Consider the following 57,671-nt stretch of genomic DNA (forward strand, 5'->3'; position numbering starts at 1 on the left):
TGCCGCCGCCGGAGAGCGTGTTGTTGTTGCCAACGATGGTGACATTGCTGGCAATGGTCGGCAGATCGCCGCTGGCGAGCGTGATGGTGCCGACGCCGCTGTTGACGGTGATGGTATTGCTGCCGCCCGCGGCATTGGAATCGATGATGGCCTGCCGCAGTGATCCCGCGCCGCTGTCGGCGTTGTTACTGACGATAAAGTCGGCTGCCCATACCGGGCGGGACGACAAACTGGTGCCTACCAGAAGGGCTGCCATCAGTGCCGCGGTGGCGCAAATGCCGCCGCCAATCCGCTTTCCACCTCCGCGCGCGTGTTCCGAAGCAACCGCCACCCGACCAAGACGCGCGTTCCAGATACATTTGAAAACTTTGTTCATGTTCACTCCGAAAAGAGAGGTGTCGCAAGGAATTCGGATGAAACGAAGCCGACGGACACGCGCACCGGAATTCAAGGCAAAGTGGCATACACAGCGCTCAAGCGCAGACGCGATGCTGGCGTCGCATTTTGATAGGTATCCGAACCAGATTACGGACTGGAAGAAGCAATTGCGGAAGCGGGGCGCCCAAGTGTTCGCGCTGGGCAAGGCATCGGCCGAGCCTGCGGGCGACGTGAAGGTGTTGCACGCGAAGATCGGGCAGTTGGCATTGCAGAACGATTTTTTGGAAAGGGCGCTCGGCAAAGCGGGCGATACGCGCGGTTAAGGCGTAGGACGAAGCGCTCGCCAAATACGGACAGCATGAGATCGTCAACACAGACCAAGGCTGAGCATGGCCTCGGTGAGCGCTGCCTCTTTACGACTAGAAACACTCCCATTCGCCTGATCAGACGCCGGATGAGGCAGGTTTCGCCACGCTGGCAGCGAACAGATCGGCAGTTTGATGATCCCGGCGCCTTCACTTGAAAACTCGACCTGGCTGGCCGAACCAACGACGCCACTTCTCTCGCCGACGGATCGCTTGCAACGATGAATGCGGTCTCTAGCACGAGCAACGTCTTGATGGCCCAGTGGCACTCAATCGAATGATCGGCTGTAATTGCTCGCACAGTCACCGTTTCGTGCAGGTGGCACACGTCCGGCGGGTAGGCCTCACATCGGCGCACGCACCTCAGCATCACATCGTGCGAGTAGTACAGGGATTCGAGCATGCACGCCACAGTTGTTTTCATGGTTTGCGTCATAGATCGAACTAGTCTTTAGAACTACTGTTTTTCTTCGCGAGGCAGAACAATAGTTTTTCTTTATCGCGACGGCACCGTTTCATCGGCCATCGTTGCACCTTTAATCAACAACTCACACTTTCCCTTCCGAAATCATTCTGCGAAGACCTAAAGAGAGAATAAATGTTACCGGGACAGAACAAAGCCCCCCTGCCGGGGAGGGATCAAGTTCGTTCGGCGGGGGGGCGAACAACGTCACTGAGCAGGGTTATGAGAGTGATGACGAGCAGAACTGCGGCAGGCCAGACATTTTTCCGGGGCGCGCTCACCATCATTGCAAGGGCCATTGCCCAAAAGCGTGGCGAATTCAACTAGTCGGGCTGTCTGCAACGCTATCGCCGCAAAGATGTACACGCCACCGGATCAGTTATGCAAATCGCTGACTTTGGATCAGGGAGCGAAAAACGGCTCCAACACGCGCAGCTAACGAAACACGCAGTTGCGAAATTAAGGTTAATAGTGCTGAATTCGATGTCCGGCTTCAGAAGCGCCGCGACAAAGCTGCAGCGATGCTGAGACACCGCACAAGATCGTGACCGATTAGTCGCACAGCTATCCGGCGGCGGAAGCCGAGATTCCCCCTAAGCGCGAGCGACGCGCTCTGTTGCGAACGGCTCGCCGCACGCTTCAGCGCTTGGCATTGCTTCACCCCAGATCACCCAAGATCCGTTCGCTTTCCAGGAAAATGCGTGCGCTCTCAGTTATTGCATCACAAACGCTTTAACGTGAGCGTGCCGTTTTGACCGGCGAACTCACGCGCAAAAATCTCGCTTGCAATGTGGGAATTGCGCTCACAGGGGCTTTAGCCTGGTAAAGCGTCGAGGGACCTCAATACCTGACGGACGATTTTCTCTCGCTTGGGCAGATCTTCCATTCGGTTTGGCGTATCAATGTTGAGAGCGAAGTAGACTGGCCCTTGTGGCCATTCAACCCAGCCGACCCACCAGCCGATTTTTCCGGTCCAGCCAGACTTGGCGCGAAGAATCCAGTCCCGACCTGCCTCATTGATCAGTACGTCCTTGACTATCAATTGGTGTTCTACGCGGAAAGGCAGTGTGTTTTCGTAGAGATGGCGCAGGAAAACGACCTGTTCCTGAGCGGATATTGCAAGATCACCCTCTACCCAGAAAGGTTCCGCACCACTTGAGAGTGCATTTCCATAGGGAATATTGCGCATATATGCCGCTTCTTTCTCCCGGCCAATTTCCCTTGCAAAGCGCTCGAAAACCCAGACCGCCGAATTGCGCACAGCAGAACGCAAGTCCTGATCGTGATTCCACTCATCGACCGGACGCTTTACTCCATCCCATGGAATAACCTGGAACTCGTCACGCAACACCCCTGCGTCTAGTGCGATCAGGCTGTGGGGAATTTTGAAGGTTGAAGCGGGCGACAAGCGGTAGGTAGCTCTGTCCCTGTCGTGTACGAGGATAATTTCTTTGCCAGCTCGCGAATCGACTACAACAAGCGTGCCTTGGGCATTTACTTCGGTAAAGTATTCGATCCATTTTTTGTCGTCAGGCGGCAGAGCGGCCGCGAACACGCCAGATGGGACCACGGCTGTGGCGACACTTGCAAGCAAAAAATGACGTCGATTTATCACGTAGCTATCCTAAAAATCTATTGGGTACTAACTTACTCGGTTTGGCAATGAGGAGCGTTTAGCTTTGCTACTCTATCACTCGCCACCTAAACTATAGGCGTTCTATTTGTCGACGATCTGCTTTGCAAGTTCCGTTGGTTTGAGTGTTTTCATTTGTTCCAACGCCCCTCGGGCGCCCGCCGTGGCTTTGCTTTGTGGAGTTTGCTTCTCAAATACAATCAGGTGGGCAAGGTCACCGCTTTTCAATTTCATGGTGCCCGTGTTCGGCACGGCGTTATCGGCGATATGTCTGAACGAGAACGTCATGGAGTTGGTTGAAAAATCTCGTGGCGCTCGTTCTCGTCTGCAGCGCGGAATATGGCTGGGCTCGCGTGTGCCGCAAAATGCGCTCTCCGTCATTCAAAACCAGCGGCCACTTTGGCTGATGCTCGACAGTGCGGCCGAAGCGACAGTTGATAGCACTATCTTCAGGCCGCAAGCCGTTGCGGCCTGTCATCGTCCTTCAGAACGGTCACTCAAAGCCGGATAGAAAGGCACTCGATAGCGCCCAAGTAATGAATACCGCGCATTGATCGAAGGCACCTTGCTTAAGTCCTGGCTCTTCTCGAATCTTCAGGGCTTTTCGGCTCCAGCAATGCTGGCGTCTTTGATGGAACTCCCGCCAGCGTCAACGCGCTCCACCCGGATTCACGCCGCAACCAGCGGCCGCAGATAAGCAGCCGTGCGGCTCGCCTTCGCGCGCGCGACTTCAGCCGGGATGCCGCTCGCCACGATCGTCCCGCCGGCGTCGCCGGCTCCCGGGCCGACGTCGATCACCCAGTCGCTTTGCGCGGCCACCCGCATATCGTGCTCGACGACCACCACGGTATTGCCCGCGTCGACGAAGCCTTGCAACTGCACCATGAGCCGGTCGACGTCAGCGGGATGCAGCCCGGTAGTCGGCTCGTCGAGGATGTACAACGTGTCACCGCGTTGCGCCCGCTGCAGTTCGGTCGCGAGCTTGATGCGCTGCGCCTCGCCACCCGATAGCTCCGTGGCGGGCTGACCGAGGCGCAGATAGCCTAAGCCGATGTCGCGCAGTACTTTTAGCGCGCGCATCACGCTCGCTTCCTCGGCAAAGAAGCTGCACGCGGCATCGACCGTCAGATCCAGCACCTCGGCAATGTTTTTATCGCGCCATGTGATTTCCAACGTCGAGGTGTTGTAGCGGGTGCCATGGCAGGTCGAGCAAGGCGCATACACGCTCGGCAGAAACAGCAACTCGACGCTGACGAAGCCTTCGCCTTCGCATGTCGGGCAACGGCCCTGCGCGACGTTGAACGAGAAGCGCCCTGCACTGTAGCGGCGCTTGCGGGCGGTGGGGGTGTCCGCGAACAGCCTGCGCACGTGATCGAACAAGCCCGTGTAGGTGGCGAGGTTGGAGCGCGGCGTACGCCCGATAGGCTTCTGGTCGACGCGCACGAGTCGACGCAGCGCGTCCATGCCGTCGGCGATGTGTCCGCTCGCGGGCAGCGTCGCGCTGGCGAGCAGCGGGTCCTGTTCGTCTTCGTCCGGGCTTTCGATGATTCGACCCAACCGGCTCGCGACCAGTTCGGGCAGCGCCTGGCTCACGAGGCTCGATTTGCCCGAGCCCGACACCCCGGTGACGGTCGTCAGGCAGCCGAGCGGGAACGCGACATTCAGCCCGCGCAGATTATTGCGCGTGATATTGACGAGTTGCAGCCACCCGGCAGCGTCGCGTGGTACGCGCTCAACAGGGGCGGGCGGCGCAAACAGATGGCGGCGCGTCTGCGATGTTTCGACCTTCGCGAGTCCCTCGGGCGGACCACTATAGACCACATGACCGCCCGCTTCGCCCGCCGCCGGGCCCACGTCGACCAGCCAGTCGGCGCGCCGCATCATCTGCAAATCGTGCTCGACGACGAACAGCGAATTGCCCGCAGCTTTGAGTCCTTGCAACGCGCTGAAAAGCGCTTCGCCGTCGGCGGGATGCAGGCCGGCCGACGGCTCGTCGAGCACATACACGACTCCGAAGAGCTGCGACGACAGTTGCGTGGCCAGTCGCAAGCGCTGCAACTCACCCGACGACAGCGTGGGTGTGCTGCGCTCCAGCGCAAGGTAGCCAAGACCGAGGTCGACCAGCGCGTTCAGACGTTCCAGCAATTCGGCGGCAATGCGCTGCGCGGCCACGCGTTTCTCTTCCGAAAGATTCGGCGTGCGCCGCACGTCGGGTGAAGCTTTGTGCGCGGAACCGCCCGCCGCCACCCGTTTGTCGACGGCCTCGCGCATCGCGCTTTTGCTCAGCACACCGCCTTTAGCCGTGGGCACCATGGCGGGCTCCGGCCATTCGCCGCGCGCGATCGGTTCGAGAAGCGCGGTCAGCCCCGCGAGCGGCAACTGCGAAAATTCGCCGATATCGAGCCCGGCGAATTTCACCGAGAGCGCTTCTTTCTTGAGCCGTTTGCCGTGGCAACTCGGACAGCCGCTGCCGACCATGTACTGCGACACGCGCTTTTTCATCAGCGCGCTTTGGGTGTTCGCAAAGGTGTGCAGCACGTACCGGCGCGCGCCGGTGAACGTGCCTTGATAGCTCGGCTCGTCCTTGCGTCTGAGTGCGGCACGGGTTTCCTTCGGCGTCAAGCCGGCGTAGACGGGCACGGTCGGCTGTTCGTCGGTGAAGAGAATCCAGTCGCGATCTTTTTTCGGCAAGTCGCGCCATGGTGTATCGACGTCGTAGCCGAGCGTCACCAGGATGTCGCGCAGATTCTGGCCGTGCCACGCAGGCGGCCACGCGGCAATCGCACGCTCGCGGATGGTCAGCGAGTCGTCGGGCACCATTGATTTTTCGGTGACCTCGTACACGCGCCCAAGTCCATGGCATGTCGGACAGGCGCCTTGCACCGTGTTCGGCGAGAAATCCTCGGCGAACAGCATCGGCTGCTTCGGTGGATAGTCGCCCGTACGCGAATAGAGCATGCGTACGAGGCTCGACAGCGTGGTGACACTGCCCACCGATGAGCGCGCGCTCGGCGTGCCGCGCTGCTGTTGCAAGGCGACCGCGGGCGGCAGCCCTTCAATCGCATCGACTTCGGGCACGCCCACCTGTTCGATCAGGCGCCTCGCGTACGGCGCAACCGATTCAAAGTAGCGCCGCTGCGCCTCCGCGTACAACGTCCCGAATGCGAGTGATGATTTCCCCGAGCCCGACACGCCGGTGAACACGACGAGCGCGTCGCGCGGAATCTCCACGTCGACGTTTTTGAGATTGTGCTCGCGAGCGCCCCGCACACGGACGAAGCCGGTGGGAGCGCCGGGGGGCGTGAGGGGCGAACCGGATTTGCTGCGGATAGCGTCCATGTCGATCAATAGCGGATGAGTGCGGTGCCTGCCGGCTGTGCGAACGCAAGTGAGAGTGCACGCAGCATGCCAGATCCGTCGCGAGAGGGTCGGTTGGGACAGCAGTGGTAGCCGAAGTGAATCGCCGACACGCCATGGCTCACGCGCTTGAGCGCCGGCTTTCGGCGTCCCTGCTTCGGTATACATGAATTGCCGTCCATCTTGCTCGCCAGCAATACTTAGCGCCAATGCCAGCGGAACCAGCCAAAGTCACCTTGAGCGGGCAAGGCGGTGTAGCGCAGTTTGCAACGCCGTTCAACCATGGCTATCGATCCATGCCCGGCACCACTCGAGCCCAGCGAGGCGCGCGACCTCGTCGGTTTCAAATGTGCCGAGCACGCCTGAACCTTCGACCAGCTTGCCTGCGCGCATGATGGTGCCACCCGCCGCATATCCGCCATCCTGAAGAATGGCATGGCCCCAGACGGAATAGCCCTTGTAGATTTCAGGTTCCACTTTCGGTCTCTGCCTTGACGAGCGGTCGCTTCATTCACCAGGTTACCGCAACGCGGCGACGTGGAGTGGGCTTTTCAACCATGTGCAGCAAATTGCAGCAGCCAGGTCGCGCGTGATCCGTAATCAGCGATGACAGCCTCCCTGGCTTCAGACACGCAGCACGTTGCCTTCCGGCGTAATGAGTCTGGGTATAGCGAGGGAAGGCGGGACGGCCGGCTTCTTCACTGTGACAACCGGCGTGCGTTTGGAAGGCGCGGATCGTGGCATCGGATCAGCCACGCGCCGCGGCAGAACCTTTGTCGCGTTGTGGCGGGAGCTGGCGGCACTGTGAGATTTCGGCGAGCACTTGCCGGCGACAGCGCCCGCACCACCCATACGCGCCTCGGGCGGATTCCAGATTTCCACATAACGCTCGCCCGCTGATACGGTCGACGCGATAGTCAGCAACAATACACCGGCACCAAGCAATCGAAACATGTCTTCTCCGTCAATTTGCGTGCGATTAAGGATGGCACGACTTCGCGGCGCCAATGCACGAGCCATCACACCCATCGCAGTAATGCCGGTCGCGCACCGCCCGGTCCACCGGCCAGTTATTCGTTGCGGCCGCTGTGGACGTTCCCACCGAGTGCCCGTTTTCGCTGGCATAAAACGTCGGCTCGCCGGCTTTCCCGCGACGAATCGCTTCGTCGATCTCCCGCTCGCCAAACGCGGATTTCATTTCGGCAACGAACGCGGCTATCTCCGGCATCGGATGGCCAACCGGCATCCGCACACGCATGTCCATTTGTTCTCCCCGAAAAAAGCAGACTGGCTGTCTCGACGCTCTACGGAATATACTGTACATCCATACAGGTATTTACGCAAAGGGAACTGCGCGACAGTCGGTGACCGCTACCGGGCTGCTCGCACGGAACCGTCGGTTCATGGCGCAAATGATGCCAAATTTGGCATTTACGACGCTAGTGCACACGCCCCTTCCCGTCTACAGTGACGTCAATTCGAACGTCACGCGCTGTCATTACAGCAGCAAACCATGAAAGGGATGGCGATTGCTACACGCGTTCCGATGAACGCCGCCTGAATGCACAGCAGCCTGGTCGCACCAGCACAAGGATAGCCATGAATCGCTCGACCGAACTTATCCTCGACAACCCCGTCTGGTCTGCCCTGACGACCAAACAGGCGCAGCTGCGCGAGGGCAACCGGCTTGCTTTCCGCTACCACCCGGATATCGCGCCGTTTGCGGGCGTGGAAAGCGAAATCGAAGCGGCTTTTCGGGAACTCGGCGGACTGCTGCCGCCGCCGGAACAGGTGGCCCTGTTGAGCCTCGCCCCTTTGCCGCACCTGGAGGCCGTGCGATCCGAGCGTATCGGCGTCGTGCGTCAGATGGTGGCGACTGGCAATCCGGCCGGCGGCACGAACGATCAGGTGATCCGCCTCACCGACCTCGACGCCGCGGACATGCTCGCACTGACTCAAAAAACCAAGCCCGGTCCATTCGGAAAACGAACCCATCAGATGGGCCATTACATCGGGATTCGCCACGACGGGCGTCTGATCGCGATGGCGGGCGAACGCATGCGGCTCGACGGCTATGTCGAAATAAGCGCGGTGTGCGTGGACGACGAGTATCGCGGCAGGGGGCTCGCCGCTCGCCTCATGAACATCCTGCGCCGGGAAATCAGGCAACGCGGGGACATTCCGTTTCTGCATGTGTTCGATGACAACCACTCGGCGATCGCCTTGTATGAGCGCCTTGGATTCGAGACGCGTCAGACGTTCCACCTCAACCGGATCAAAGGCAACGATCCGGCTGCGGCGTGAAGATAAGGCGGAACAGTGTTCGCTCACACCTGCCCTGCTCGTCGCATCGCAGGGCGGGTGTGGAATCAGCGTAAGACACCGCGCCGGACATCAAGCGACCTTCAGCACCACCCTGAAGCGCGCCGCGCCGCTCATCATCCGGTCATACGCTTCGGCCGCACGTTCGAGCGGAAACTCCTCGATCATCGGCTTGACGCCGGAGAGCGCGCTGAAAGCGAGCGTATCCTGCGAGTCGGCGGACGTGCCCGAGGGCCACCCCTGAACCGAATTGCGGCCCATGATGAACTGGCCGACAGGAACCTCGACGGGCTCCTCCGAAATGCCGACCATGATCATCTTGCCGTTCAGCCCGAGCCCGCCAATCGCCGCGCTCATTGCTTTTCCGCTCGTGACCGTCGCAAGAATGACCTTCGCGCCGCCGAGTTCGTTGAGCTTTTCCGAAATGCTCTGCGTCGTGCTGTCGATGTAGTGGTGCGCGCCGAGTTCTTTCGCCAACGCGGCCTTGTCCTTTCCGCGAGCGATGGCCACCGTGTTGAAGCCCATCTTCCGGGCGAACTGTACGCCGAGATGCCCCAGCCCGCCGATACCGAGAATGGCGACGACATCGCCGGCGCGCGCGCCGCTATTGCGCAATGCATTGAAAGTGGTAATGCCCGCGCAGAGCAATGGCGCGGCATCCGCATCGGACAGGTCGTCCGGAATGCTGGCGAGTGCTTCCACCGGCGCTACGACGAATTCGGCATAACCGCCGTCATAGCTGATGCCCGGCACCTGCGCTTTTTCGCACAGGACGAAGTCGCCCTGGCGGCAACGCGTGCATCGGCCGCAATGGCCGCCATGCCAACCCACGCCGACGCGCTGCCCGACGCGCCATCCGTCCACGCCGCTTCCGACGGCATCGATCACGCCGGCTATTTCATGGCCTGGCACCCGTGGAAATTGCAGACCCGGCCACTGCCCCTCCTTGGTCAACGAATCACTGTGGCAAATTCCGCAAGCCTGAACCTTGATGCGGACCTGGCCCTCGCCCGGTTCGCGAACCTCCAGCTCGACAAGCTTCAATGGGCCCCCTGCTGTTTCCACTTGTACAGCCTTCATTCTGGACATGAGCTTCACCTCGGTAGTCATCGATGTGTTGGCATGCCGAGGGGCAGTCTGCTTTAACAGCCCTCGGCGTCAAATGAACGCTCTGTGTTCTCTCGGCGTGAGGCGTGAGGCGCGGGATCACTGTCCGAGGCGCGAGAGCATGAGCTCATTGACCATAGTTGAAAATCCGGCGGAATCCAACTTGTCGGGCTATGTGGCCGCCCGCGCGGCGTCGCTCCCGGACACTGACTCGACCGGGCCCAGTGAATCAGACGCTGAGTCATAACTCAGCACCCTATGCGGTCGCCGTCACACCCGCCAGGCCGCTCCTGCAGGAAAATCATGCTGATCGAGCGACGCCGCATGCATCTCGATGCTGTAGCCGGGCCGTTCCGGCGGCATGTAACGGCCGTTGCGGATCACGACGGGATCGACGAAATGCTCGTGCAGGTGATCCACGTATTCGAGCACCCGGTTTTCCAGCGACGCCGATACGCAGATATAGTCGAACAGCGAAATATGCTGGACGTACTCGCACAAACCGACGCCGCCCGCGTGCGGACACACCGGCACCCCGAATTTCGCCGCCATCAGTAGCACGACGATCACTTCGTTCAGACCGCCAAGGCGGCAGCTGTCCACCTGACAGAAGTCGATGGCCTGCGCCTGCAGCAGTTGCTTGAACATCACGCGGTTGTGGCAGTGCTCGCCGGTCGCCACGCCGATCATCGGTTTTAAACGCTGGCGGATCGCCGCGTGCCCGAGAATGTCGTCGGGGCTCGTGGGCTCCTCGATCCACCACGGATCGAATTCCGCGAGCCGCCGCATGTTCGAGATCGCTTCATCGACGTCCCATACCTGGTTGGCGTCCATCATCAGCTTCAGGTTCTCGCCGATTTCTTCGCGCAGAATGCGGGCCCGGCGCATGTCTTCTTCGAGGTTGCCGCCCACCTTCTGCTTGAAATGCGTCCAGCCCTGCGCGACGCCTTCGCGCGCGAGCCGGCGAATCTTGTCGTCGTCGTAGCCGAGCCAGCCGGCCGACGTCGTGTAGGCGGGATAGCCGTGCGCGCGCATGTCCTTTTCACGTTCCCCGCGCGTTTTCGCATGACGATGCAACATCGCGATGGCTTCGTGCGGCGTGATCGCATCGGTCACATAGCGGAAATCGAGGCAGCGTACGAGATCTTCCGGACTCATGTCGACGAGCAGCTTCCACACCGGCTTGCCTTCCGCTTTTGCCCAGAGGTCCCAGGTCGCGTTCACGACGGCTGCGGTCGCAAGGTGAATCGCGCCCTTGTCCGGGCCGATCCAGCGCAACTGGCTGTCGGAGGTCAGCTCACGCCAGAACGCGCCCATATTCGCGGCGATATCCTCCAGCGTTTTGCCGACGATCAGCGGCGCCAGCGCCTGTACCGCACTCACGCAGATTTCGTTGCCGCGTCCGATCGTAAACGTGAGGCCATGGCCGGTGAGCGAGGCCGGCGAATCCGTTTCGAGCGTCACGTAGGTCGCGGAGTAGTCCGGCGCGGCGTTCATCGCATCGGAGCCGTCGAGTGAACGCGAGGTCGGGAAGCGGATGTCCCGCACGGACAGCCTGGTGATCGTCGTCATCTGAACACGCTCCTGGGTCACTGCGGTCCGCTTGCGCCCGTACACCTTCTATGAGCACAAGCGGCACGGATGGGTGCGCTGCAAGTTCAACGTACGGTCTGTCGCGCGCGATGCGCGGGCCACGAAGGCCATCAGGGAGGAAGGGCGGCACGCCCTCCCGCTCGTCGCGCATCGGCGTGAAGCAACGGACCTCGGTCAATCGTAGAGCACGGCGGCGATCTTCGGATCGCTCATATTGGTCTTGTCGTACCAGAAGAAGCCCGTATCGATCTTCGGCGGCAGCTTCTCGCCCTTGAGCGCCTTCACCGCGGAGTCGACCGTGCACTTGCCGATGCCGACCGGATTCTGTGTAATCGCGCCGAGCATCAGGCCCGAGGTGATGTTCGCTTTCTGCTCCTTGCCGGAGTCGAAGCCGATCAGCACGAGCTTCTTGCCCGCTTCCTTGACGCCAATCGCCGCGCCTTCCGCCGAGCCTTCATTCGCGCCGAAAATGCCCTTCAGATTCGGGTTGGCCTGGATCATCGCCTTGGCGATTTCCGCCGACTTCAAATGGTCGCCGCCGCCATACTGCACGGACACGATCTTGACGTTCGAATGCTTTTTCATCTGATTCAGGAAACCGTCGCGCCGATCGACGCCCGTGCGGCTGGTCTGGTCGTGCACGATCACGCCGACTTCACCGGCATTGCCGATCGCCTCGGCCATCTTGTCGGCGGCGAGCGCGGCGGCGGCCACGTTGTCCGTCGCACAGGTGGTCAGCGGAATGTCGCTGTCTACGCCGGAGTCGAACGCGATCACGGGTATTTTCGCGGACTGCGCGCGCTTGAGCAGCGGAATGGCCGCCTTGCTGTCGAGCGCGGCGATGCCCAGCGCCTGCGGCTTCTTCGCGAGCGCCGCCGAGAGCATGTCGATCTGCTTGTCCACCATCGCTTCGGTTTCCGGGCCCTCGAACGTGATCCTGACTTTGTGCTCCTTCGCCGATTGCTCGGCGCCGGATTTGACGGCCTGCCAGAACTGATGCTGGAAGCCCTTCGAAATAAGCGGGATATAGACGTCATCTGCATACGCGAGGTTCGCCCCGCCCAGCAAAGTACCCAAGCCGACCACGACACCGAATATTGTTCGATTCAACATGGAATATCTCCTCCTAAGGTGGACCATCAACCTTCAGCCGCTGAGGAAGCCTTTTTGCGCTTCCCTTCTTTGAAATCGTCCGGCTCAGCGTCAGCTCCTCCGGCGACGCAGGATGTCGGCATAAACCGCGAGAATGATGATGAGGCCTGTCACGACGATCTGCCATTCCTGAGCGACCGACATGATGCGCAGGCCGTTGGTTAGCACACTCATGATGAACGCCCCGATAATCGTGCCGAGAATCGTGCCCGAGCCGCCGCTCAGCGACGTGCCGCCAATCACCACCGCGGCGATCGCTTCGAGTTCATAGCCCTGGCCGAGCGCCGGCTGCGCCGAATTCAGGCGCGACGCGATGAGCAGCCCCGCGATGCCGCAGATCGCTCCGCTCAGCCCGTAAATGGCGATCTTCCAGCGATCGACGTTCACGCCTGAAAGACGCACCGCTTCTTCATTGCTGCCGAGCGCAAAGGTGTAGCGGCCAAGCGCCGTGCGATTGAGCGTGACCGAACTGGCAATCGCAAGAAAGAACAGGATCAGCACCGCGTTCGGAATGGGCAGGCTCGGCAGCAGATAGCCGATGAACGAATCCTGCGAGATGCGGTAGAAGTTTTCGGTGTCGGTGAAATAGATCGGCTTGTCGGCCGAGACGACGAGCGAGAGGCCCTTTAGCAGCATCATCATGCCCAACGTCGCGATGAACGGCGGGATTTTCATTTTCGCCGTGAGGGTCCCCGAAATGGTCCCGCAGATCGCGCCGGTGAAAATCGCGGCGAGGACGCCGACCCACATCGGCAGATGCCAGTAAGTGAGAAATACGCCGCAGATGACCGCCGTGAACGTCATCAACGTGCCGACGGACAAATCGATGCCGCCCGTAATGATCACGAAAGTGCAGGCAATCGCCAGCACGCCGTTGACTGCCGTCGCCTGCAGAATGCCGAGCATGTTGTCCATCTGCATGAACGCCGGCGAAGCGAAGCTGAAGAAAACCAGCATCAGGATCAGACTCGCGAACGCGAGCAGCTTCTGCAGCGCGGTCGGCGAAAAGACGCGGGCGCGCAGGCCGGAATAACGTCCTTCTCTCGCGAGCGCCGATGTGTCCGATGGCAATGTCATAGGGGCCTCTGGCGGTTCATGCCGCCGTTTTCAGGGTTTCGCGCTGTGTCGCCAGATGCATGATGCGCTCCTGCGTAGCCTCCGCGGCGCGGAGTTCGCCGGTAATGCGGCCCTCGCACATCACGATGACGCGGTCGCTCATGCGCAAGATTTCCGGCAGCTCCGACGAGATCATCACGACCGCCTTGCCTTCGCTGGCGAGCGCACGCAGCAGCTTGTAGATTTCATTCTTCGCGCCGACGTCGATACCCCGTGTCGGCTCGTCGAAAAAGAGCACGTCGCAGTCGCGCTCCAGCCATTTCGCAATCACGATCTTCTGCTGATTGCCGCCCGAGAGCAGCCGCACTTCCTGCGTCGCGGAGGGCGTGCGAATCGCAAGCAGATTGATGAAATGGCTGGCTGTCCTGCGTATCTGCGCGCGTCGCAGAAAAAAGTTGAACGTCAGAAATTTGCTCAAATTCGACATGACGATGTTCGATTCGACGTCCATGCCGGTCGCGAGGCCGAAGCGCTTGCGGTCTTCCGACAGATAGCCGATGCCGCGCTTCACCGCGTCGCGTGGACTACGGATGATTGCCCTGGCGCCCTTCACGACGATCTCGCCGGATTCGATCGGATCGGCGCCGAACACGGCGCGGGCGACTTCGGTGCGGCCCGCTCCCATCAATCCGGCGAAGCCCAAAATCTCGCCCTTGCGCAGCGTGAAGCTCACGTCCCTGACCAACGGACCGGCGTTGAGGTTTTTGACTTCGAGTGCGAGCTCGCCCCTCTCCCCGCTGCTGTGCGACGGTTCGATGTCGGTCAAGGTGCGCCCGACCATCATGCCGATAATCGCTTCGACGCTGGTGTCCTGAGCGGCGACGGTGGCCACGTATTCGCCGTCGCGCATCACGGTGACGCGATCGGCGATCTGCTTCAACTCATCCATCTTGTGCGAGATATAGATGATGCCGACGCCCCGGCTCTTTAGCTCGCGGATGATGCGAAACAGTTCGGCAATCTCGGCGTCGTTGAGCGCCGAGGTGGGCTCGTCCATGATCAGCACACGCGAATCGAACGACAGGGCCTTGGCGATTTCAACCATCTGCTGACGGGCGACCGTGAGGGCGCCGACCACGGCGCGCGGGTCGAGATTGACGTGCATGCGGGCAAGGATGTCGCGCGCCTGCGCATTGAGCTTGTCTTCGTCGAGAAACAGGCCGAGACGCCCGCGCGGCTCGCGGCCGACGAACATGTTCTGGGCGACGCTCAGGTGATTCATCAGTTGCAGTTCCTGATGAATGATGCCGACGCCCACGGCCTGCGCGTCGCGCGGGCTCTGGAATTCGACCGGCCGGCCGTCATAGAGAATTTCACCCGAATCGCGGGTGTAGACGCCGGCGAGGATTTTCATCAGCGTCGACTTGCCGGCGCCGTTCTCGCCCATCAGCGCATGGACTTCCCCCGCCATGAGCTCGAACTGGACTTCGTGAAGCGCCCTCACGCCGGGGAAGCTCTTGTTGAGCCTTTTGACGGAAATCAGCGGGGTCACGGCGCGGATCGGACGACAATTCCACTACGGCCGCGTGCCTCAATGCGACGGGCTGACGGCCGGAGCGCCGGACGCCCCCCGCTTACATGAACGAAATCGCAAAGAGAAACCAGACACATTGCCGGGCCCCCGGAACCGATGTGCCACGATTTTACGACGCTGCCGATCGGCGGCTCAAGCCCAGGCATTCCCCAGTGTCGGGGCTTTGTCCCTGCCCGACGGTCTTGAAGAAGTCGGCAATAGACTCGGCAAATAGCGCGACGTGGCTGTCCAATGAGACTCAGAAAAATGAAAGTGTCCCGTCAGGTATCCCGCCTATTCGCCCACCGGTTTCTCCCTTTGCCTGTTCTATTGCCCTCGGCCAACCTCGCATTACCGTGCGGAAATTCCTTAAACATTCGATCATTTATCACAGCTATGGCGCAATTTCGTGCGGCCATCATTCGATGAAGTAACCACTCCTCCGGTCACATCGCTCAGGCTGCGCGCCGCGAACACGCCTGCCCGTATCGGCAAGGCTTGCGCCTCAGTGGTGAACGGCCGTGCCGGCGACCCCATTGGCCGAATCACCGCGGCCTCGCGCGCCTGGATCCTTGCCGCAGACGAAGTCGTTTTATGCGGACTGGTTGCGCGGTCGTACCCGTTCATTTGTTCATCGATGACAAAGTCCGCGACTCGCATCGCGTCCATCGGGTTGCCGTCCACGTCGGACCACTCACGAGTCGCGCGATTGACTTTGGTGAGCGCCGCGACCGCAAGTAGTACGGCATCCGTCTCGGTGATCTTGCCTTCGAGATCGTCTGCGTCGTAGTCCGCAACCCGTAGCGCCGCGTCGATCAGATTGCTGTCGTCAATCAGGTCCGTCAAGACCGCATGAACCACTGCGAGGCAGGCATCTTTGCGTGCAAGTGCAATATCTGTCATGGGTTCTCCAGAGTCGAGGTGACTGGTTAGCGAACTGTGACGGCCGCGTCGTCGAACAAACCGAACGCAACGCCGGCCATCACTGCGACGACCACCGCAACGGCGATACCTGATGCAAACACAATTTACTCCGAGTTCTCTCCACTGCATATCGAACGCGCCACGCGCGTTCGATATGCCAGGCTTCAGCGTGCGTCGGCACCCGTCTCTATTTGACCTTCACCTCGTTCTGCAATGGCTGGTTCTTTTCGAACGCCGAGACGCTTTCCAGTGTGGTCTCGCAGATGGTTGTCAATGCCTCATGGGTCAAATAGGCCTGATGTCCGGTCACGATGACGTTTGGAAACGACACGAGGCGTTGAAAGACGTCATCGGTAATGATCTCGCTGGAGAGATCGCGAAAAAAGAGATCGCCCTCCTGTTCGTACACATCGATTCCAAGCCCGCCGAGCTGCCCGGTCTTCAACGCGTCGATGGCGGCCTCCGTGTGAAGGAGCCCGCCTCGGCTCGTGTTGATCAGTATCGCGCCCGGCTTTGCGCGTTTAAGCGTTTCCGAATTGATGATGTGGTGAGTAGTCGGCGTGAGCGGGCAATGCAGTGAAATGATGTCGGCGTTCTCCCCAATCTCGCCCAACTTGGCATAGCTCAGACCGAGCGCCTCGAATTCCGCCGAGGGATACGGATCGAAACCAATCACCCTGCAGCCGAAGCCGAGCATGATCTTCGCGAACACGCAACCAATCTTGCCCGTTCCGACCACCGCAACCGTCTTGCCGCACAGGTCGAAGCCGGTCAGACCGTCGAGCGAGAAGTTCGAATCCCGGGTGCGATTGTAGGCGCGGTGCACCTTGCGGTTGATCGCGAGCAGAAGTGCTACCGCGTGCTCCGCCACGGAGTTCGGCGAATACGTCACGACACGCACCACCTTGATGCCGGCCTTCGCGGCAGCGTCCAGATCGACGTTGTTGAAGCCCGTGCAACGCAATGCGAGCAGACGCGTGCCGCCCTTGTGCAACGCGCCCAGTACTTGCGCGTCCGCCTTGTCGTTGACGAAGATGCAGACGGCGTCGTAGCCAGCGGCGAGACCGACCGTGTCCAGCTCCAGCGACACGTCGAAGTAATGCAACTTATGCTCGCCGCGCTTGTTGGCCTCGTCGAGATACCGGCGTTCGTAGCGCGTCGAGCTGAATATCGCCACTTCCATGATGGACTCCTTTGGTATCCGTCATTCCCATTTCATTCGCCTGCTGCGCGGACGCGTCTAGCCTGCTGCAATCGCGATGGCGATCTGCACGAAAAGCACCTTGACGATCGTCATCGACGGAAAAATCATCGCGTACATGATGTCGGGCTGATCCGTCGGCGCGACCCGGTTGGCAAAGGCGAGAATCGCCGGGTTGCCGGTAGCGCCGCAAATCACGCCGACCGCTGTGTCGAACGACAGCTTGAAGATCCACAGGCAGCAGATCGCGGTCACCCCGACCAGCACCAGCAGCGTGATCGCGCCATAAAGCAGGAGCAGCGGCCCGGCGGTGCCCACGGTCGCGACGAACTTGGGTCCGCAGGCAATGCCCACCTGCGCGAGGAAAATCGTCAGTCCGAGATTTCGCAGGACGAGATTTGCCGAAAGCGGCATCACCCAGACGAACGGTCCGCTGCGACGCACCTTGCCGAGACACAGCGCGACCAGCAGCAACGCCGCGAGACCCAGGCTGAACACGCCGAGACCAGGAAAGCGCAACGGGATCGCACCGACCAGCAGGCCTGCGGCCGCGCCTATGCCGAGGCAGATGAAACTGAGGTCGGCCGTGCCCCGGATCGAATCGCCGAAAAACGCGCGCACGCTCGCCTGATGTGCGCGACCGACGAGCAGGCCGACCCGGTCGCCCGCTTCGAGAATGAGGTCTGGACTGGACAGCAGATCGGTATCGCCGCGCCGCACATGTACGACCGCACAGCTCAGCCCTTCCGGGTAGCGCAGACTGCCAAGCGTCATTCCGACGACCGCTGGATTCGATGCGAACACGCGCATATAGTCCAGATCTTCCCGATGACTCGTCATGCGCCCAGGCTGCAACTCGCCGCACAGCGCCGTTGCTTCGCCGAGCAGGCGGGGGTCGGTGGCGGTGACAAGGAGAACGTCGTCGGCGCGCAGAAGAAAGTCGTCGGTGATCAACTGGTTGTGATGCGCGCGCCGCACGGCCGCAATAGCCACACCGGCAGGTAGCCGTGTCAAAAGCTCTGACACGCTGAGACCGAAGAGACTGGCATTGCGCAGCGCGATTTCGGCACTCTCGAGCAACTTTGCAGGCGGCTTACTTATCTCGACTTTCAGGGCCAGCGTCAGCGCATAGATGAATAGAATCGGGCCGGCCACACCGAACGGATAGGCGACACTATAGGCCACGGCGGCATCGCTGCTCTTCATCGATGCGATGGCAACCTGCAGGCTCGCCGTGCTGGTGCCGCTGCCCGCGAACATGCCGAGGGCATCGGCGAGCGTAGCGCCGAAATGAATGAAGGCGCACGCGACGAGACCCGACGCGATCACGCCGAGACCCGCGGCGGCATTGGCCTTCATGCCCTCGCGGCTCGTGAGCCCGCGAAAGAACTGCGCGCCATACTGAATTCCGATGCCATAAAGAAACATCAACAAACCGAGCGTGCCCAGCAACGCGGGCGGCGTAGACTTCGGCGCGAACGCGCCAACCGCCAGCCCAACGAAAAGCACGGCCCCGGAGCCCAGCGCCACGCCCTTCACATTGATTTCGCCGATCAGGTAGCCAATCGCAATGGTCAAAAAAAGCGCGAACAGCGGCTGACTTTCGACGAAGGTTCTGACTGCATCCATGCCGCCCCCCTGATGATCGACAACGCGACCCGGCAGTACCTCAGCATTAAAGTCGCTTTACCGCGCACCGTCCAGCCCGATTGTTGAACTTCATCGCGATTCCAGCACCACGACACTACGCCCTTCTACACGGCAGGTACCGCGTTCGACCCGGGCCGTTTCAACAGTCGAAAGAATGTCCGCCGGCGGTCCCGTGGCCGTATCGACCATCCTCCGCCAGTTCGCGTCGTCGAGGGCGGGAAGCTCTGCATCGCGCGCATCCGCGTTCATGTTGAGGACGACGTGCAACAGGGCTCGCCCGGCGCATGTCCCGCGAGCGTGAGCGCCACCAGCCGGGCGCCCGGATCGCCCCATGCGGGCGCGCCGAGCCGCTCGCCATGCCAGGCGACATCGGGATGCGTTTGCCCATGTTCGGCGACGCCCGTGAGAAACCGGCGACGGCGCAGGCTCGGGTGACGCCTGCGCAGCGTGATCATCTCGCGCACGAAGCGCAGCATGTCGAGAGCGTCATCGGAGAAATTCCAGTCCATCCACGACAACGCGTTGTCCTGGCAATACGCGTTGTTGTTGCCGCGCTGGCTACGCAGGATTTCGTCGCGGCGAGCAGCATCGGCACGCCCTGGCTTAGCAGCAGGATCGCGATGAAGTTGCGCGCCTGCCGCAACCGCAGGCCGACGGTAGACGGATTGTCCGTGTCGCCCTCGGCACCGCAGTTCCACGACAGGTTGTCGTTGCTGCCATCGCGGTTGTCGTCGCCGTTCGCCTCGTTGCGCTTCGCGTCGTAGCTGACGAGATCATGCAACGTGAAGCCGTCGTGGCAGGTCACGAAGTTGACGCTGTTCACGGGCAGTCTGCCGTCGGCCTCATAGAGAGCCGCGCTTCCCGCGAGACACGTGCACATCAGGCCGATCAATCCCGGATCACCGCGCACGAAGCGCCGGATCACGTCGTCGAGTTGCGGCACGCCATGACGGTCGTGGGCACGCCACGTGTAGCAGCACGGTACGAAAAGCGCTTCCACCAGAACATGCCAGAAATAGAAAGTGCGGTTCCTGTCGGGCGTGAGTCCGATGATCTGAAATGGCTCGACGCTACCCGTGCAAGCGTAAAGCAGCAGTTCGTCATATCTTTGTCCGCCATACTTGGCTCTAGGCCGCCTTTGCGCAACACGAAGCAGTGCGCGCGGAGCGCCGCCTACTGGGCGGTCTGCTGACGTTGATACTCGTCGTGCTTCATTTGCATGTAGTCAGCGCGGCTCACTTCGTGCAATTGCCGCGGATACTGCTCGGTCGCATCGAACCAGTCGGCGAGGCGCTTGTCGAGGCGGGCGTTGGGCGGGCTGGAAAGCGCCCCCAGATAGGCATCGATGGCGAGGTAATAGCGCATGGTATTGCGCTCCACCAGACCGCGCACGCCGCCGATGTAGCGCGTCTCGCCCGCCGACGAATCGGGCGCGGCGGAAAAGCCGACCTTGTCGCTGCCAATCGTCGCCAGATAGGTTTTCATCGCAAGCCGTCCCGCCGTGCCGTAACCGTAGGCGTAGGTCAGGTGGATGAAGCTCCGGCTATCGCCCACGGGTATCGCCTCCAGCACGATACGATAGTCTTTCGTGCTCAACGGACCTGTAGCGGCACTGAGCTCAACGCGAAGATAATCGGGACTGCTCGCTGCCGCGCGATAGTTGAATTGCACGCGGTAGGACGAGGAAAGCGACTCCGCCGTTTTCTTGCCGATGTTCACCGCGAGGACCGTGCCGTTGGCGCCCGTCGATGCATGACAGTACTTCGTGTTCAGGTGCAGGATCAGCACGTCGCACCAGTTGGCCGGCCCCTGAGCCGGGTCGTTGAGCGTTGCGTTGAGCGTCGCGAACGGATGGTCGAGCACACCGTAAATCTCGCCTTTGAGTGCCGAAGGCAACTCCTGGGATTCGAGGTATAGCGGTCGCTGAAACTGATTGTGTGCGAGCTGCTGCGTGAGACTCTCGTATTTCTCGCGCAGGCTCGCCGCGCGGTCGGCCGCTTGCGCGAAGGCGCTCTGGCACAGGCAGCAGAACACCGCCAGCATCGCGGCCGTCAGCCACTGCCGCACGCTCCGTGTGCCTACTGGGAATCTGGCAAGCCTGCCCATGGACGTTCTCCTCCTTTTCGCCCGGATCGCGGGAGCGCCAGGCGCGAATCATGGCGCGCTGTTGTCTTCCCCCTATTCTTGCAGGCGGCGGCTTGGTTTGTACACCCGCAATCACCGCTGACCCGCAACTCCGTACAACATAGGAAAGTCACTCGGGTGGAAGAACAGCAAAATAAAGTCTAGGATCAGTGAGGATCGCACAACCTCATGGGGGAGCCGTCATGAAGCACTTTACTGCGGCCGTGTTGAACATTCTGTTCGGCGCAGCAAGCATCGCGCCCGCGATGGCACAGACTTCTCCTTCTATGGCGTCCACTCCGCCCGCGCCTCTCACCCGCGCCGACGTCAAAGCCGACCTCGTCGCCTGGCGGGCTGCCGGATTCAAACCGCCAATCAATTTTGAGCACTACCCAGCCAATGCTCAACAGGCGAGTCGAATCGTCGCCGGGCAGCGCACACAGGCGCTGGGCCAGCACTAACGGGATTCGAAGGGTCGTCAGCGCCGCCGTCCCCGACGGCGGCACGGTGTCGAACAGTCGTGTTCGCTCACTGACCGGGAACAAGCGCGAGTACCCGAAGCGGACTGCCGGAGCCTGATTGAATTTTTAGCGGCGCGGAAAGAATCACGGCTCCAGTAGCGGGCAATTCGTCGAGGTTTTTCAGGCACTGCAATCCGTACCGGTTGGCGCCATGCATCAGCGTATGGCACGGATACGGAATTGGCCACGCATAGGATTGGCCCGCGTCAGTGTTAATCGTTTCGACGCCGAAGCCATGAACGCGCCGCTCGTGGATCAGCCACTCCACGGCTTCCTGGGTCGGCCCCGGCGTGTGCGCACCGTCCTCCCGCAGGTTGACGAACTCCGCCGGGTCTGTACGCTTCGACCAGTCGGTGCGCAACAACACCCACGCAGACGCAGGTATCTTGCCGTGCTGCGACTCCCAACGCTCGAGGAATTCCGTCGTCAGCAACCAGTCGGAATTAGCCGCGACCTCTTCGCTGCCGTCGATCACGACCGCCGGCGCAATGAAGTTAGTCACTTCAATCGTGTCGACCGCATTGCGCGCGTGATCCTTGCCGCTCACCCAATGAACCGGCGCGTCAAAGTGCGTCCCGGTATGCTCGCCGCACGAGAAATTGTTCCAGTACCAGCCCGGGCCCCGTTCGTCATACCGGCTAATCTGCTCCATCTTGAACGCCCATACCTGGCCGAATTCAGCCGGCAATTCCAAGGCGGGGAAATCTGGGGAAAGTGTCTGCGTCAGATCGACGACCCGAACGCTGCCGACCGAGATTTCCCGGACGAGTTGATCGAGAACTGTTGTCATAAGGAATGTGTCAGATATATCTGTGATAGGTCAACCATCGTCGTGGACGGCGCGAAGCACCCAGGCACTCATCGTTTTCGTAGCGTCCCGACCTCCCGATAAAAAATATCGTGCTACCTGGCCTTCGCGCCGGGCCCTCCGCGGCGCCTGACGCTCAGACCAAGGCGTGCCGCCCGAGCGCTTCCTGCAGCTTCCTGCCGTGCTCGTCGGCAAGCGCCGCTTCGCGCAGCTCACGAAGCGTGGCGGGCGCCAGCAGCGCACCCGCGCGGGCCACGGCGGTCATCACCTTCTCGTAGTTGGCCAATCCGCGCGCGTGCGTGTCGCTGTAGCCCTTGACGAGCCGCTGGCATTGGACGACCTCGACGGCAAGCGCCGTATTGCGTTGCGCCGCATCGCGCACCTGGCTCAGCCAATGTTCGATGCGCGCATTTTCGATGTGGTAGCGCAGTGTGGCGCGGCGCCAGCCGCGCATGCGCGACACCGCGTAGAGCATCAGGTAGCCGCGCAGCGAGCTGGTGGTAACGACGCGGCCCTCCTGCGTAAAGCGGCGCACGAGGCGATGCGCCCAGTGCGGACGCATCAGCCATTTGCCGAGCGACGCAGGCAACGTCTCGCAGATTTCCTCGATCCGCGGATGCATGAACTCGTTGATCGCGAGGAGTTGGTCCACTTGTGCGCGCACTTCGCCGCGTACCCGCTCGAAGCGTGAACCACGAGTCTTGAGATCGGCCACGCGAATGGTGTCCTCGTACGACATCCACAGCGCCAGGTGTCGCGCGGTCTCGCGCACGAGCACGGTGTCCTGCTGCCTGAGCCCACGCCCTACTTCGGCCAGGCGATCGAGATAGAGTCCTGCGTAGTCGGGGTCCTGATAGTCGACCAGCCGACGCGCACCTTCGGTCACCATTTGCTGAACGTCGACGGGAAATTGAGTGCGAATGCGTTCGACGAGAGCCGCCACCTTCGAGTCGCGTGGCTTCGCGTCCATTGCGCCAGTCGCGACTTCTTCCGTATCGTCGGCAGGCTGCCGGGCTTCGTTCGCCTTCAGGTAAGCCACGCCGAACGCATGCAGGCTCGGCTTCACGCCCACGCCGCCACGCTCGATCGTCGCCTCGAACTGCTCGCGGCTGAACGCCAACACGCCCGTGCCGGCCAGCGCGCCGAACAATACGGCGCTGATCACGCTGCCGGAGGCTTCCGCCGCGCGGGCCATATCGAAGCGCACGAAGCGCTTCGCCGCCTTGCCGGCATGCGCGATCAACGCGTCGCTATCGACTCGCCCGTCGCCCATCGCGGTCTTCTCGGCAATCGAATAGACGCGGTGCGTCGAGGCCACGAGCGTGGTCCGATCAGGCGTCACGAGACCGCGCTGCACCGCACGCCCGGCTTCCATCAGTTCGGATGCGAGCACCACGTCGACGTCGCCGGGCAGCGGCATCAGCGCGAGCACTGGCGCACGGCCGGCACGGTCCGCGAGTTCGCGTGGAAACAGTTCGACGTAATAGATGGTTGCGCCGGTGCGTTGCGCCACACCCGGCACCGAGGTGGTCTGCGCGTAGTAGCCGTTGTGTTCACCGAGATCGACGATCCAGTCGGCGAGTACGCCACCGCCCTCTCCGCCCATGGCGAGAATGGCGATTTTGATCGGTTGGGCTTTCATAGTGGAACTCTCGTTGATCAGAACACGTAGCGCGCGCGGCGCGCAGCCTCTCGTCGCTGCAACCAGCCGATCAGCCCGTCGCGCACGCGTTGCCGCAGACGATCGACGCGGGTCGGGTTGCTGACGATCTGCGCCCGGTAAAACGACGGGCACAGCACGGCGGCATGGGACACTTCCCCGCACAGTCCACAGCCCACACAGCTATCGAGCACGGTGGCAACCGGATCGGTGCGCAACGGGTCCGGGTTCTGCTTGACCGACAGCGACGGGCAACCGGACAGGCGGATGCACGAGTGATCGCCGGTACAGGTATCCGAATCGACGCCGAAGCGCTCGCGCACCACACGCTCGCCGGCCGCGATCGCCTTGCGCACCTTCGGCTTCTCGCGACGTTGTTTGTTCAACATGCACTCGCTTTGCGCGATCAGCACCTTCGGGCCTTTGGCCTGGGTGGTGAGCGCTTCCCTCAGCGTGGCCATCATCGCCTTCAGGTCGTAGGTGCGGCGAACGGTGCGCACCCAGTCGACCCCGACGCCGCGCACGGCCCGCTCGATCTCGTGCCCGGTACTGCGGGTCGGATTGAGCGCGGCGGACGAGAGGATGTCCTGACCGCCGGTCGCCGACGTATAGCTGTTGTCGACGATGACGGTGAGGTTGTCGCTTTTGTTGAAGACCGCGTTTGCGATGCCGCTGGTCAGGCCGTTGTGCCAGAACCCGCCGTCGCCCATGACCGAAATCGCCCGCTTGCCTGCCGGTGCGTTCAATGCCGCGGCACTCGCGCTGCCGAGGCCGTAGCCCATCGTCGTGCTGCCGAGATTGAACGGCGGCAGAATCGAAAACAGATGGCAGCCGATATCCGCGCTCACGTGGTGCGCGCCCAGTTCGCGCTCGACCAGTTTCATCGCGGTGAAGATCGGCCGCTCGGGGCAACCCGTACAGAAGCCGGGTGGCCGCGCATGGACGTTTTCATCGAGCAGCGCTTGCGCTTGCGCCGCAGACGCTGAAGCGGCGGCGGGCGCCGCCACGAGCGGAATCACCATACGCGCTGCCGGCACGACGGCCGCCGGCGCGAGCATGCCGTATCGTTCGAAGAACGCGCGCAGCCCCTTGATGACCGCCGCCGTGCTGTACTCGCCGGCGAGCGACAGCATGTCCTTACCGTGCAGCATGGTCGCGCAATCGGCCTGGCGCAGGATCGCGCTGGCGTTCTGCTCGACGAAGTTCGGCTGGCCTTCCTCGATGACGAGTACCGCGCGCTTGCCCTCGCAGAACCGTTGCCACTCGGAATCGACGAGCGGATACGCAACGTTCATCACGTACAGCGGCACCTTCGACTCGCCGTACACGTCAGCGAGACCGAGGCGTTCGAGCGCGCGCAGCACGGTGTTGTAACTGCCGCCCTGCACGGCGATGCCGATATCGACGGCATCCGCCGGGAAAAATTCGTTGAGCTGACGTTCCTCGATGAATTTCACCGCCGCGGGCCACCGCTCGTTAATCTTCTCCTGTTCGTGCAAAAAGCTCGCGGGCGGCAGCACGATGCGGCTCACGTCGCGATTCGGGTTCTCGAGCGCATCCCTGATCGAGAACGCCGAGCGACGGTTATCCGAGGCGACGAACTGCCCGTGCACGTGACACGCGCGAATGCGCAATTGCAGCATCACCGGCGTGTGGCTCGCCTCCGAGAGATCGAAGCCGTCCTTCACCGCTTGAACGATGCACGGCAGGCTCGGCCGCGGATCGAGCAGCCAGATCTGCGATTTCATCGCGAAGGCATGGCTGCGCTCCTGCATGATCGAGGAGCCTTCACCGTAGTCCTCGCCGACGATGATCAACGCGCCGCCCGTCACCCCGCCCGAGGCGAGGTTCGCCAGCGCGTCGGAAGCGACGTTGGTGCCGACCGTCGCCTTGAAGGTCACCGCGCCGCGCAGCGGATAGTTCACCGAGGCGGCGAGCGAAGCCGCCGCCGTGGCTTCGCTCGCGCTGTTTTCGAAACGGATGCCGTGGTCGCTCAGGATGTCCTGAGCGTCGGCGAGCACGTCCATCAAGTGCGAAATGGGCGCGCCCTGATAGCCGGCCACATACGCCACGCCTGACTCCAGCAGCGCCTTGGTCACCGCGAGAATCCCCTCGCCGCTGAAAACCTCGCCGGCGCCCAGGCGCAGCTTCTTCACTTCTTCGACAAATGACCGCTCGGCCATGACGTTCCTTGTGGGTGATCCGATTCAGGCGTTGGCGGCGTTAGCGACCACCGATTGCGCGAGCCGCTTGCGATAGAAGAAGTACACCATGGAAATGGCGATCAGCCACGGCACGCCGACGATCCAGGAGATGTTCCAGAATTCGGTGTCGAGGCCCATGGTCACCAGAATTGCGCTCAGCAACGCAATGCCGGTCAATTGCGCGATGGGGAACAGCGGCATGCGCACCGGCAGCGTGCGGCCTCGCCATGCCCGGCGGAAGCGCAGGTGAGTCGCAAGAATCACGATCCATACGAAGATGCCGCCGAACAAGGCGATACCGAACAGATAGTTGTATGCGAGCGGGCTGAAGAACGATACCGCCGCTGCCGCCAGCACGCCGGCACCGGAAATCAGCGTGGCGACGAGCGGGGTGCCATTCGCGGTCAACGCGCCGATCCAGCGCGGCGCATAGCCGCCGCGCGCGAGCGAGAACAGCGTGCGCGAGGACAGGTAGATGTTGGTGTTCATGCTCGAGAGCGCCGCCGTGATCACGACGAAGTTCATCAGCCCCGCCGCATGCGCGATACCTGCGTGCGCGAACAGCTTCACGAACGGACTTTGCTGCACCACCTTCGCACCGGCTTCGGTCCAGGGAAGGTAAGCGACCATCAGGCCGAGCGCGAGAATATAGAAAAGCGTGAGGCGCCCCACCATCGATCGCAGCGCATGCGGAATGGCGCGTGACGGATCTTTTGCCTCGCCCGACGTCACGGCCACGATTTCCACGCCGTAGAACGAGAAAATCGCCATCAACACGCCCATCCACACGCCGCCGAAGCCATGTGGCATGAAGCCGCCCGGCAAACCGGTGAGATTGTGCAAACCGATTGCGGGCGTCCCCGTTCCGAGACCGAATACTTTCGCGAGTCCGACGACGATAAAGCCGAGGATCGCCACCACCTTGATCAACGCGAACCAGTACTCGAACGAGCCGAAGTTGGTCACCGACCGGCAGTTGACGTAGACGAGCGCGATGCCGAACGCGATGGACCACAGCCACACGGGAACGCCTGGGAACCAGAAGCCCATGTAGACGCCGACAGCGATCGCTTCGCCGCCGACCGCCACCACCTCGATAATCCAGTACGTGTAGCGCACGACGAAGCCTACCCCGCGGCTCAGGTACATCTCCGCGTACGTGCCGAACGAGCCCGCGGTCGGGTGCGCCACGGCCATCTCAGCGAGGCTGAACACCATGATCACGGCGATCAGCGCAGCGATCGCGTAGCTGATCAGCACCGCCGGGCCAGCGTATCCGATCGCAATGCCGCTGCCCATGAAGAGGCCCGTGCCAATTGCACCTCCGATGCCGATCATCGTGATCTGACGCTGCGTCAGGGCTTTGTGCAAGCCCTTCTCGCGTGCAGTAATACTCGTTTCTTCCATGTCGCGTTCCCGTGTCCGTAGAGTGGTTGTGCTGCGTCAGTGGGTCAGCCTGCGGGGAGCAGCGTCGACAGCGTGTCGAGCGCCGCATGCGAAGTCAGCATGCCGGGTGACATGCGCACGGTGCAGCCGCGCGTATCCACCAGAAGTCCATGCTTCGCCAGAGAAACTTCGAGTGCGTGCGGATCGACGTGCTCCGGCAAATCCGCCATCACGCTGCCCCCGCGCTGCGCATCGTCGCGCGGTGAGCGCAAGCGGTATCCCTTGGCATCGGCCAGCGCGATCAACCGGTGCGACAGCGCAAGGTTGTGCTCGCGCATGCCGGCCGCCGCGCTCGAGAGCCGCCACGCGAGACCCGGGCTCGATGCGACGAACGGCAAAAACGATGGCGTGCCGTTGTCGAAGCGCCGCGCATCGGCGGCCAATGAGAAGCGCGCGAGGTCCCAGTTGAATGGATCGGGTTGGCTGAACCAGCCTTGCACGAGCGGCGCCATGTCGCTGTCGAGCAACTCCGGATTGAGGTACGCGAGCCCGGTGCCCGGCGCGCCGCATAACCACTTGAGCGTGGTGCTCGCGACAAAATCGACGGCCGGCTGCATGACGTCGAAATCGAGGATGCCCGCGCCCTGGGTGATATCGACTGCGATCAGGCTGCCTTGGGCCCGACCGTGCGCGGCAAGCCGCTTGACGTCCGCCCGCTTCGAAGCGGTCGACGTGACCCAGGTGACGACGGCGAGCGCCACGTCGTCCTGCCACCGGGCGATGAATGCCTCGTCGGTCACGAACGCTTCGCCGGGTGCGAGCGGCACCGTGTCGAGCGTAAATCCCAGCACGGGCTCGAGCCCGCGCAGCATGTAATGCAGGCTCGGGAAGCAATCCCCGGCGATCAGCACGCGCCTGCCGGCCAGACGCCGTCGGCCGAGCGCGCCGACGAAGCGCGCGAACGCTTCAGTGACGTTCTCCGACGCGAACACGGCATGCGACGGAGCGTTGACGAGCGTGGCCCACTGATCGAGCACCTGCCGTCGAGCGGCGAGACCGTAGTCCCAGCGCTGGAGATCGGGCCGGCACCAGTTCGACGCGAAGGTGTCGAGCGCGGCGCGCATGGCGTCCTCCTGTCCGGGAAACATGCCGACCGAGTGGTACAGCAGCCACCCCTGGCGACCGGGTTCGGCGGAATAGGTCATGAGTCGTTCCTTTCAATGTTTCGACGAGCGGCCTTAGAACAGGTGGCGAATGCCGACGGCGGCGCCCGTCTGGTTATCCTTGCCGGGCAGCTCGGTGAACGCGCCGCCGCTGACGTGGTTGTAGTCGACCGTCGCATAGACCTGCGTGCGCTTTGACAGCGCGTACTCGGCCAGCAGCACGCCGGTGTAGCGCTGGCCAGTGTTGCCGCCAAGGCCGTTGATGTTGTGCATGTCGTCGTAATACGCAGCGCCCGTCAGGCTCAATGCAGGCAACGCCTGGTAGGTGATGCCGGTGTAGAACGTCAGGTCGCGGCGTTTGTTGTCGGCAAACGAACCGGGGGTGACGGTGCGGCTCGGATCGTTGAGCGCGCCGTCGACAAAGCCCGTGCCATCCTGGCCGCCCATATAGCCGACGAACAGCGTGGCGAGGCCGGCGGAGTACTTCGCGGCCGCGCCCCACATGCGCTGGATGTTGTTGTTGAGGTCGCGCGTTTCCTGATACGTCCCGCCGAAGCTCACCGGACCCAGGTCGTAAGACGCGCGCACGCTCCAGGAGGAATTCCTGCTCAGGCTGCCGGCCTGCTGACCGAAGCCGTAGGTCGCGCCGAGATGCAAGCCGCCAAACTGCCCCGCATAGGTCGCGGCATTGTCGATGCGGCCCACCGTCATGAAGAACGGCCAGGAGTTCGCCGTATAGTTGCCGACGGTCAACGGATCGAAGTCACCGAAGAAATTGAACGCCTCCGCGCCCTGGCGGCCGAGCGTGAAGGTGCCGAGTCTGCCGGACAGCCCGACGTATGCGTAGCGGCCGAAGATCCGCCCCCCCTGGTTGAGACCGCCATTCTGCGGATCGAAGCCGCTTTCGAGACGGAACAGCGCCTTCAGGCCACCCCCGAGGTCTTCGTCTCCCTTCAGGCCCCAGCGGCTGTTGGTGATGGCGCCATTGGTCAACTGCACCTGGTTGTCGTTGGCTGCATTCGAATTGTTCGTGAAGCGCACGCTCTGGTCGACAATACCGTAGAGCGTGACGTCGCCTTGCGCGAAGGCGGTCCCCGTTAAACCGATCCCCAGGAGTGTTAATGCGGCGTGGAGTTTGCGTGGCATGATTGACGAGTCTCTCTTGTTGGATGGATAACCGGCCCGGCGGTGAGGGCCGATCACGTGTGCTGCAAAATCCTGGCTGGGCGGACTGGTCTAGGGCCGCCGGCGCAATAGTGGTTCGAGTCGATCCATGGCTTCGATCAGGCTCGCGTCGCTGCGCGCGTAACACAGGCGGATCTGGTGCGCCGACTCCTCGCCGAACGCGATGCCCGGCGCAAGTCCCACCCCGACCTCGCGCACGGCGCGCTTGCAGAACTCGAGCGTGTCGGTGATGCCGTCGAGACTGAACATCAGATAGAACGACGCACTCGCCGGCATGACGTGCAGCCCCTCCAGCGTACGCAGACGATCGAGCACGATTCGCCGGCCCCCACGGCAGCGCGAGACGAACGATTCAACGACCGGCTCACCCTCGTCGAGCGCCGCTGCCGCTCCTGCCTGCAGGAACGCTTGCCCGCCACTGGTGTTGAACTGGATCAGCTTTTCGAAGGTGTCGAGCATGGCGCGCGGATACACGAGCCAGCCCATACGCCAGCCCGTCATCAGCCACGCTTTGGAGAAGCTGTTGATCACGAACACCGGATCGTCCGGCGTGGCGAGTTCCAGCAGCGAAGGCGCATAGGGCCGGTCATAGACGATGCGCTGATAGACCTCGTCGGCCAGGATCGAGATGCCGCGTGAACGCGCGAATTCGAGCAACTGCTTCTGCTGGTCGGCTTCCATCATCCAGCCGGTCGGATTGCCGGGCGAGGCGTAGTAGATGGCTTTCGTGCGTGCATCACAGGCGTCGATCAGCCGCTGAAGGTCGAGATGCCATCCCTCATCGCCACAACTGAGCGGTACGCTGCGAACCTCGGCGCCGGTGATCGTGACGGCGCGCAGGATGTTGGGCCACGACGGCGTCACGCACACGACGTTGTCGCCCGGTTCGATGATGGCTTGCGCGACGAGCATCACCGCATTCATGCCGCCGCAAGTGGCCGCAATGCGCTCGTCTGCCACACCGATGCCGCACAACCTGTCGTAGTAGGCGCGGATCGCCTCCCGCAATTGAGGGATGCCGCGATTGGCCGAATAAAAGGTGTGTCCGGCTGCCAGCGCACGATTGGCCGCGTCGCAAAACGCCTGCGGCGTCGGCAGATCACTTTCTCCCGCCCACAGACCGATGACGTCACTCCGGCCAGCGCCCAGGCGCCAGACGTCGATGATGGGCGAATCCGGCATCGTCGCGATCGCTTGTCTCGTGATACTCATGACTTCCTCAGCGTGGTCTGATCGATATGAGAGGCAGGCGTCTCGCCTGAACGGCGCACCTCTTCTCCTGCCTTCAGGAATCCTTGCTTCACCAATTCGATGTCATTGGCGCACACGACCATCCGGTATCCGTTCTCCAACGCGCGACGCGCGGCGCGTGCGTCGCTGGTGAAGATGCCGCACGGCAAGCCGCGCGCCGTGGCGGCACGCAGCACCCGCTCGCAATCGCGGCCGATTACCTCGCTATCGCTCGTGCCGCGTGACAGACAAAGATCGCCGGTGCCGATAAACAGATAGTCGACGCCGGGCACCGCCGCGATGGCTTCGACGTTCTCGACTCCCTCGACGGTTTCGATCATCAGGCCGATGGCCACTTCGCGATCGGCTGCCAGCATCGCGTCGAGCCCGCCCAGCAAGGGGCGCACACCGCCGGCAGAACGCACCCCCGCTGGCGGATAGCGCCCTGCCGACACGGCCCTTCGTGCGTCGGCCGCGGTTTCAATGAGCGGCACCAGCACTGAAGCGGCGCCTGCGTCGAGCGCCTGTGAGATAGCGCTGTGCAAATTTTCGGCGCAGCGGGCGATCACCGGCACCTGCATACCGACGGCGCCCAGCGCCGATTCGAGCGCGCCGCGCTCCCACAGGCCGTGCTGAAGATCGAGCACGAGTGCGTCCGGCTTCGCATGAGCGGCAAACTCCACCATCGGTGCGCTTCCAAGCGCGAGCCATATCAGCGCGAGGTGTCGTTCACTGGCGAGGCCCGGCTTCAGCGAGCGAAAGAACATCGGTCGAATCCTTGGTTACCGGTTTGGTCCACCGGGCAGTTTCCCCGGCCTGATTTTGCAAACTGAATTCAGTTTCAAGGCTGTCGAGACGTTAAGGTGGAAAAATTTAGATGTCAACTAATTGCGCGCATCAGATTTGAGCCGAGGAACGGCGTAGCCCTTATCTATCAAGGATCGATAGTTTCCGGGAGCGGGTTTTCACGGATGCTCAAGGAACGGACGGCGCACTGGACGAGCGCCTTGACAAGCGCCGTATAAGACGGCGAAGATGGGCGAATTAGACAATTCCGAATTCAGATTTTGGAACGGCCATCATGACAACGCAGGTCGCAAAAGTTGCGAAGACGCCCAGTCGAACTGAGCTCAAACAGACCACGCTGACCGAGACGATTTACCAGGAGGTTCGAGCTCGGCTACAACGCGGAGGCATTGCCGCGAACGAACGCATTCTCGACTATGAGATAGCCAACGAATTCGACTGCACGCGCATGCCTGTTCGTCAGGCACTCCTGCGACTGGTGAACGAGGGATATTTGGTCGGGACCACGCGCGGCTTCGTCATGCCCATGCTGACGAACGCCGACATCCATGAGATTTTCGAAGTCCGCCGGTTACTTGAACCGAGCGCGGCAGCCGGCGCGACCGCTGCGCTGACCGATAAGCATGATGCCGCGTTAAAGCGTGGCTACCAGAACGCGCGTCGAGCGTATGAAAAGCAGGACGGCGTCGCGTTGATTGCGGCCAATGTGGAGTTTCGCGATGTCTGGCTCGGCGCCGTACAGAACAGGCGGCTGCAGGAGACCATCAGACGCTTTACCGATCACGCCCAGCAGGTCAGATCGCTGACGTTGACTGATTCGTCCACCCAGAAAATCGCGCTTGATGGCATGCATGACTTGCTGAACGGTTTCCTCGAGCGGGATGCGAAACGCGTCAGGACGACGATGCTCGAATTCATCCTCAATGCCGAGCAGCGATATTTCGTGTTGGTGGAAGGCCAGGATTGTGCATAGGGCGATGCACGTGGGCAGTCGCTGGCACAGCGGTGACTAATAGAAAAAGGGCGAAAGAATGAGCGACGCTTTCGCGAGTGTCCTCCATCTTGCATCGCTCACACCGTTTCCAGATCCAGACGTCACGCGTGCTCATCCGTCAGTCGATCTGGTGATGCTTTCCCACGCGTCGAATTCCGCACTGAGCGACGAGAGCTTTTCCCGGACCAAACCGAGTGCGTCACTGCCCAGCAGAAGATGCGATGGCGGCTCGTCGCTCTCGATAACGGACAACATGGCACGTGCGGCTTTGGCGGGGTCTCCGAGTTGCCTGCCGCTCTTCTCTTCGCGTCCCTTTCTGATCGGATCGAACAGGGAATCGTAGTCCGCGATCGAGCGCGGGGTTCGCACCATCGATCGACCAGCCCATTCGGTACGGAAAGAACCAGGTGCCACTGCCGTCACGCGGATGCCGAACGGTTTGACTTCTTTACTGAGGACCTCGGTAATCCCCTCCAGGGCGAATTTACTGCCGCAGTAATAGGCGATGCCCGGCATGGTGATAAAGCCGCCCATCGATGTGATGTTGAGGATATGACCGCGTCGTCGCTCACGCATGGACGGCAACACACTCTTCATGACGGCAACAGCGCCGAACACGTTGACGTCGAACTGCCGACGCATTTCAGCCAGCGATGACTCTTCCATGACGCCTTCGTGGCCGTAACCGGCGTTGTTCACCAGCACGTCCAGTGGCCCCACGTTTGCCTCGATTTCGTTGACGACATCTGCAATTGAATCGAAGTCGGTTACGTCAAGTACCCGGCCGAACGCGCTTGCGGCGTTAAGCGCCTCGAAGCTCTGCCTTGCCTGCTCGCTGCGTACCGTGCCGACGACCCGATAGCCTGCGGCAAGCGCTTCCTCGGCCAGTGCGCGTCCGAAGCCGCTACTGACACCCGTGATGAGCATGGTTCTGGTTGATGGCATCGCGAATGCTCCCTGAACTGGTTTGGAAGGTTGCATGTTATTCTGATAACTCTTCGCAAATTAGACCCGATTCTCTACTTTTATTGCCTATTTCTATGAGCAAGGCGGTCCCTAAAAAGAGTATTAGCCGATCCGTTGCCTCGGCCAGCGCACGTGAACAGCGCCGGATGGTGACCCTGCTGAGCGCGCTGGCCCCGCAGGAAGGCTACAACCTGACTGCCTTGCGCGATGTACGTATCCTGCGGTCGGACCGGGCGCTGTCGCGCACGCCGGTGCTATACGATCCCGGCATCGTGATCGTATGCCAAGGGAGGAAGCGGGGATTTTTGGGTGACCAGGTCTATGTGTACGACGAGCAGCACTATCTCGCCGTCGCGGTGCCGGTCCCCTTCACGATGGAGACCGACGCGACGCCCGAGCGTCCCCTTCTGGCCCTGTACCTGCATCTGGACTTTCAGGTGGCGGCCGAACTCATGATTCAGATAGATCAACATGGCTTGCCGGCCTCGGGCGACGTGCCGCAAACCATGATGTCCAGTCCAATGGATGCGTCGATGCGGGCGTCCGTCCTGCGCTTCCTGGAGGCAATGAACCAGCCACTTGAAGCCGCAATCCTTGGCCCGGGACTGGTACGCGAACTGTACTTCCGCGTTCTCACCGGCGCGCAAGGCAACACCATGCGCGCGGCGTTAGCGATGCAAGGGCAATTCGGCAAGATCGGCAAAGCGCTGGAGCGTATCCATGCGACTTATGCAGAACCGCTCGACCTTCCTGGTCTGGCCAACCGGGCTGGGATGAGCGTGCCTACGTTCCATAGCCACTTCAAGGCCATCACGAGTACGTCGCCGATGCAGTACGTGAAATCCACCCGATTGCATCAGGCTCGCTTGCTCATGGTGCGCCAAGGCATGACGGCTGAGGCGGCATGCCATGCTGTCGGCTATGCCAGCCCCTCGCAATTCAATCGGGAATTCAAGCGACTTTTTGGCCGCACGCCGGCTGCAGAGACGAAACGTCTTCGCGAAAGCTTCGCGCTGCCTCCCGCCTTTCCAGAGTCAAAGTTCGTCTCTTCGCATTGAGCGCAGGGGTTGCGGCCTATTCAGCCACGTTCTCTGCCTCGTGCGTAACGCCTCGCTGACCAGCCGGGTGCACGTGTGTCATTCACAGTTTGGCGAGGACGCTGGCCGAGCCATGGCGCCATAGAATCAACGATCTATAGTTATCTTGAGCAGCGAAATTACCGGCTGGTCAGTTGGACCCAACTTTCACTGATTTTCAGCGATGAACCAATCCGGCATATTCCCGTATCAGGTATAGATCGGATTGTCAGTTCTTACTATCCCGCGCGCCTCTATGACCAGGCAGGTGGATCTAATAGCTCGCGCCTGCCAGCCGCGAAACTGGGCGCCGGTCGCAAGGATTGCGGCGCCCCATGCGCTTGAAGTACTCGCTCGCTTTGTGCATGCGCTTATTCGCGGCTGGTTGTCACCTTTACCCGCTGTTACTTACCAGCGGCTGGCGACACGACGCTCGGCGTCGCCAGCGTATTGTTGCTCTTTGGCGCGCTGGACGTCGAGTTGCTGTCCGTGCCACTCGGCAGGCCCGAGTTCGGCGACCTGGCGCCCATACCACTGTCCGAGTTGCTGGCGCCTGGCGTGCCGTAGCCGCCCGTTGCACCATTCGTGGGGTTCACCTGGTTTGTCTGGTTCGCCGGCCCAGCCGTGCTGCCTGCCGAGCCGCTGCCGCTCGGACCTCCGGCGGTCTGGGCACACACGCCGCCCGACAGTGTAAGTGCGGCGACAGCCGCGAGTAATGCGCTGCTTGTCTTTCTCATGATCCGTCCCTCCTTGATCGAAATGGCATAGGAACGCAGACGGGTACCGCCTGCTTAACCTGAAACGCAGCAAGCGCTGTGCCGCGCGTACTTATGGAGCGAAATCGCCGGGTCTTTTATCAAGAGTTATGCATCGCGGTTAAAAACTTAAAGTTCGCGCAAACATCGCCGATAAATAGTTTCGCCGTGTCTGCATTTGCCGTGGGGGCTTCCCTCCAAAGACACTGCCAGGAGCGGCCACACTCTTAATCCACTAATAAAAGTCATGAATAACAAAACACTTTCAACCTCTGCAGCCGCAGGCATTATCGTTGTCGTTGCACTGCTGACGGGCTGTACTTCGCTTCCTAAAACAGATCTCGCCGCCAGCAATCGCGAAAAGCTCCATTCGATCGCCATGCTGGATGTCACCGAACCGCGCGGCGAGAGCGTAGTCAACCTCGGTGGTGCTGCCGGAGCATTTGGATTGATTGGCGGGTTGGTGCAAGCTGGAATCAACTCCAATCATACGAGTACGTATACGCAGCATGTGGCGAGCGAAAAAGTCGCCTTCGCTCCCGTCGTCAACGATGGCCTGACAACGCGACTGTCCAGTAACGGCTACGACATTGTCGCGTTGCACGACCAGCATGCCAAGCTCTCGAGCGACGGCAAGTCCGACGACTTTTCCGGTATCACGACCAGCGCCGACGCTATCCTGAGCGTATGGATCACGTCGTTTGGTTATGTGTCCCCGCCGGAATCGAGCGATTTCATTCCGATGGTCGTCGTCCGCGCTCGCCTGCTCGACTCGAAGTCCAGGCAAGACATGTACTTCAAGACATTCGCCTGCGGTTGGGATATCAAGGCCAATTCCGTTCATGTCGAGGCGGACGCCAAGTATCGCTATGGCAGTTTCGGCACGTTGATCGACCAGTTCGATCAGTCGGTCGCAGGCCTCAAGGATTGCGAGCAGGCAGTTGTCGCCGCCATAGGCCAGGATCTGACGAAGCAGCAGTGACGGTAGCGATGCGTGCAGCCGTCCTCGGCATTCCCGAGCGCGGCGAGGTCGCTGATTGCGCGTGCCTGCCGGCGCCGGCAAGGACCTCGGCTCAGCAATGACAAAGTCCGCGACTCTCCCATGCACGCGTCTGAATGCCTCTCCGGACATGGGAATGGGCGACCGTCGCTCGTCGTACAGCAGCCGGCAAGCAGTCAGAGCGCCGCCTCCTCTCACTGCGCGGCGCCCACCCACAGGTTCGAGCCTTCTTACCAGCGCTGGTGAACCTCAGGCGCGATATAGCGCTCATAGACCTCACGCACGCGCTGCATTGCCTCACCGGACAGCGGCGCGAGATTCGCAGCCGAAACGTTCGACGCCGCCTGGGCCGCGTTCTTACTACCCGGGATGATGACGGACACGGCCTCTTCCATGAGAATCCAGCGCAGCGCCAGTTGCGCCATCGAGGCATCCACCGGTACAAGTCCGCGCAGCTCGTCGACCGCTTTCAACGCGATGTCATAAGGCACGCCGGAGAACGTTTCACCGACGTCGAACGCCTCACCGTGGCGGTTGAAAGCACGATGGTCGTCCGACGGGAAAACCGAATCCGCGGACATCTTGCCCGTCAGCATGCCGCTTGCCAGAGGCACTCGCGCGATGACCGCAACGTTCTTCTTTTGCGCCTGCCTGAAAAACAGTTCGGCTGGGCGTTGCCGGAACATGTTGTAGATGATCTGCACCGACACCACATTGGGATACTCGATCGCCTTCAACGCTTCCTCGACCTTTTCGACCGACACACCATAGAAGCGGATCTTGCCAGCCGCGACAAAGTCATCCATCGCGGCGAACACCTCGGGATGGTAGTAAACCTCCGTCGGCGGGCAATGCAATTGCACCAGGTCGAGCGTATCGACGCCGAGGTTCGACAGGCTACGGTCGATGAAACCCTCGAGCGCACGCTTATTCGTATAGCCAGCCGTCACATGCGGGTCGAGCCGGCGGCCAAGCTTGGTGGCCACGACGGGACGTTCGCCGCCACGTTGCCGCAGCACGTCGCGGATGATCCGTTCCGACCGGCCGTCGCCGTAGACGTCCGCCGTATCGATGAAAGTCACTCCGCTATCGAGCGCGGCGTTTAGCGCGGCCTTGGCGTCATCTTCGGCGACACCGCCCCACGAGCCGCCAATCGCCCATGCCCCAAAACCGATTTCCGAAACATTCCAACCGGTACGACCGAATTTTCTTTTCGAAAGCGTCATGTCAATGCTCGTCCTGTGTTTTGCAAAGTTACGTCGTGGGCATTTCAATGAGCCGCACTGTCTTGATACCGGCGGCTTATTAATTCGTAGTGTAGCAAGCAAGGGCAAGATGCAGCACAGAGGACACGCCCATGTAGTTTGGAGAGCTGACCTTCAGAATTATTGCCCCGCGTAGTGGGCAGCGCCGTCCATCTTCCCCTGGTGCTTGCGCCAGCCTGCTGGCGGCATACCAAACTCTCGCTTGAAAGCCCGGCTGAACGCCGCCTCCGATTCGTAGCCAATCTGCTCCGCCACGGCCGCGAGCGATTTGCCGCCGCTCAGCAATTCCTGCGCGGCGATCTGCATCCGCCACCGCGCGAGGTATTGCATGGGCGGTTGTCCAAGCAGGTCCGTGAAGCGTTGCGCCAACGCGGAACGCGACAGCCCGACCTTGCGCGCGAGTTCGTCGACGGTCCAGGGGCGGACCGGCTGAGCATGGAGCAACGAAAGCGCACGCCCCACGAAACGATCGCGCACGCCGGCTAGCCATCCCGTCTGGTCAGCAGGAAGTGCTTCAATACAGCTTCGTACCGCTTCGACAAACAGAAGCTCCGACAGTCTCGCCAGGACGATCGTACCGCCCGCCCGAGAATCCGCCGCCTCGGCGGCCGCGAACTTGAGCGACGACTCGAGCCACGCGCCGCGGGGGTCGTTGCGCATGTCGATCTTGAAGAGCCGCGGCAGCGACGAGAGCAAGGGGTTAGAGAGCGTATCGTCGCAAGCGAGGAAGCCGCAAACGATGCGGGTGGGCGTGCCGCCCCCACCGTGGGACAGGGTCATCACTTCGCCGGGCGCGGTTTCCATTTGTCCGCCCAGCAGCGTGTCAGCCGGCGTGGGCGGAAGATCCAGCGCGCTGCCCAGCAGGTGCGCTTCGCCTTGCGGTACCACCAGCACTTCGCCGGCATTCAGATGAAGGGCCGACGCAGGCGCGCCCGCCAACTGCGCCCAGCAGCTTCCCTCTATGATCAGATGATACGAGATGACCCGCTCGGAGCGGGGCAGATAGGCGGCGCAGAGCGCAGCATCGGTGCGCCCTATCACGCACCAGGGAGACGTGAACGTGCCATTGAGGTACACCGCGCCGCTCAGGCGAACGACGCGCAGCACGTCAGAAACTGCATCCATAAGTAGCTCGCTTGAAGTGCGGCTCCCCCAGCAGGAGACCAGGACAGGTGGTCGTTTTTTTAACCTGGTCGAGGTGTCAATACTATACCCGGCGGCGTCGCCGACAAATCCCTTACGGGGTTTTCACTGCGCCCCGCGGATGATGCTCGATGCCGTTGCTTGCTTATATAAATCACACGCTTGCATAAGACGATCGGGCAACGATTCCGGACGTCCTGCAATGAGTGGGCCGAACGCCGGCAATACGTGGACGATCGGGCAGAAAACATCGACGCGCGGGCAGGACGGCAGCTCCTTGCGAAAGGCAAAGTTCATCGCAGGACGGGGCAGATCAGCGTCAGTCCCTTCGCAGCGAATTCTTTTGCTGCTGCGTCACCCGATTTGTGCTGACCGTTTCACGCTATGTGACCTACAGGTTCCGCGCAAACGACATAGCGTGAGATGCCGATGAAACGCCTGATCAGCCTTGCGATGTACCACCCGTTCGTCGCCCTGTCCGTGTTCTATTTGACCAACCTGATGTGCAACGTCGACTACAGTCTGTCCGGCGCATTGCTCGTTCTGGCAGCGAAATCCGCGTCCCGTCTATTGAGTCTGTTCAACAAGGGATAGCGCCGCGCCGATCTCTCATTGCGACGCCCGGGGCAAGCATTTGCGCATATAGCGCGCGAACCGCCATACATGGCGGCTGAACGGCCCAGCACTTTCTCGAGATTTAGTTTCACAGGAATGACATGACCATTTTGTGTCCTTGTACGCGACCACTACGCGATCATTACGAGACAGATCTCTCGTTACACTCCGACAACGCTTGTCATATTCAATAGCCGTACAGTGCAGAGAAGGGCTTACGACACGAGCCCGTTCATCCAATCACTGGGATAAGAAAATGACAAACCGGACCTCACCTGAAAGCGCAAAACAAACGCCTCTTTCGCGGCCATCGATATCACGTCGGCCACGCCTGATTCGATTCCTCGCACCCATATTGCTCCTTGGCGCAACTGCCCCCGCCGCATTCGCCCAGGTCGTGCTCGTTCCCGCGCCTGCGCCACGCTACGAGCAGGCACCCGCGCCACGGCCCGGCTATGCGTGGCAGCAAGGCTACTGGCAATGGGAACATGGCAGATACGCGTGGACACCGGGCGGTTGGACTGCGGCGGACGTGCACGCGCGCCATGCATACCCGGACCGTTTCGAGCGCGCATCGCTGGCGCCTGCGCCGCGCGTGGAACGTCTCTCGGCTGACGCGCTCTTTCCGTTCGACCGGGGCAATGTCGGCGACATCAGCGCGTCCGGGCGCGCCGATATCGCCCAAATCGCAGCTCGTCTGCGCAGCAGCCGTGCGAGCCACGTCGAGGTTCGCGGATACACGGACAGATTGGGCTCGGATAGCTACAACATGAATCTTTCGCAGCAGCGGGCGAACGCTATCAAGTCGGCGCTGGTCGCTCAAGGCGTTCCCGCAGCAAAGATCCGGGCCGTTGGTTTGGGCGCGCAGGATCCGATCGCCCAGTGCAATCGCCCATCGGGGCCCGGACTCGTGCAATGTCTGCAGCCGAATCGGCGCGTCGAATTGGTGAGCTTCGTTGCGGACGATCGGCGCTGGGCCGAGCGATACCAGTAATTCGCGCATCAAGGTTCGGTCATTCGCCGGATGAACATGCGGCCAACGTCTGTTGTCGTCAACGCTGTTGCTGTCGGCACAGCGCTATTAACAATTATTTACTCCTGCAGGGCGACGGAATCGATACACTGCTCGACTCTCGCTTCAGTCGTCCAATCTTCAATCCGGTCAATAAGCCAGCACTCTACTTCCTATGAAAGCAAAGCAATTCGTTATCCTCACGCTCTGCGCCGCCACGGGTCTTTCGTCCGGCGCGTTCGCACAAAACAACTCGCGAGGCGGCCCCGATAATCACGGTCCGTACGCCGGTCAACAACACAACACCGGATACGTCGATAACGCCAATCATGGCGGACCGGACCATCGCCCTGGTCCCGACCGGCAATCTCCGCATGCAGGCAATGACCGTTTCGACGACCATGGTGGCCCGCGCGGATGGCATCGCGGCGATCATCTGCCGTCCGATTACCGCGACCGCCAGTACGTCATCGACAACTGGCATGAACATAACCTCCAGGCGCCGCCGCGCGGCTATCGCTGGGTGGGTATCAACGGGGACTATGTCCTTGCCGCCGTCGCAACCGGCGTGATTGCACAGATCGTTCTTAGCCGCTGAGTCGACGATTCGACGGAGAAATGAGCACGCGCTCCGGTCGGCGCGTCCTCCAGGATCGGCGCGAATGTAACCGCGCCGGTTTCAATTCCGAATAACCCGATTCGAAAGCCCGCTCCGCTTCTTGTTGCCTTTTCGCCGCGAATAGAACTGCCATCTATTTCCGTCGGCGCTCGCCACTGAACGGTCGAACTGTCTTGTCGTGCAGATGCAAAAGCACGTCCCGCAAAACGATCGCCTGATTGTGTTCCTCATCTTTGGCGCCATAGACGAGCGTGATTGGCTGACCAGCAGCATCGCTTAGAAGTTGCCGCATCCGCGCGCACATCTCGTCACTGCCAAGTTCGTCACGATAGCGTTGCTGAAAGACGCTCCATCGTTTCGGATCATGCGCGAACCATTCGCGCAACGCCGAGCTCGGGGCGAGTTCACGCGCCCACTGGTTCAGTTTGAGCGTCTCCTTGCTGCGTCCGCGCGGCCATACCCTGTCGACGAGAACACGATAACCGTCCGACGGGTCCGGCACTTCATAAGCGCGCTGGATGACAATCTTCAGATTCCTGGTGCTCGCATGCGGCATAGGCATCTCCGCTCGACAGAATGTTCTATAAGGCCTGTCTCACCTGATTTTATTCAGCCGTGAGCGCTGCCACCCTTGTGCGAAGCATCGGCACCACTTCGTTGTCGAACCACGGATGATGCTTGAACCACGCCTGATTGCGCGGCGACGGATGAGGCAACGGAATGAAGGCCGGTGCATAGTCCGCCCATGCCCTCACTGTTTCCGTTAGCGAAGGCTCGCGGCGTTCACCGAGAAAATGACGTTGCGCATATTGGCCGATCAACAACGTCAGTTCGATCTTATTCAATCTCTCCAGCAGGCTATCCAGCCACAACTGCGCGCATTCGCGGCGCGGCGGCTTGTCGCCGCTACTTCCTCGCCCGGGATAGCAGAAACCCATGGGAATGATGGCGAACCGCGTCTCGTCATAAAACGACGCGGCATCGACGCCGAGCCACCCACGCAGGCGCTCGCCGCTGGCATCGTTCCAGGGAATGCCAGAGCTGTGAACTTTTGCACCGGGCGCCTGGCCGACAATCAGAATGCGCGAGTCGACCGCGGCACGCACGATGGGCCGCGGACCCAGCGGCAGATCGTGCGCGCAGGCGCGACAGGCACGCACGTCGGCGAGAAGGGCTTCGAGGGTAAGTGGTGCGGGCTGGTTCACGTCATGGCATCGGGTTGTGACGAGGCATGCGGCTCGCGGCCCTGCCGCGCAAAATCCTGAGGAACGGTGCATTTGCGTCGCGGCCCGCTCACGCGGAAGGCCCGTTGCGCGGCAAAGGGTATCGCGCCAGGCATTGTCCGGAATGTGCCGCCCTGCGCTTACCGTGATCATTCATTTTACAACCGCGACCAACGAGCGCCCGTTATATGCGTAAGAAAACAACGGGCCCGAAATGTGCAACGCACATCTTGTGCGTGGCAGCACGCAAACCGTCTGCCATCGCAAACTGGTGGAAAATGCGGCGCCATACCGGCGCAAAGTCGTCCCGAATATCGCCCTGAACACAGGAGATCATCATGACCGGCAAATGGTTTTCGCGCTTCTCCAGCTACCTTTCCACGATGACCGGCAGGCCCTCCACCTTCGTGCTGGCGGCCGCGCTCGTGCTTCTGTGGGCGATTACAGGCCCACTCTTTCATTACAGCGACACGTGGCAACTCGTCATTAATACGTCGACCACAATCGTCACGTTCCTGATGGTGTTCCTGATCCAGAACACTCAAAACCGCGATACGGCCGCGATGCAGATCAAGCTCGACGAGCTGATTCGCGCAATCGAGGGCGCACACAATGCACTGCTCGATCTCGAAGAACTCGAGGAAAAAGACCTGAGCCGGTTTCGCAAACATTACGAAAAACTGGCTGAAGAAGCGCGCACGGTGTTGCGCGCCGGCGGCAGCGACACCGACTCGCCGTTTGTCGATAATAGCGATGAAGGAGATAGAAAATGATCTTTTGACGATCTTTTCTCCCGATATCGCAAGAGATCATCAAGTTGAACGTGACGCGGCTTCCCAACCGCGGTGTGCAACGTCGCGCCCGTTATGCACGCCGCAGCCTCCTAACGCTGCGTGTCATACAGGCGATCGGGAACGAACAGCGCCGTGATACCGCTCAAAAAGAAAACCCCGCCGACCACCAGAAAGCCGATGCCGATTGAAAACTGCGTCGCGAGGTAACCAATCACGATGGGCGCCGCACCCGAGCAGAAACGGCCGAGGTTATAAGAGCCGCCTACTGCCGTACCGCGAATCGATGTAGCGAAGCTCTCGGACATGAATGTACCCACCGTGCCAAGCGGCACACCGTACAGAAAGCCGAAGAGCAGCATCAGATAGACAATGTTCTCCCGTGTATGCCAGAAGATGATGACGGGCAGAAAGAGCGCCGCGCCGACGCAACCGAGCACATACACCCCGCGACGGCTCCAACGGTCACCGAGCCATCCGGCGAAAATCTTGCCGATGAAGGCGACGACGAACGTCCCGATCATGTATCCCGCCATCGCGCTGAATTTCACATGCAGTTCTTTTTCCAGGTAAGTCGGCAGCCAGTTGTTCAGGCCATAAAACCCGGAGAGTGAGAAAACGGAAATCAGGGTCCACAGAATGAACAGGGTTCGTGACTGCCGACTGCTGAAGATCGCGTAGTAGCGGTTACTGACGAGCCCGCGTTCGCTGACATGCGCGGCAGCGCGACTCGCCTGCCAGCTTGCCGGCTCGGGCACGACGAATTTGATCACGAGCGCGAGCAGCACCGGCAGCGCCGACACGTAATAGAGCGTGCGCCAGCCGTAGTGCGGCAAAATCCAGTTGCTCAGCGCAATGACGACGATATAGCCCGCCGAGATGCCGGTCTGCAACACGCCGAGAATCAGCGAGCGCCGCGCAGTCGGCACGTATTCGGCGACGAGCGTGGTCACCAGCACCATGCAGCCGATGCCGAGCGAACTGATAAACCGCACCGCCGCGAATTCCAGGAAGTTATGGGTGAGCCCCAGCAACCCTGCGCCCAGCGAAAAGAGCGCTAGCGCCCACGCCACGACCCGCACGCGGCCCAGCCGATCGCTCGCCCAGCCGCCCAGAATGCCGCCGATCGCCATCCCCACCAGCGTCAAACTTCCCAATGCGCCGGACTCGACATTGCTGAGTCCGAATTCGTTTTTGATTCGCGTGAGCGTCAAGCCGTACATCATCACATCGGCGCCATCGGCCAAGAGCGCCAGGTAGCCGAGGATAAAGACGAGCAGCCAGCGGTTCTGCGCTTCGAAGGCCGTGCCCGCGGTGGTCGGTGTGATGGAAGCCATAGTTCTCGTTAGCGGTAGTTAGCGGTAGATAGACGTGGCGCCATCGGCGCGCGCTTGCCGCGTGAGCAAAGCGGGCGCAAGGAAGCTGCCGATCAGCAAGCCTATTGCCTCATGCCCTCGCTTGTACCAGCCTTCGACATGCGTCATGTTCATCGTGCCGATGCATTCCCCGTCGTACGCGATCGGGATGTTCAGGATCGAGCCAAGACCCATGCCGGTCATCACCGCATGATCGTCGAACGCATCGCGAATGTGTTGCGCGGTTTCCGCCCGGAACGGTTCGAGATCCTCCAGAATCTGTTTCGACCACGCCGTGCCGCGTTTTTTCTTGCGCCCGCCAGGCGGATAGACATCCGGCATGTTGGTATAAACGCGCTCGACCTCGTGGCGCCGCGCATCATAGGACATGATGGTGAACAGCTTCGCGCCGATGGCGCGCGCCGCCACCGCGTGAACCGCGCGGAAGATGTCCGTGGGCTGGCCCCTCATGCGCATGGCCATTGCGAGACTTTCAAGGTCCGATAATTCGAGCGCCTTCATGGCTGGCGGTGCGGCTTCGATCTGCGTGGCTTGCATAGTGGGTGTGTCAAATTGAGAAATGCAGGCCGCTCAACCGCGCATTTCAGTGGAGCTGAGCGGGCCGCGAAGGTCCGGCGCCGCCTCCGCGCCTTGCACTTCGATGTCTTCGAGCGAACGGTTGCGGGTCTCGATACCGAGGAAGAAAACCACGCAGGCGCCGATCAGCAGAACCGACGTGGTCATCGCGAACACGCCCAGGAAGCCGAGTGTGGGATAGACGAGGCCGACCAGAATCGGCGCGCTCACCGAGCCGATCCGGCCGAACGATGAAGACGAGCCGGTGCCGGTTGCACGCACGCTCGTCGGGAAGACTTCGGGCGTGTAGGCGTACACCCCGGCGAACGCGCCGTTCATGAAGAACGACAGCGCGATGCCCGCCGCCATGATCTGCAGACCCGTATGCGAAAACGCGAGCGCGATCGCCGCCATCCCGCCGAGCAGCATGTAGGACGCCACCACCGCCTTACGGCCGATCCGTTCATTGAGCCACGCCGCCGAGAAATAGCCCGGAATCTGCGCGCCATAGATCGCGATGGAATAGCCGAAGCTCTTCGTCATCGTGAGCCCCTCCTTAAGCAGCAGGCTTGGAATCCACGAGAAGAACGAGTAGTACGCGAACGCGACCGAAAACCACATCAGCCAGCTCACCGCGGTCGTGCGTGCGAGGCGCGGCGACCACAGCGTCAGCACGTTCTGCCACGCGCCGGTTTTGATCGGCGCGGCGGCGGGCAGCACCGCGGAGACCGAGGCGGGCGCGAGACGAATGCCCCGGCTCGCGAACCACGCCTCGATTTCGCTGACGATGCGGTTCGCTTCGCCGCGCCGTCCCTGGCTTTCCAGCCAGCGCGGCGACTCGGGTAGCGTCCTGCGCCACCAAAGCAGCATCACGACCGGCAACGACGTCGCCACCGCGAGGTAGCGCCAGCCGTCGGCGAAGTTGCGCACCACGCTGAAACCGAGAATGGCCGAACCCAGATAGCCGAACGACATGAACCCCACCAGCGCGCCGCAAAAGATGCCCCGGTAACGCCGGGGCACGAATTCGGCGAGAAACGGCGCGATCACCACCGTCTCAGCGCCGGAGCCGAAGCCCGCGACGATGCGCAACGCGAAGAACGTGTGCCAGTCGTTGGCGGTGGCGCTCGCGAGCGAGGCGGCGCAGTAGATCGCCAGCGCCGACATCATGATGCGGCGCCGGCCGATCACATCCGCGAGCACGCCCGACAGGAACGCGCCGAAGAAGTAGCCGATGTACGTGCTACTCGCGACGAGCCCGCTCTGGGCGCTCGTGAGATGCCACAGCTTGCTCACGACCGGCAGCAGGAACGCGAGCGACGATGAATCGAGTCCATCGAACATGTACCCCAGCCCGCCGATGAGCAGGAGCTTGCGATGAAAGCCCGAGATCGGCAGTCTCTCGAGGCGGGCGGCGACAGCGGACACGGCGTTTTCTCCCAAGGAATGAATACGTTTGGCGGGCCGTGAAATCTATCGGCCGACAGCGTATGCCTGCATCTGACGCGGTGTCGCCGCGCCACGCATCAAGCCGTTTCGGATTCCCACCGCGCAGACACGGCCCAAAGCCCAAGGCTCGGCCACGGTCAGGTCGTGTCCCCGCGCGCGCAACTCGGCCAGCGTGTGTTCGGGGAAGCGCGATTCGGCGGACATCTTGCCGAGTTGCATCGAGCGCGGATAGAACGAGCCGGGGAAATGAGCGGTCTGGAACGATGGCGCGTCCGCGGCAGCCTGGAAGTTCATGCCGCCGTGTACGTGCCTGAGGAACAGCTGGAGCGACCATTGATCCTGCTGGTCGCCGCCCGGCGTTCCGAACGCCGCGTAGGGCTTGCCGTCGCGCGTGACCAGCGTCGGCGACAGCGTCGTGCGAGGACGGCGGCGCGGACCGAGCGACGACGGCAAGCCCTCTTCCATCCAGAACATCTGCGCGCGCGTGGTCACGTTGAAACCGAGACCGGGCACGGCGGGCGACGCCTGCAGCCAGCCGCCCGACGGCGTCGCCGACACCATGTTGCCCCAGCGGTCCACCACGTCGAGATGAACCGTGTCGCCGCGCAGTTCCGGCAGCGGCGCGAAGGTCGGCTCGCCCTGGCCGAAGCCGCCGGACTGCTGCTTGCCGGCGTTGGCCATGATCAGCGCGGCGCGGCGTTCGCTGTCCTCCAGCGCGCCGGGACGGAATTCGAACGACGCGCGCGCGGGATCGATCAGCCGACGGCGTTCGTCGTTGTAGGCGTCGCTCAGCAGCGTTTCCATCGGCACGCGCGCGAAGTCCGGGTCGCCGTAGAACACGTCGCGGTCCGCAAACGCGAGCTTCGAGCACTCGATGACCGTGTGCACGAAGTCGGGGCCGAGCGGGTCCATGGCCGCAAGATCGAAGCCCTTCAGCAGCGCGAGCTGCTGAAGGAACATCGGCCCCTGTCCCCACGGGCCCGTCTTGTGAACCCGCAAGCCTTGATAGTCGTAGGAGACCGGGTCCTCGTAGGTCGGCTCCCAGCGCGCCAGATCGTCCGCGTCGAGCAGGCCGTGGTTGCGCAGGCCGGACGTGTCGAGCACCGGGGTCGAGCGGAAATACTGGTCGATGGCGTCGGCCACGAAGCCGCGATAGAAAACTTCGCGCGCGCGTTCGCATTGCTCGGCCCGGTCACTGCGGGTATTCGCTTCCCGCAGGATGCGCCGGTACGTATGCGCAATCGCCGGATTGGCGAACAGGTGGTTGGGTTGCGGCGCGTCGCCGTTGCGCAGCCATTGCTCGGCCGAAGTAGGCCATTCGGTCTGGAAGAAATCCTTGATGGCCAGAATCGACGAGGTCATGCGCGGCAGAACCGGATAGCCGTTTTCCGCATAACCGATTGCATAACTCAACACGTCTTCGATCGGCAGCTGCCCGTAGTCGCGCAGCATGGCCATCCATGCGCCGAACGCGCCGGGCACCACGGCCGGCAGCAAGCCCGTTCCCGGCACGACCTCCAGCCCCAGCCCGCGCATGCGCTCGATCGTCATGGCCGCCGGCGTCACGCCTTGGCCGCACAGCACGCGCACCCGGTCCTCGCGCGCGCTGTAGAACACGACCGGCAGTTCGCCGCCCGGTCCATTCAGATGCGGCTCGACGATCTGCAAAACAAAACCGGCTGCGGCGGCTGCGTCGAACGCATTGCCGCCCTTCTCGAGAACGGCCATCGCGCACGCGCTGGCGAGCCAGTGGGTCGAGGCCACCATGCCGAATGTACCGAGCAGCTCGGGACGGGTTGTAAACGACATGCATCACTCCTTTTGCGACGAACGGCAATGACGAACTGAACCAATAAACAAAGGTTCAGCAAAAACAACACGCCAGAATAAGGCGAAGCACGGCGGACTTCAGCCCCGTGTTAACCCGTTATTTGCCCAATAATACAAGATAAAAAAATAATCAACGCGAGCCCGGCGAGTCCGGTGATTCTGCTATCTTTGATACCAATTTACATTGGTTCATCCAGAAGATAGGGGAAGTCGATGCTGGACAGGTTGCTGAAATATATTGCCGGGCATCAACTGCGGGACGGGGACGCACTGCCTCCCGAACGCAAGCTCGCCGAAGACCTCGGGGTCAGCCGACGGGAACTGCGCGCCGCGCTTGCGTCGCTGGAAGCGTCCGGCCAGGTGTGGCGCGGCGTCGGCCGTGGTACCTACCTGGGTGCGCGGCCGCTGAAGTTCGCCCCCACCCTGCGCGGGCTTCGCGCGGGAGCAAGTCCGGCGGACATCGCGGAAATGCGCCTGCTGTTCGAGCCGGCACTCGCGCAGCTTGCCGCGACGAAAGCAAGCCGGGACGATTTGCTGGAACTGGAGAAATGCGCGCGGAAAAACGCCGCGGCCAAAACAGATGAAGAGTGGCAGCAATGGGATCACCGGTTCCATTTGCTGATCGGACAGGCCACCCGCAACCCGGCGCTCATCGCGTTGATGGAAGTCATCAACGGCATGCGCGTCAAACCGGACGTGCGCGAGAAGACGGCGGCGCAAGCAACGCGGCAATTCTTTGCCCGCCAGCATCAAGCGGTCGTCAGTGCGATGAAGGCACGTGACGGCGAGGCGGCCGCCCGGTCCATGCGCGACCATCTGCTGAGCGTCCAGGGACGCGCTTCTTCCGGGCGGGACGACGTGCTCGACGGCACGGATTGAGGAAACCGGCGCAAGACAGGCTCCGCACTCGGGGCTGGCACTATGGAAATATCCGGTTAGACCAGTTAGAGTTTGAACAGGCAAACGGACTCGTCCGTTACACCGTCTTTTATCAGTCCGCTTTCTCGTGGCACTCGTAAAACGCCTATCAGCAGCCGGCGGCACGCCTACGCCGCGGCACGCGGGCGCAAGCAACTGACTGGTCTCCGGGCAAGACAGCGTATGGCTGTGCAAACAGTCACCGGGATGATCGCCCTCCAGCCGGCCCTGGCCGTCGCAGCAAATCCTGACAAGAATTCGACACGCCGATCCGATTTGCGCTACCGAAGGAGAAAACGATGACGCCATCCGACTCGCTCGCGGCACGCCGCGCGCTCGGCCGCCAGGCGCGCAAGAACACCCCACGCAGCGCGCACACCAAGATCGGCAACACCGATCGCGATCCGGTCGGGTTGTTGCGGGAGAGCAGCCAGGGACGCGTCGAGGCGCTCATTCCACTGCGCTATGGCCGCATGCTCGCCTCGCCGTTCACGTTCTATCGGGGCAGCGCGATCATTCAGGCGCATGATCTCCACGGCACCGCCAACAGCGGCTTTCATTTCCAGATCTGCGGCGACTGCCACCTGATGAACTTCGGCGGTTTCGCTACGCCGGAGCGCGCGCTGGCTTTCGACATCAACGATTTCGACGAAACCGCGCCCGGGCCCTGGGAGTGGGACCTCAAGCGCTTGACCGCAAGCTTCTACATCGCGGTGAGGCATCTCGGGCACGGTGACAAACTGGCCGACGAAGTCGTCGCACTCGCCGTGCAGAGCTATCAGCGATGGACCGAAAATTATTCGGCGCTGAGCCCGCTCGAACTCTGGTATGAACTCATCACGTTCGATCGCCTCGAACAGACCGTGACCTCGGACGATGCACGCCAGCACGTTCGCAACAGCGTCGAACGCGCATCGCGCCGCACGCACGAGACCATGCTCCCCAAGCTCGCCAGCCACCGCGACGGCGTCTGGCAGATTCGCGACGCGCCGCCCGGCGTGTTCCACGTGCACGGCAAGACCACGCTTTTCACCCACGACGACGACTGGCTCGGTCTCGGCGACTGGCGCAATCTGATGGAGCCGATCTACCGGCACTACCTGAAGTCCCTCGGCGTGGTGCGCGGCAATCTGCTCGCGCACTTCTCGATGCAGGACGTGGCGTTCAAGGTGGTCGGCGTCGGCAGCGTGGGCACGCGATGCCTGATCCTGCTGATGGTCGATCCGCACGAGAAGCCGCTGTTCATCCAGTTCAAGGAAGCCTCGACTTCCGTCGTCTCGCGATATTTCGACGCGCGGTCTCCCAGGCATCAAGGCCAGCGGGTAGTCAACGGCCAGCGCCTCATGCAGGGCGCGAGCGATCCGTTTCTCGGCTGGACGTCTGGCCCGTTCGGGCGGTACATCTACGGGCGTCAGTTGCGCGACATGAAGGTCTCGGCCACGCTCGAACTGTTTTCGAAGGAGACGTTTCGCGAGTATGCGAGCCTGTGCGGCTGGGTGCTCGCACGAGCCCACGCGAAAGCCGGCGGCCAGGCGACCGAGGTGACGGGCTACCTGGGCAACGGCGACCAGATGGTGGAAGCGCTCGCCAGCTATTCGCGCGCTTATGCCGATCAGGTCGAGCAGGACTACGAGAAATTTCGCGACGCGTGCCGTAACGGCCAGCTTCAGGCGCGTACCGATGCTGACATGGCCGCCGATTTCGCAGCATAAAGCCCAGCATCCAGAGGTCTAGCCATGGCAACGTTTCGCGCCGCCCTCGCCGTTCTGCTTCTGGCGCTGCTGTCAGCCTGCGCGAGTCTGCCGCCGCAAACCGGGCGCGTCGAAACGCATGCGATCGAACCATCGGACAGCACGCGTCTTGGCGCGGCCTTCGTGCCTCAGGAGCGCCAGCATCCGGATCAGACGGCGTTCCATCTGCTGCCCGACGGCGTCGACGCGTTGCTCAGCCGCGTGGCGCTCGCCGATGCGGCGGACCGCACGCTCGACCTGCAGTACTACATCTGGCACGACGATCTGACCGGCCGGCATCTGGCGAACGCGGTGCTGCGCGCGGCGGATCGCGGCGTCAGAGTGAGAGTGCTGCTGGACGATCTCGGCACTGGCGCGGACGACCAGGTGCTGCTCGCCATCGCGTCCCATCCGAACATTCAGATACGGCTGTTCAATCCGGTCGCGAACCGCCGCTTCAAGATGCTCGGCTCCGCGATGGAGTTCAGCCGGGTGAACCGGCGCATGCACAACAAGTCGATCATCGCCGACAACGAAGCAGCGATCGTCGGCGGCCGCAACATCGGCGACGAGTACTTCGGCGCGTCGAGCGACGTCTCGTTCGGCGACCTCGACGTGCTGACGTATGGCGCCGTGGTGCGCGACATTTCGAGCGCATTCGATCAGTTCTGGAACTCGGACGCGGCGTATCCGATCGAGCGGCTGACGGGTCATCCTGCCGACCCCGGCGCGCTCGCCGCGTACCGCGCGAAGCTGGCGGCGTTCGTCGCTTCGCAACGCGACACGCCCTACGTGACCCAGGCCACGCGCCGCTATGCCGAAATAATCGCCATGCGCGAAATGGACGTGTCCTGGGGCAAGGCGACCCTGCTCTACGACGATCCGGCGAAAATCACGCGCTCACCGAACGATCCGACCGGGCATCTGCTGTCGCAGTTCAGGACCCTGAGCGTTGAACCGCAGAAGGAGATGCTCATCATTTCACCGTACTTCGTGCCCGGAAAGGAAGGCGTCGCGTGGCTGCGCAAGGAGGCCGGCCGCGGCGTTCGCGTGACCGTCCTCACCAATTCGCTGGCGGCCACGGACGTGGCCGCCGTTCACGCCGGATATCAGCGCTATCGTAAGGACCTGCTCGAGGCGGGCGTGCATCTATACGAACTGAAGCCTGCGGCGTCTGAAGATCCGCGGCAAAAAAAGAAGTCGATACTGGGGTCGTCGAAAGCCTCGTTGCATGCCAAGACTTATGTGTTCGACCAATCCGGCATCTTCATCGGCTCGATGAATCTCGATCCGCGCTCGATCACGCTGAATACCGAGATCGGGCTCTATTGCGAAAGCGATGCGCTCGCCTCGGAGGTGGTGAACGGAGTCGAACCGAAGCTCGATCAGATCGCGTGGCGGCTCGAAGCGCGCCCCAGCGCAAACGGCACGGCGCGAATCGTCTGGATCGACACGAATGCGGACGGTACGCAGACGGAGGGCGACGAGCCGGGCGTGTCGGGCCTGAAACGCGTGGGCATCTGGTTTCTTGGGCTATTGCCGATCGAATCGGAGCTTTGAGGAAGGGGTAGGGGCTATTGCCGGGGGCGAGCGCCATGGCATGGGCGAGCGCACTGCGCGGCACGCCAACCCGCAACACGTCGTGGCGCGGGCTGCACGGCAATCGCCAGGTGACGCATCCGCATCCGTCGTTTGCGAGGTCGATCTCCGGCGCCGCCCGTCACCACGGTCACCACGCGCCGGCACGCCACCCGCCGGATCGCAGCGACGCGTTCGCGATCAGCAGCAATGCGGCGCCGGCGAACCCACTCGCCACATGCTTGAGCGCATGACCGGCGACCAGATGATCCGATAGCGCCCACACCTGCCAGTCGAGCGTTTCAAAGACTTTGGCGATCGCATAGAAAATGATGACCAGCCACCAACCGGACAGCGCCTCGACCTTCCGTATGAGCGTCATGCCGACGACGAGCGCGAGTCCGCCGAACTGCAGGATCGCATAGGGCCACAGGCTGTCGAACGCCTGCCAGTAGACCACCGTGCCCACCGAGACGGCGACGAGTATCAGCATCTGCACCCAGCCCACACGCTGTTTGGTCGCCGACGTCCACAGCATCGCCAGAATGCCGGCGAAGACGATCGTCATCGGAAAACGATCCCATACGAGAGTCGCGTCCGTCGGCATCTCGTGATAGTAGGCCGAGCCGAATGCCGTGAGGATCAGCCCGAGGGACGCCACCAGCATCCCGGGAAATTGCGCGGGCTGACGCGACGCATGCCGTATCACCCAGAGAAGATTGAGCAGACCGGCTACCAGAATGACGAGGTTCGACAGCACGTCCGACGCGTTGTGAAGCACGCCTATCGAGCGCTCGTCGGCGAAGTGATGATAAGAAGCCGGCTGCGACAGAGGCCACACGGCTTGCAGCGCCGCGCCAATCGCGAACAGCAGGACACTGCCAAACAGCAATCGGGATACCTTCACTTGCGCGACTCCTGATTGTGCAAACCGCTCGATTGATTTCTCGCCACGCGGCTCCCGAGCGGAGCCAGGGTTGCTCCCCGTTCGAATTTGCGCGACCCGCCGATACCATCAGGCACACTGATTTCGCAACCGGCAGACTACCCCGCGAATTTCGGCAATCTTCCAGACATAGTATTCTGACCGCACAACGCAACGCACGGGTTCGCCTCGAGCCTTCACGACCACCCGCGCATCGGCCGGTGATCAGCGGTAAATGGTCGTTGCGATATTGCCATGTTTGCTTGGCTCGCGTAATGGCTTGCCTGATTGTAAAACCCGATGGACGACAATTGGCCCGAAGGACACTATGGATCGTAAGCGAGCGCTGAGACACCACCCGTTCCACGCAATTCGTCGACCGATTGGCGGGGTTTCAGCGCTGCTGCTATGCGCAAGCCTGCTGACCGGCTGCGCGTTGCCATCGCTCGAGAACCGCACCGAGTCAACTTCGTTGACGCCCGCGCAGGCCGCCTCCACCGATCTCGGCCGCGCCGTCAGGCCCGCCCTCGAGACGCACGCCGGCCTGGCGGGCATCTACCCGCTCTCCGATGCGCATATGGCGTTTGCCGCGCGTATGGACCTCATCCGTTCGGCGCAACGCACGCTGGATATCCAGTACTACATCTGGCGCGATGACCTGACGGGCACACTGCTGCTCGAAGAAATCCACGAGGCCGCCGACCGCGGCGTGCGCGTGCGGCTACTGCTCGATGATCTCGGCATTGCCTCGTCTCTCGACCCGACGCTCGCGGCACTCGAAGCGCACCCGAACATCGAGGTCCGCCTGTTCAATCCGTTCGTCGTGCGCAAACCCAAATTCATCGGCTTCCTGACGGATTTTCCGCGCGCCAATCGGCGCATGCACAACAAGTCACTGACCGCGGACAGCACGGCGACGATACTCGGCGGCCGTAATATCGGCGACGAGTACTTCGATGCCACCGACGGCATCGTCTTCTCCGACCTCGACGTATTGGCGGTCGGACCCGCCGCCGCCGATGTCGCGCGGGACTTCGACCGCTATTGGGCCAGCGCGTCGTCCTACCCCGTCGAGCGGATTCTGCCGCAGGCGCGCGCCGATCAGCTCGACGTGCTCGCGAGCAAAGCGCAGGCCATCGAGCGAGATCCCGCAGCCGAAGCCTATATGGAAGCGTTGCGCGGCCCGCACGTCATACAGAAGATGCTGGACAACACGTTGCCGTTCGACTGGGCCACGACGCACATGATCAGCGACGACCCGGCGAAAGGCCTGCGCAACGCGCCGCCGGAGGCGCTCATTTCGCATCAGATGCGGGAAGTGCTCGGCGATCCCACCCGGGAAATCGACGTCGTGTCGCCTTATTTCGTGCCGGCCAGGACCGGCACGCAGTACCTGACCGGCCTGGCCGAGAAGGGCATCACCGTGCGCGTGCTGACGAATGCGCTCGAAGCGACCGACGTCGCCGCGGTTCACTCCGGCTATGCGAACCGGCGCGTCGAACTGCTCGAAGGCGGGGTTCGTCTGTATGAATTGCGTCGTTTGCCGGGCAGTCATCACAAGAAGGAGCAGTCGCCGGGTCCGTTCGGCAGTTCCGGGTCGAGTCTGCACGCGAAGACTTTCGTGGTGGACGCGCAGCGGGTGTTCGTAGGGTCGTTCAACTTCGACCCGCGCTCCGCCTATCTGAATACGGAATTGGGCCTCGTGATCGACAGCCCCGAACTGGCCAGCCAGATCGAGGCGACTTTCCTCGCGTATGTGCCGCAAGTCGCCTATTCGGTGCAGCTCGATCCGAATGGCAAGATCTTCTGGATCGAGCGAAACGGCGACACGGAAATCCGGCACGACACGGAACCCAATACGACATGGTACGGGCGAATGGGTATCTGGATGCTGTCGATTCTGCCAATCGAGTCGCTTCTATAAGCCTTTAACGGGGGGGACAACGGGGGGCCGCCAATAAGGGATTCTGATGATCGGGGCTTTCAGTTGGCATCTGAATGCCTTGCAAATGGCAGTGGGCGTTCGACGTTGTCCCGAGCGGCAAAACTCGCGTTCCTCTTTTGATCCCATCTGTCTATACTGGCCACTGGCCGACGTACAGAAATCAAAACTTTCTGAAGGGGGATCGATGTTCTCTCGCAAACCTGGCGATAAAGATGGCGCGAATCATCCGTTTGCCTGCTTTTGTCAAAAGTCCGAGATTGAATTTCTGAATAACCGCATCAGCGCCGGTCTTACGCGGCGCGGCTTTGTCACCGGCATGGCCGCCTCCGCGTTGATGCTCATTTTGCCGAAACTCGCGAGTGCGCAGACCGCGCCTCCACCTGCGAATCCAACTCGCCCTATTCTCTTCACGAATTTTCGTCTATTCGACGGAAAAGCCACCACCTTGCATGACGGGCTCTTTCTGCTCGTGGACGGCAATCGCATTCGCACGCTGACTCAGAGCAAACCTGCCGTTCCCGACGGCACCCAGGTGATCGACTGCGGCGGCCGGGTCGTGATGCCGGGCCTGATCGACATGCACTGGCATACGATCATCGCCGCATTGCCGCTCCCGGTCGTGCTGACCGCCGATATCGCCTACGTGCATCTCGCCGCAAGCGCCGAAGCCGAGCGGACGCTGATGCGCGGCTTCACTACGGTGCGCGATGCGGGCGGCCCGGCGTTCGCCTTGAAACAGGCGATCGACGAGGGCCTCATCTCGGGTCCGCGCATTTACCCTTCCGGCGCGATGATCACCACCACCGGCGGTCACGGCGATTTCCGCTCGCTGACGGATCTGCCGAGATCGGGCGCCAGGATCAGCAGCTCCGAGCAGACGGGGGGCAGCATCGTCGCAGATAACGCCGATGAAGTTCGCCTGCGCGTGCGCGAGCAGTTCCTGCAAGGCGCATCGCAGATCAAACTGGTGGGCAGTGGCGGCGTCTCCACCCCGCGCAGTCCGCTGGACATGCTCACTTTCACGGAGCCTCAATTACGCGCGGCCGTCGAAACCGCCGCGGATTGGGGCACCTACGTGATGGTGCATGCTTATGTGCCGCATGCAGTTCAGCGAGCAATCGCAGCCGGTGCCCAGTGTATCGAGCATGCTCATCTGATGGACGATGCGACGGCGAGTCTGATGGCGAAGAACGGCACCTGGTTGAGCATTCAACCGTTCGTCAGCGAAGAAGACACGGTGCCGTTGAGCGGTCCTAGCCGGGAGAAGATGCTCGCCGTTTTCGCAGGCACCGACAATGCTTATACGCTTGCCAAGAAGCACGGAATCAAAACGGCATTCGGCTCGGACCTGCTGTTCTCACCCGCACTCACCAGGCGTCAGGGCACGATGTTGACGCACCTGCTGCGCTGGTACAGCGCCGCCGAAGCGTTAAAAATGGCCACGGGGGCCAATGGCCAGTTGCTCGAACTCTCCGGTCCGCGCAATCCGTATCCGGGCAAGTTGGGGGTGATCGAAGAAGGCGCGTTTGCCGATCTGCTGCTGGTCGACGGCAATCCGCTCGAGAACCTCGCGCTCGTCGCCGATCCGGCCAGGAACCTGCTCGTCATCATGAAGGACGGGAAAATCTATAAGAACACGCTCAACGCGTGAGAACTCGCCAATTGCGCGGCAGTCTTTGGCGCAATTGGTGAGGCCTGCCCGACCGCAGCAATCAGCAATCAGAACCGCCGGAAGTCCCGGTCACGCAAAGGATCTGGCGTGCGTAGCGTTTCACGCAACACGCCGCTGGTGTCGAACGAGAAATTGAACATCAGATGCGTGATGTTGTTCTCCACGTAACGATACGACCACACTTCCCGTTGTGACAGACGGAAAAATGCGGTCTGCGCGGGCTGGCCGAAATTGATCAGTACGTCTTCACGTGTCCATGTGCCGATCACTGCACGATTGAATTCTCTGATCTGCAATACCTGGCGTACGTTCACGATCTGGCCGGATGAATCGATGTCGGCAGCGACTGTCGTCGTGCCCATCGGTTGGGTC

At 61.8% G+C, this 57,671-nt stretch carries 52 protein-coding genes and 1 pseudogene (1 of these 53 running past the window's edge); 16 read left to right on the forward strand and 37 right to left on the reverse strand.

The window, feature by feature from the left end:
* A partial coding sequence (locus CIC12_RS24535) for an ESPR-type extended signal peptide-containing protein (RefSeq protein WP_168667854.1) occupies positions 1-376 on the reverse strand: 376 nt, incomplete at its 3' end.
* On the opposite strand from CIC12_RS24535, the gene CIC12_RS24540 reads away from it, so the two are divergent.
* A complete protein-coding gene (locus tag CIC12_RS24540; RefSeq protein WP_168667856.1) occupies positions 375-701 on the forward strand; it encodes a hypothetical protein in 327 nt (108 codons plus the stop codon). The genes CIC12_RS24535 and CIC12_RS24540 overlap by 2 nt on opposite strands.
* A 1,319-nt stretch (positions 702-2,020) precedes the next feature.
* Here the strand turns inward: CIC12_RS24540 and blaOXA are convergent.
* Both blaOXA and CIC12_RS33340 read right to left on the reverse strand, forming a co-directional pair.
* The gene (gene blaOXA / locus CIC12_RS24545) at positions 2,021-2,776 is read right to left on the reverse strand and encodes a class D beta-lactamase (protein ID WP_446728036.1); all 756 of its coding nucleotides are present in this window, start codon (positions 2,774-2,776) and stop codon (positions 2,021-2,023) included.
* Between the two features lie 147 nt (positions 2,777-2,923).
* Positions 2,924-3,127 (reverse strand): hypothetical protein, encoded by a 204-nt coding sequence (locus CIC12_RS33340; RefSeq protein ID WP_238812874.1) that lies wholly within the window; start codon positions 3,125-3,127, stop codon positions 2,924-2,926.
* Between CIC12_RS33340 and CIC12_RS33345 the strand changes: the two genes are divergently transcribed.
* Positions 3,126-3,350: a hypothetical protein gene (locus CIC12_RS33345; RefSeq protein WP_238812875.1), complete on the forward strand. Its 225-nt coding sequence runs from the start codon at positions 3,126-3,128 to the stop codon at positions 3,348-3,350. The genes CIC12_RS33340 and CIC12_RS33345 overlap by 2 nt on opposite strands.
* A gap of 158 nt (positions 3,351-3,508) precedes the next feature.
* Here the strand turns inward: CIC12_RS33345 and CIC12_RS24555 are convergent, their stop codons facing one another.
* The 4 genes from CIC12_RS24555 to CIC12_RS24570 all read right to left on the reverse strand — a co-directional run bounded on the left by CIC12_RS24555 (position 3,509) and on the right by CIC12_RS24570 (position 7,460).
* A complete protein-coding gene (locus tag CIC12_RS24555; RefSeq protein ID WP_168667858.1) occupies positions 3,509-6,178 on the reverse strand; it encodes an excinuclease ABC subunit UvrA in 2,670 nt (889 codons plus the stop codon).
* Positions 6,179-6,472: 294 nt separating this feature from the next.
* A complete protein-coding gene (locus CIC12_RS24560; RefSeq protein ID WP_168667860.1) occupies positions 6,473-6,673 on the reverse strand; it encodes a hypothetical protein in 201 nt (66 codons plus the stop codon).
* Positions 6,674-6,820: 147 nt separating this feature from the next.
* Positions 6,821-7,150: a hypothetical protein gene (locus CIC12_RS24565; RefSeq protein ID WP_168667862.1), complete on the reverse strand. Its 330-nt coding sequence runs from the start codon at positions 7,148-7,150 to the stop codon at positions 6,821-6,823.
* Positions 7,151-7,175: 25 nt separating this feature from the next.
* On the reverse strand, positions 7,176-7,460 hold the full coding sequence (locus CIC12_RS24570; protein ID WP_168667864.1) for a hypothetical protein: 285 nt from the start codon (positions 7,458-7,460) through the stop codon (positions 7,176-7,178).
* A 203-nt stretch (positions 7,461-7,663) separates the two neighbouring features.
* Here CIC12_RS24570 and CIC12_RS24575 point away from each other — a divergent pair, with 203 nt between their 5' ends.
* Positions 7,664-8,500 (forward strand): GNAT family N-acetyltransferase, encoded by an 837-nt coding sequence (locus CIC12_RS24575; RefSeq protein ID WP_342030565.1) that lies wholly within the window; start codon positions 7,664-7,666, stop codon positions 8,498-8,500.
* Between the two features lie 90 nt (positions 8,501-8,590).
* On the opposite strand, the gene CIC12_RS24580 is transcribed toward CIC12_RS24575, so the two are convergent.
* The 10 genes and pseudogenes from CIC12_RS24580 to CIC12_RS24625 all read right to left on the reverse strand — a co-directional run bounded on the left by CIC12_RS24580 (position 8,591) and on the right by CIC12_RS24625 (position 20,880).
* The gene (locus CIC12_RS24580; RefSeq protein ID WP_168667866.1) at positions 8,591-9,607 is read right to left on the reverse strand and encodes an alcohol dehydrogenase; all 1,017 of its coding nucleotides are present in this window, start codon (positions 9,605-9,607) and stop codon (positions 8,591-8,593) included.
* A 288-nt stretch (positions 9,608-9,895) separates the two neighbouring features.
* Positions 9,896-11,197 (reverse strand): L-fuconate dehydratase, encoded by a 1,302-nt coding sequence (locus tag CIC12_RS24585; protein ID WP_168667868.1) that lies wholly within the window; start codon positions 11,195-11,197, stop codon positions 9,896-9,898.
* 195 nt (positions 11,198-11,392) lie between these two features.
* A complete protein-coding gene (locus CIC12_RS24590) occupies positions 11,393-12,331 on the reverse strand; it encodes an ABC transporter substrate-binding protein (protein WP_168667870.1) in 939 nt (312 codons plus the stop codon).
* A gap of 90 nt (positions 12,332-12,421) precedes the next feature.
* Positions 12,422-13,447, reverse strand: a complete 1,026-nt coding sequence (locus CIC12_RS24595) for an ABC transporter permease (RefSeq protein ID WP_168667872.1) — start codon at positions 13,445-13,447, stop codon at positions 12,422-12,424.
* Positions 13,448-13,463: 16 nt separating this feature from the next.
* On the reverse strand, positions 13,464-14,978 hold the full coding sequence (locus CIC12_RS24600) for an ATP-binding cassette domain-containing protein (RefSeq protein ID WP_168667874.1): 1,515 nt from the start codon (positions 14,976-14,978) through the stop codon (positions 13,464-13,466).
* Positions 14,979-15,380: 402 nt separating this feature from the next.
* Entirely contained in the window at positions 15,381-15,902 is a 522-nt protein-coding gene (locus CIC12_RS24605; protein WP_238812876.1) for a hypothetical protein, read from the reverse strand.
* A gap of 208 nt (positions 15,903-16,110) precedes the next feature.
* Positions 16,111-17,106, reverse strand: coding sequence for a 2-hydroxyacid dehydrogenase (locus CIC12_RS24610; protein WP_168667875.1), 996 nt, complete (start codon positions 17,104-17,106; stop codon positions 16,111-16,113).
* A gap of 57 nt (positions 17,107-17,163) precedes the next feature.
* Entirely contained in the window at positions 17,164-18,753 is a 1,590-nt protein-coding gene (locus CIC12_RS24615; protein WP_168667877.1) for an aspartate:alanine exchanger family transporter, read from the reverse strand.
* A gap of 90 nt (positions 18,754-18,843) precedes the next feature.
* Positions 18,844-19,702: pseudogene (locus CIC12_RS24620) on the reverse strand (glycogen debranching enzyme); the annotation flags it as partial.
* Between the two features lie 245 nt (positions 19,703-19,947).
* The gene (locus CIC12_RS24625) at positions 19,948-20,880 is read right to left on the reverse strand and encodes a hypothetical protein (protein WP_446728034.1); all 933 of its coding nucleotides are present in this window, start codon (positions 20,878-20,880) and stop codon (positions 19,948-19,950) included.
* Positions 20,881-21,101: 221 nt separating this feature from the next.
* Between CIC12_RS24625 and CIC12_RS24630 the strand changes: the two genes are divergently transcribed.
* On the forward strand, positions 21,102-21,359 hold the full coding sequence (locus CIC12_RS24630; protein ID WP_168667879.1) for a DUF4148 domain-containing protein: 258 nt from the start codon (positions 21,102-21,104) through the stop codon (positions 21,357-21,359).
* Positions 21,360-21,426: 67 nt separating this feature from the next.
* Here CIC12_RS24630 and CIC12_RS24635 read toward each other — a convergent pair whose 3' ends face one another.
* The 8 genes from CIC12_RS24635 to CIC12_RS24670 form a co-directional block, all read right to left on the reverse strand.
* Positions 21,427-22,209: a cyclase family protein gene (locus tag CIC12_RS24635; protein ID WP_168667881.1), complete on the reverse strand. Its 783-nt coding sequence runs from the start codon at positions 22,207-22,209 to the stop codon at positions 21,427-21,429.
* 154 nt (positions 22,210-22,363) lie between these two features.
* Positions 22,364-23,869 (reverse strand): indolepyruvate oxidoreductase subunit beta family protein, encoded by a 1,506-nt coding sequence (locus CIC12_RS24640; protein WP_168667883.1) that lies wholly within the window; start codon positions 23,867-23,869, stop codon positions 22,364-22,366.
* A 17-nt stretch (positions 23,870-23,886) separates the two neighbouring features.
* A complete protein-coding gene (locus CIC12_RS24645) occupies positions 23,887-26,070 on the reverse strand; it encodes a thiamine pyrophosphate-dependent enzyme (RefSeq protein ID WP_168667885.1) in 2,184 nt (727 codons plus the stop codon).
* 24 nt (positions 26,071-26,094) lie between these two features.
* On the reverse strand, positions 26,095-27,498 hold the full coding sequence (locus CIC12_RS24650; protein ID WP_168667888.1) for an amino acid permease: 1,404 nt from the start codon (positions 27,496-27,498) through the stop codon (positions 26,095-26,097).
* Between the two features lie 44 nt (positions 27,499-27,542).
* Positions 27,543-28,682, reverse strand: coding sequence for an aminotransferase class V-fold PLP-dependent enzyme (locus CIC12_RS24655; RefSeq protein WP_168667890.1), 1,140 nt, complete (start codon positions 28,680-28,682; stop codon positions 27,543-27,545).
* Positions 28,683-28,715: 33 nt separating this feature from the next.
* On the reverse strand, positions 28,716-29,786 hold the full coding sequence (locus CIC12_RS24660; RefSeq protein WP_168667892.1) for a porin: 1,071 nt from the start codon (positions 29,784-29,786) through the stop codon (positions 28,716-28,718).
* A 90-nt stretch (positions 29,787-29,876) separates the two neighbouring features.
* Positions 29,877-31,037 (reverse strand): pyridoxal phosphate-dependent aminotransferase, encoded by a 1,161-nt coding sequence (locus CIC12_RS24665; RefSeq protein ID WP_168667894.1) that lies wholly within the window; start codon positions 31,035-31,037, stop codon positions 29,877-29,879.
* The gene (locus tag CIC12_RS24670) at positions 31,034-31,822 is read right to left on the reverse strand and encodes an HpcH/HpaI aldolase family protein (protein ID WP_168667896.1); all 789 of its coding nucleotides are present in this window, start codon (positions 31,820-31,822) and stop codon (positions 31,034-31,036) included. Before CIC12_RS24670 ends, CIC12_RS24665 begins: the two co-directional genes overlap by 4 nt.
* Positions 31,823-32,136: 314 nt before the next feature.
* Between CIC12_RS24670 and CIC12_RS24675 the strand changes: the two genes are divergently transcribed.
* Complete coding sequence (locus CIC12_RS24675; protein ID WP_168667898.1) at positions 32,137-32,835, forward strand: GntR family transcriptional regulator; 699 nt, start codon at positions 32,137-32,139, stop codon at positions 32,833-32,835.
* Positions 32,836-32,967: 132 nt separating this feature from the next.
* On the opposite strand, the gene CIC12_RS24680 is transcribed toward CIC12_RS24675, so the two are convergent.
* The gene (locus CIC12_RS24680; RefSeq protein ID WP_168667941.1) at positions 32,968-33,801 is read right to left on the reverse strand and encodes an oxidoreductase; all 834 of its coding nucleotides are present in this window, start codon (positions 33,799-33,801) and stop codon (positions 32,968-32,970) included.
* A gap of 167 nt (positions 33,802-33,968) precedes the next feature.
* Here CIC12_RS24680 and CIC12_RS24685 point away from each other — a divergent pair, with 167 nt between their 5' ends.
* Entirely contained in the window at positions 33,969-34,880 is a 912-nt protein-coding gene (locus CIC12_RS24685; protein WP_168667943.1) for an AraC family transcriptional regulator, read from the forward strand.
* A gap of 422 nt (positions 34,881-35,302) precedes the next feature.
* On the opposite strand, the gene CIC12_RS24690 is transcribed toward CIC12_RS24685, so the two are convergent.
* Positions 35,303-35,635 carry a hypothetical protein gene (locus tag CIC12_RS24690; RefSeq protein ID WP_168667900.1) on the reverse strand — a complete coding sequence of 111 codons (333 nt, stop codon included), beginning with the start codon at positions 35,633-35,635 and terminating at the stop codon, positions 35,303-35,305.
* A 265-nt stretch (positions 35,636-35,900) separates the two neighbouring features.
* On the opposite strand from CIC12_RS24690, the gene CIC12_RS24695 reads away from it, so the two are divergent.
* Positions 35,901-36,635 (forward strand): hypothetical protein, encoded by a 735-nt coding sequence (locus CIC12_RS24695; RefSeq protein ID WP_238812877.1) that lies wholly within the window; start codon positions 35,901-35,903, stop codon positions 36,633-36,635.
* Positions 36,636-36,883: 248 nt separating this feature from the next.
* Here the strand turns inward: CIC12_RS24695 and CIC12_RS24700 are convergent, their stop codons facing one another.
* The gene (locus CIC12_RS24700; protein WP_168667947.1) at positions 36,884-37,879 is read right to left on the reverse strand and encodes an aldo/keto reductase; all 996 of its coding nucleotides are present in this window, start codon (positions 37,877-37,879) and stop codon (positions 36,884-36,886) included.
* Positions 37,880-38,038: 159 nt separating this feature from the next.
* Entirely contained in the window at positions 38,039-39,043 is a 1,005-nt protein-coding gene (locus CIC12_RS24705) for an AraC family transcriptional regulator (protein WP_168667901.1), read from the reverse strand.
* 447 nt (positions 39,044-39,490) lie between these two features.
* Here CIC12_RS24705 and CIC12_RS24710 point away from each other — a divergent pair, with 447 nt between their 5' ends.
* From CIC12_RS24710 to CIC12_RS24720, 3 genes are all read left to right on the forward strand, one after another.
* On the forward strand, positions 39,491-39,655 hold the full coding sequence (locus tag CIC12_RS24710; protein WP_168667852.1) for a hypothetical protein: 165 nt from the start codon (positions 39,491-39,493) through the stop codon (positions 39,653-39,655).
* 376 nt (positions 39,656-40,031) lie between these two features.
* Positions 40,032-40,670, forward strand: a complete 639-nt coding sequence (locus CIC12_RS24715) for an OmpA family protein (protein ID WP_168667903.1) — start codon at positions 40,032-40,034, stop codon at positions 40,668-40,670.
* 193 nt (positions 40,671-40,863) lie between these two features.
* The gene (locus CIC12_RS24720; protein WP_168667905.1) at positions 40,864-41,286 is read left to right on the forward strand and encodes an RcnB family protein; all 423 of its coding nucleotides are present in this window, start codon (positions 40,864-40,866) and stop codon (positions 41,284-41,286) included.
* Positions 41,287-41,440: 154 nt separating this feature from the next.
* On the opposite strand, the gene CIC12_RS24725 is transcribed toward CIC12_RS24720, so the two are convergent.
* Both CIC12_RS24725 and CIC12_RS24730 read right to left on the reverse strand, forming a co-directional pair.
* The gene (locus tag CIC12_RS24725) at positions 41,441-41,863 is read right to left on the reverse strand and encodes a DUF488 domain-containing protein (protein ID WP_168667906.1); all 423 of its coding nucleotides are present in this window, start codon (positions 41,861-41,863) and stop codon (positions 41,441-41,443) included.
* A 49-nt stretch (positions 41,864-41,912) separates the two neighbouring features.
* Positions 41,913-42,512, reverse strand: a complete 600-nt coding sequence (locus CIC12_RS24730) for a uracil-DNA glycosylase family protein (protein ID WP_342030566.1) — start codon at positions 42,510-42,512, stop codon at positions 41,913-41,915.
* Positions 42,513-42,868: 356 nt separating this feature from the next.
* Here CIC12_RS24730 and CIC12_RS24735 point away from each other — a divergent pair, with 356 nt between their 5' ends.
* Entirely contained in the window at positions 42,869-43,303 is a 435-nt protein-coding gene (locus CIC12_RS24735) for a low affinity iron permease family protein (RefSeq protein WP_168667908.1), read from the forward strand.
* Positions 43,304-43,413: 110 nt separating this feature from the next.
* Here the strand turns inward: CIC12_RS24735 and CIC12_RS24740 are convergent, their stop codons facing one another.
* Genes CIC12_RS24740 through CIC12_RS24755 form a run of 4 tightly spaced genes read right to left on the reverse strand, consistent with a single transcriptional unit; the run spans position 43,414 to position 48,510 of the window.
* The gene (locus CIC12_RS24740; protein WP_168667909.1) at positions 43,414-44,658 is read right to left on the reverse strand and encodes an MFS transporter; all 1,245 of its coding nucleotides are present in this window, start codon (positions 44,656-44,658) and stop codon (positions 43,414-43,416) included.
* 18 nt (positions 44,659-44,676) lie between these two features.
* Positions 44,677-45,234: a GAF domain-containing protein gene (locus tag CIC12_RS24745; RefSeq protein WP_168667910.1), complete on the reverse strand. Its 558-nt coding sequence runs from the start codon at positions 45,232-45,234 to the stop codon at positions 44,677-44,679.
* 33 nt (positions 45,235-45,267) lie between these two features.
* The gene (locus tag CIC12_RS24750) at positions 45,268-46,680 is read right to left on the reverse strand and encodes an MFS transporter (RefSeq protein ID WP_168667911.1); all 1,413 of its coding nucleotides are present in this window, start codon (positions 46,678-46,680) and stop codon (positions 45,268-45,270) included.
* 45 nt (positions 46,681-46,725) lie between these two features.
* Positions 46,726-48,510, reverse strand: coding sequence for a gamma-glutamyltransferase family protein (locus tag CIC12_RS24755; RefSeq protein WP_168667912.1), 1,785 nt, complete (start codon positions 48,508-48,510; stop codon positions 46,726-46,728).
* Positions 48,511-48,744: 234 nt separating this feature from the next.
* Here CIC12_RS24755 and CIC12_RS24760 point away from each other — a divergent pair, with 234 nt between their 5' ends.
* From CIC12_RS24760 to CIC12_RS24770, 3 genes are all read left to right on the forward strand, one after another.
* Positions 48,745-49,410: a FadR/GntR family transcriptional regulator gene (locus tag CIC12_RS24760; RefSeq protein ID WP_168667913.1), complete on the forward strand. Its 666-nt coding sequence runs from the start codon at positions 48,745-48,747 to the stop codon at positions 49,408-49,410.
* Positions 49,411-49,748: 338 nt separating this feature from the next.
* Positions 49,749-51,161, forward strand: a complete 1,413-nt coding sequence (locus CIC12_RS24765; protein ID WP_168667915.1) for a DUF2252 domain-containing protein — start codon at positions 49,749-49,751, stop codon at positions 51,159-51,161.
* Positions 51,162-51,185: 24 nt separating this feature from the next.
* On the forward strand, positions 51,186-52,739 hold the full coding sequence (locus CIC12_RS24770; protein WP_168667917.1) for a phospholipase D family protein: 1,554 nt from the start codon (positions 51,186-51,188) through the stop codon (positions 52,737-52,739).
* 169 nt (positions 52,740-52,908) lie between these two features.
* Here the strand turns inward: CIC12_RS24770 and CIC12_RS24775 are convergent, their stop codons facing one another.
* Positions 52,909-53,664: a hypothetical protein gene (locus CIC12_RS24775; protein ID WP_168667919.1), complete on the reverse strand. Its 756-nt coding sequence runs from the start codon at positions 53,662-53,664 to the stop codon at positions 52,909-52,911.
* A 346-nt stretch (positions 53,665-54,010) separates the two neighbouring features.
* On the opposite strand from CIC12_RS24775, the gene CIC12_RS24780 reads away from it, so the two are divergent.
* Both CIC12_RS24780 and CIC12_RS24785 read left to right on the forward strand, forming a co-directional pair.
* Positions 54,011-55,606 (forward strand): phospholipase D family protein, encoded by a 1,596-nt coding sequence (locus tag CIC12_RS24780; protein ID WP_168667921.1) that lies wholly within the window; start codon positions 54,011-54,013, stop codon positions 55,604-55,606.
* Positions 55,607-56,072: 466 nt separating this feature from the next.
* Positions 56,073-57,278, forward strand: coding sequence for a metal-dependent hydrolase family protein (locus tag CIC12_RS24785; RefSeq protein ID WP_238812878.1), 1,206 nt, complete (start codon positions 56,073-56,075; stop codon positions 57,276-57,278).
* Positions 57,279-57,346: 68 nt separating this feature from the next.
* On the opposite strand, the gene CIC12_RS24790 is transcribed toward CIC12_RS24785, so the two are convergent.
* Positions 57,347-57,671, reverse strand: the 3' portion of a protein-coding gene (locus CIC12_RS24790; RefSeq protein WP_238812879.1) for a hypothetical protein. Its footprint extends 230 nt past the window's final position; only the last 325 of its 555 coding nucleotides appear in the window; its start codon lies off the right edge, out of view; the stop codon is at positions 57,347-57,349.

The sequence above is a fragment of the Paraburkholderia sp. SG-MS1 genome, from assembly GCF_012275575.1.
Lineage (GTDB): Bacteria > Pseudomonadota > Gammaproteobacteria > Burkholderiales > Burkholderiaceae > Paraburkholderia.

Excerpts from the sequence above, each read along its gene's own strand:
- CIC12_RS24540 (WP_168667856.1), top strand. The coding sequence starts at position 375 with ATGTTCACTCCGAAAAGAGAGGTGTCGCAAGGAATTCGGATGAAACGA.
- CIC12_RS33345 (WP_238812875.1), top strand. The coding sequence starts at position 3,126 with ATGGAGTTGGTTGAAAAATCTCGTGGCGCTCGTTCTCGTCTGCAGCGC.
- CIC12_RS33340 (WP_238812874.1), bottom strand. The coding sequence starts at position 3,127 with ATGACGTTCTCGTTCAGACATATCGCCGATAACGCCGTGCCGAACACG.
- CIC12_RS24555 (WP_168667858.1), bottom strand. The coding sequence starts at position 6,178 with ATGGACGCTATCCGCAGCAAATCCGGTTCGCCCCTCACGCCCCCCGGC.
- CIC12_RS24565 (WP_168667862.1), bottom strand. The coding sequence starts at position 7,150 with ATGTTTCGATTGCTTGGTGCCGGTGTATTGTTGCTGACTATCGCGTCG.
- CIC12_RS24570 (WP_168667864.1), bottom strand. The coding sequence starts at position 7,460 with ATGGACATGCGTGTGCGGATGCCGGTTGGCCATCCGATGCCGGAGATA.
- CIC12_RS24580 (WP_168667866.1), bottom strand. The coding sequence starts at position 9,607 with ATGTCCAGAATGAAGGCTGTACAAGTGGAAACAGCAGGGGGCCCATTG.
- CIC12_RS24585 (WP_168667868.1), bottom strand. The coding sequence starts at position 11,197 with ATGACGACGATCACCAGGCTGTCCGTGCGGGACATCCGCTTCCCGACC.
- CIC12_RS24590 (WP_168667870.1), bottom strand. The coding sequence starts at position 12,331 with ATGTTGAATCGAACAATATTCGGTGTCGTGGTCGGCTTGGGTACTTTG.
- CIC12_RS24595 (WP_168667872.1), bottom strand. The coding sequence starts at position 13,447 with ATGACATTGCCATCGGACACATCGGCGCTCGCGAGAGAAGGACGTTAT.
- CIC12_RS24605 (WP_238812876.1), bottom strand. The coding sequence starts at position 15,902 with ATGACAGATATTGCACTTGCACGCAAAGATGCCTGCCTCGCAGTGGTT.
- CIC12_RS24610 (WP_168667875.1), bottom strand. The coding sequence starts at position 17,106 with ATGGAAGTGGCGATATTCAGCTCGACGCGCTACGAACGCCGGTATCTC.
- CIC12_RS24615 (WP_168667877.1), bottom strand. The coding sequence starts at position 18,753 with ATGGATGCAGTCAGAACCTTCGTCGAAAGTCAGCCGCTGTTCGCGCTT.
- CIC12_RS24625 (WP_446728034.1), bottom strand. The coding sequence starts at position 20,880 with ATGGGCAGGCTTGCCAGATTCCCAGTAGGCACACGGAGCGTGCGGCAG.
- CIC12_RS24630 (WP_168667879.1), top strand. The coding sequence starts at position 21,102 with ATGAAGCACTTTACTGCGGCCGTGTTGAACATTCTGTTCGGCGCAGCA.
- CIC12_RS24635 (WP_168667881.1), bottom strand. The coding sequence starts at position 22,209 with ATGACAACAGTTCTCGATCAACTCGTCCGGGAAATCTCGGTCGGCAGC.
- CIC12_RS24640 (WP_168667883.1), bottom strand. The coding sequence starts at position 23,869 with ATGAAAGCCCAACCGATCAAAATCGCCATTCTCGCCATGGGCGGAGAG.
- CIC12_RS24645 (WP_168667885.1), bottom strand. The coding sequence starts at position 26,070 with ATGGCCGAGCGGTCATTTGTCGAAGAAGTGAAGAAGCTGCGCCTGGGC.
- CIC12_RS24650 (WP_168667888.1), bottom strand. The coding sequence starts at position 27,498 with ATGGAAGAAACGAGTATTACTGCACGCGAGAAGGGCTTGCACAAAGCC.
- CIC12_RS24655 (WP_168667890.1), bottom strand. The coding sequence starts at position 28,682 with ATGACCTATTCCGCCGAACCCGGTCGCCAGGGGTGGCTGCTGTACCAC.
- CIC12_RS24660 (WP_168667892.1), bottom strand. The coding sequence starts at position 29,786 with ATGCCACGCAAACTCCACGCCGCATTAACACTCCTGGGGATCGGTTTA.
- CIC12_RS24665 (WP_168667894.1), bottom strand. The coding sequence starts at position 31,037 with ATGAGTATCACGAGACAAGCGATCGCGACGATGCCGGATTCGCCCATC.
- CIC12_RS24670 (WP_168667896.1), bottom strand. The coding sequence starts at position 31,822 with ATGTTCTTTCGCTCGCTGAAGCCGGGCCTCGCCAGTGAACGACACCTC.
- CIC12_RS24675 (WP_168667898.1), top strand. The coding sequence starts at position 32,137 with ATGACAACGCAGGTCGCAAAAGTTGCGAAGACGCCCAGTCGAACTGAG.
- CIC12_RS24680 (WP_168667941.1), bottom strand. The coding sequence starts at position 33,801 with ATGCCATCAACCAGAACCATGCTCATCACGGGTGTCAGTAGCGGCTTC.
- CIC12_RS24685 (WP_168667943.1), top strand. The coding sequence starts at position 33,969 with ATGGTGACCCTGCTGAGCGCGCTGGCCCCGCAGGAAGGCTACAACCTG.
- CIC12_RS24690 (WP_168667900.1), bottom strand. The coding sequence starts at position 35,635 with ATGAGAAAGACAAGCAGCGCATTACTCGCGGCTGTCGCCGCACTTACA.
- CIC12_RS24695 (WP_238812877.1), top strand. The coding sequence starts at position 35,901 with ATGAATAACAAAACACTTTCAACCTCTGCAGCCGCAGGCATTATCGTT.
- CIC12_RS24700 (WP_168667947.1), bottom strand. The coding sequence starts at position 37,879 with ATGACGCTTTCGAAAAGAAAATTCGGTCGTACCGGTTGGAATGTTTCG.
- CIC12_RS24705 (WP_168667901.1), bottom strand. The coding sequence starts at position 39,043 with ATGGATGCAGTTTCTGACGTGCTGCGCGTCGTTCGCCTGAGCGGCGCG.
- CIC12_RS24710 (WP_168667852.1), top strand. The coding sequence starts at position 39,491 with ATGAAACGCCTGATCAGCCTTGCGATGTACCACCCGTTCGTCGCCCTG.
- CIC12_RS24720 (WP_168667905.1), top strand. The coding sequence starts at position 40,864 with ATGAAAGCAAAGCAATTCGTTATCCTCACGCTCTGCGCCGCCACGGGT.
- CIC12_RS24725 (WP_168667906.1), bottom strand. The coding sequence starts at position 41,863 with ATGCCGCATGCGAGCACCAGGAATCTGAAGATTGTCATCCAGCGCGCT.
- CIC12_RS24735 (WP_168667908.1), top strand. The coding sequence starts at position 42,869 with ATGACCGGCAAATGGTTTTCGCGCTTCTCCAGCTACCTTTCCACGATG.
- CIC12_RS24740 (WP_168667909.1), bottom strand. The coding sequence starts at position 44,658 with ATGGCTTCCATCACACCGACCACCGCGGGCACGGCCTTCGAAGCGCAG.
- CIC12_RS24745 (WP_168667910.1), bottom strand. The coding sequence starts at position 45,234 with ATGCAAGCCACGCAGATCGAAGCCGCACCGCCAGCCATGAAGGCGCTC.
- CIC12_RS24755 (WP_168667912.1), bottom strand. The coding sequence starts at position 48,510 with ATGTCGTTTACAACCCGTCCCGAGCTGCTCGGTACATTCGGCATGGTG.
- CIC12_RS24760 (WP_168667913.1), top strand. The coding sequence starts at position 48,745 with ATGCTGGACAGGTTGCTGAAATATATTGCCGGGCATCAACTGCGGGAC.
- CIC12_RS24765 (WP_168667915.1), top strand. The coding sequence starts at position 49,749 with ATGACGCCATCCGACTCGCTCGCGGCACGCCGCGCGCTCGGCCGCCAG.
- CIC12_RS24770 (WP_168667917.1), top strand. The coding sequence starts at position 51,186 with ATGGCAACGTTTCGCGCCGCCCTCGCCGTTCTGCTTCTGGCGCTGCTG.
- CIC12_RS24780 (WP_168667921.1), top strand. The coding sequence starts at position 54,011 with ATGGATCGTAAGCGAGCGCTGAGACACCACCCGTTCCACGCAATTCGT.